At 74.4% G+C, this 57,041-nt stretch carries 56 protein-coding genes and 2 pseudogenes (2 of these 58 only partly in view); 42 read left to right on the forward strand and 16 right to left on the reverse strand.

Annotation, left to right across the window (positions count from 1 at the left end; translation table 11 throughout):
* On the forward strand, positions 1–316 hold the final stretch of the coding sequence (gene mshC / locus BJ989_RS10855) for a cysteine--1-D-myo-inosityl 2-amino-2-deoxy-alpha-D-glucopyranoside ligase (RefSeq protein ID WP_179518226.1). 923 nt of this gene lie to the left of the window's left edge; the window shows 316 of its 1,239 coding nt (coding positions 924–1,239); its start codon lies beyond the left edge, outside the window; the stop codon is at positions 314–316.
* A gap of 45 nt (positions 317–361) precedes the next feature.
* Here the strand turns inward: mshC and BJ989_RS10860 are convergent, their stop codons facing one another.
* A complete protein-coding gene (locus tag BJ989_RS10860) occupies positions 362–1,222 on the reverse strand; it encodes a PAC2 family protein (RefSeq protein WP_179518227.1) in 861 nt (286 codons plus the stop codon).
* 143 nt (positions 1,223–1,365) lie between these two features.
* Here BJ989_RS10860 and metH point away from each other — a divergent pair, with 143 nt between their 5' ends.
* The 5 genes from metH to BJ989_RS18775 all read left to right on the forward strand — a co-directional run bounded on the left by metH (position 1,366) and on the right by BJ989_RS18775 (position 8,110).
* Positions 1,366–5,112 carry a methionine synthase gene (gene metH, locus BJ989_RS10865; protein ID WP_343049272.1) on the forward strand — a complete coding sequence of 1,249 codons (3,747 nt, stop codon included), beginning with the start codon at positions 1,366–1,368 and terminating at the stop codon, positions 5,110–5,112.
* 1 nt (position 5,113) lies between these two features.
* Positions 5,114–5,803 (forward strand): HAD family hydrolase, encoded by a 690-nt coding sequence (locus BJ989_RS10870; RefSeq protein WP_343049274.1) that lies wholly within the window; start codon positions 5,114–5,116, stop codon positions 5,801–5,803.
* 151 nt (positions 5,804–5,954) lie between these two features.
* Positions 5,955–6,224, forward strand: coding sequence for a hypothetical protein (locus BJ989_RS10875; protein ID WP_179518228.1), 270 nt, complete (start codon positions 5,955–5,957; stop codon positions 6,222–6,224).
* A 111-nt stretch (positions 6,225–6,335) separates the two neighbouring features.
* Entirely contained in the window at positions 6,336–7,493 is a 1,158-nt protein-coding gene (locus tag BJ989_RS18770) for an ATP-binding protein (RefSeq protein WP_179518229.1), read from the forward strand.
* The gene (locus BJ989_RS18775; RefSeq protein WP_179518230.1) at positions 7,490–8,110 is read left to right on the forward strand and encodes a response regulator; all 621 of its coding nucleotides are present in this window, start codon (positions 7,490–7,492) and stop codon (positions 8,108–8,110) included. The genes BJ989_RS18770 and BJ989_RS18775 overlap by 4 nt, the downstream gene beginning before the upstream one ends.
* A gap of 45 nt (positions 8,111–8,155) precedes the next feature.
* Here the strand turns inward: BJ989_RS18775 and BJ989_RS10890 are convergent.
* Positions 8,156–8,974 (reverse strand): annotated as a pseudogene (locus BJ989_RS10890) (RecB family exonuclease); the annotation flags it as partial.
* A 67-nt stretch (positions 8,975–9,041) separates the two neighbouring features.
* Between BJ989_RS10890 and BJ989_RS10895 the strand changes: the two are divergent.
* The 16 genes from BJ989_RS10895 (at position 9,042) to BJ989_RS10970 (ending at position 26,596) form a co-directional block, all read left to right on the forward strand.
* Positions 9,042–10,187 carry a M50 family metallopeptidase gene (locus tag BJ989_RS10895; RefSeq protein WP_179518231.1) on the forward strand — a complete coding sequence of 382 codons (1,146 nt, stop codon included), beginning with the start codon at positions 9,042–9,044 and terminating at the stop codon, positions 10,185–10,187.
* 10 nt (positions 10,188–10,197) lie between these two features.
* Positions 10,198–11,196: a tRNA (adenine-N1)-methyltransferase gene (locus BJ989_RS10900; protein ID WP_179518232.1), complete on the forward strand. Its 999-nt coding sequence runs from the start codon at positions 10,198–10,200 to the stop codon at positions 11,194–11,196.
* Positions 11,197–11,260: 64 nt separating this feature from the next.
* Positions 11,261–13,027, forward strand: coding sequence for a proteasome ATPase (arc, locus tag BJ989_RS10905; RefSeq protein ID WP_179518233.1), 1,767 nt, complete (start codon positions 11,261–11,263; stop codon positions 13,025–13,027).
* Positions 13,028–13,155: 128 nt separating this feature from the next.
* Positions 13,156–14,664 (forward strand): depupylase/deamidase Dop, encoded by a 1,509-nt coding sequence (gene dop, locus BJ989_RS10910; RefSeq protein WP_179518234.1) that lies wholly within the window; start codon positions 13,156–13,158, stop codon positions 14,662–14,664.
* A gap of 69 nt (positions 14,665–14,733) precedes the next feature.
* Positions 14,734–14,931, forward strand: coding sequence for a ubiquitin-like protein Pup (locus BJ989_RS10915; RefSeq protein WP_179518235.1), 198 nt, complete (start codon positions 14,734–14,736; stop codon positions 14,929–14,931).
* Positions 14,932–14,936: 5 nt separating this feature from the next.
* A complete protein-coding gene (gene prcB, locus BJ989_RS10920) occupies positions 14,937–15,779 on the forward strand; it encodes a proteasome subunit beta (protein WP_179519552.1) in 843 nt (280 codons plus the stop codon).
* A 78-nt stretch (positions 15,780–15,857) separates the two neighbouring features.
* Positions 15,858–16,685, forward strand: coding sequence for a proteasome subunit alpha (gene prcA / locus BJ989_RS10925; RefSeq protein WP_179518236.1), 828 nt, complete (start codon positions 15,858–15,860; stop codon positions 16,683–16,685).
* A 40-nt stretch (positions 16,686–16,725) separates the two neighbouring features.
* The gene (pafA, locus tag BJ989_RS10930) at positions 16,726–18,087 is read left to right on the forward strand and encodes a Pup--protein ligase (protein ID WP_179518237.1); all 1,362 of its coding nucleotides are present in this window, start codon (positions 16,726–16,728) and stop codon (positions 18,085–18,087) included.
* 107 nt (positions 18,088–18,194) lie between these two features.
* A complete protein-coding gene (locus BJ989_RS10935) occupies positions 18,195–19,166 on the forward strand; it encodes an FKBP-type peptidyl-prolyl cis-trans isomerase (protein WP_179518238.1) in 972 nt (323 codons plus the stop codon).
* 25 nt (positions 19,167–19,191) lie between these two features.
* Positions 19,192–20,175 carry a helix-turn-helix transcriptional regulator gene (locus BJ989_RS10940; RefSeq protein WP_343049275.1) on the forward strand — a complete coding sequence of 328 codons (984 nt, stop codon included), beginning with the start codon at positions 19,192–19,194 and terminating at the stop codon, positions 20,173–20,175.
* The gene (locus BJ989_RS18780) at positions 20,172–21,152 is read left to right on the forward strand and encodes a WYL domain-containing protein (RefSeq protein WP_179518239.1); all 981 of its coding nucleotides are present in this window, start codon (positions 20,172–20,174) and stop codon (positions 21,150–21,152) included. Before BJ989_RS10940 ends, BJ989_RS18780 begins: the two co-directional genes overlap by 4 nt.
* 45 nt (positions 21,153–21,197) lie before the next feature.
* Complete coding sequence (gene tatA, locus BJ989_RS10950; RefSeq protein WP_179518240.1) at positions 21,198–21,518, forward strand: Sec-independent protein translocase subunit TatA; 321 nt, start codon at positions 21,198–21,200, stop codon at positions 21,516–21,518.
* A gap of 38 nt (positions 21,519–21,556) precedes the next feature.
* A complete protein-coding gene (gene tatC / locus BJ989_RS10955; RefSeq protein ID WP_343049276.1) occupies positions 21,557–22,399 on the forward strand; it encodes a twin-arginine translocase subunit TatC in 843 nt (280 codons plus the stop codon).
* Positions 22,396–22,836 carry a hypothetical protein gene (locus BJ989_RS10960; RefSeq protein ID WP_179518241.1) on the forward strand — a complete coding sequence of 147 codons (441 nt, stop codon included), beginning with the start codon at positions 22,396–22,398 and terminating at the stop codon, positions 22,834–22,836. The genes tatC and BJ989_RS10960 overlap by 4 nt, the downstream gene beginning before the upstream one ends.
* A gap of 17 nt (positions 22,837–22,853) precedes the next feature.
* On the forward strand, positions 22,854–23,735 hold the full coding sequence (locus BJ989_RS10965; RefSeq protein WP_179518242.1) for a diacylglycerol kinase: 882 nt from the start codon (positions 22,854–22,856) through the stop codon (positions 23,733–23,735).
* 38 nt (positions 23,736–23,773) lie between these two features.
* Positions 23,774–26,596: a DEAD/DEAH box helicase gene (locus tag BJ989_RS10970; protein ID WP_179519555.1), complete on the forward strand. Its 2,823-nt coding sequence runs from the start codon at positions 23,774–23,776 to the stop codon at positions 26,594–26,596.
* Positions 26,597–26,993: 397 nt separating this feature from the next.
* Here the strand turns inward: BJ989_RS10970 and BJ989_RS10975 are convergent, their stop codons facing one another.
* A complete protein-coding gene (locus tag BJ989_RS10975) occupies positions 26,994–27,686 on the reverse strand; it encodes an SDR family oxidoreductase (RefSeq protein ID WP_179518243.1) in 693 nt (230 codons plus the stop codon).
* An 83-nt stretch (positions 27,687–27,769) separates the two neighbouring features.
* Here BJ989_RS10975 and BJ989_RS18295 point away from each other — a divergent pair, with 83 nt between their 5' ends.
* From BJ989_RS18295 to BJ989_RS11010, 7 genes are all read left to right on the forward strand, one after another.
* The gene (locus BJ989_RS18295) at positions 27,770–27,901 is read left to right on the forward strand and encodes a hypothetical protein (protein ID WP_281363171.1); all 132 of its coding nucleotides are present in this window, start codon (positions 27,770–27,772) and stop codon (positions 27,899–27,901) included.
* Positions 27,898–29,526, forward strand: a complete 1,629-nt coding sequence (gene kamD / locus BJ989_RS10985) for a lysine 5,6-aminomutase subunit alpha (protein WP_179518244.1) — start codon at positions 27,898–27,900, stop codon at positions 29,524–29,526. The genes BJ989_RS18295 and kamD overlap by 4 nt, the downstream gene beginning before the upstream one ends.
* Positions 29,523–30,311 carry a lysine 5,6-aminomutase subunit beta gene (gene kamE, locus BJ989_RS18785; RefSeq protein ID WP_179518245.1) on the forward strand — a complete coding sequence of 263 codons (789 nt, stop codon included), beginning with the start codon at positions 29,523–29,525 and terminating at the stop codon, positions 30,309–30,311. The genes kamD and kamE overlap by 4 nt, the downstream gene beginning before the upstream one ends.
* Positions 30,308–30,700: a 3-aminobutyryl-CoA ammonia lyase gene (gene kal / locus BJ989_RS10995; protein ID WP_179518246.1), complete on the forward strand. Its 393-nt coding sequence runs from the start codon at positions 30,308–30,310 to the stop codon at positions 30,698–30,700. The genes kamE and kal overlap by 4 nt, the downstream gene beginning before the upstream one ends.
* 563 nt (positions 30,701–31,263) lie before the next feature.
* Entirely contained in the window at positions 31,264–32,913 is a 1,650-nt protein-coding gene (lnt, locus tag BJ989_RS11000) for an apolipoprotein N-acyltransferase (protein WP_179518247.1), read from the forward strand.
* A gap of 9 nt (positions 32,914–32,922) precedes the next feature.
* Positions 32,923–33,669 (forward strand): polyprenol monophosphomannose synthase, encoded by a 747-nt coding sequence (locus BJ989_RS11005; protein WP_343049277.1) that lies wholly within the window; start codon positions 32,923–32,925, stop codon positions 33,667–33,669.
* A 31-nt stretch (positions 33,670–33,700) separates the two neighbouring features.
* On the forward strand, positions 33,701–34,252 hold the full coding sequence (locus tag BJ989_RS11010; RefSeq protein ID WP_179518248.1) for an FxsA family protein: 552 nt from the start codon (positions 33,701–33,703) through the stop codon (positions 34,250–34,252).
* Positions 34,253–34,255: 3 nt separating this feature from the next.
* Here the strand turns inward: BJ989_RS11010 and BJ989_RS11015 are convergent, their stop codons facing one another.
* From BJ989_RS11015 to BJ989_RS11030, 4 genes are all read right to left on the reverse strand, one after another.
* Positions 34,256–34,642 (reverse strand): RNA polymerase-binding protein RbpA, encoded by a 387-nt coding sequence (locus BJ989_RS11015; RefSeq protein WP_179518249.1) that lies wholly within the window; start codon positions 34,640–34,642, stop codon positions 34,256–34,258.
* 122 nt (positions 34,643–34,764) lie between these two features.
* Positions 34,765–36,129, reverse strand: a complete 1,365-nt coding sequence (locus tag BJ989_RS11020) for an MFS transporter (RefSeq protein WP_343049278.1) — start codon at positions 36,127–36,129, stop codon at positions 34,765–34,767.
* A 43-nt stretch (positions 36,130–36,172) separates the two neighbouring features.
* Positions 36,173–37,060, reverse strand: a complete 888-nt coding sequence (locus BJ989_RS11025) for a glycerophosphodiester phosphodiesterase family protein (protein ID WP_343049279.1) — start codon at positions 37,058–37,060, stop codon at positions 36,173–36,175.
* A 25-nt stretch (positions 37,061–37,085) separates the two neighbouring features.
* Positions 37,086–38,612, reverse strand: coding sequence for a helix-turn-helix domain-containing protein (locus BJ989_RS11030; RefSeq protein WP_179518250.1), 1,527 nt, complete (start codon positions 38,610–38,612; stop codon positions 37,086–37,088).
* A gap of 89 nt (positions 38,613–38,701) precedes the next feature.
* Between BJ989_RS11030 and BJ989_RS11035 the strand changes: the two genes are divergently transcribed.
* Both BJ989_RS11035 and BJ989_RS11040 read left to right on the forward strand, forming a co-directional pair.
* Positions 38,702–39,718 (forward strand): zinc-dependent alcohol dehydrogenase family protein, encoded by a 1,017-nt coding sequence (locus BJ989_RS11035; RefSeq protein ID WP_179518251.1) that lies wholly within the window; start codon positions 38,702–38,704, stop codon positions 39,716–39,718.
* A gap of 65 nt (positions 39,719–39,783) precedes the next feature.
* Positions 39,784–41,634: a DUF7800 domain-containing protein gene (locus tag BJ989_RS11040; RefSeq protein ID WP_179518252.1), complete on the forward strand. Its 1,851-nt coding sequence runs from the start codon at positions 39,784–39,786 to the stop codon at positions 41,632–41,634.
* Positions 41,635–41,687: 53 nt separating this feature from the next.
* Here the strand turns inward: BJ989_RS11040 and BJ989_RS11045 are convergent, their stop codons facing one another.
* Positions 41,688–41,861, reverse strand: a complete 174-nt coding sequence (locus tag BJ989_RS11045) for a hypothetical protein (RefSeq protein ID WP_179518253.1) — start codon at positions 41,859–41,861, stop codon at positions 41,688–41,690.
* Positions 41,862–42,096: 235 nt separating this feature from the next.
* Here BJ989_RS11045 and BJ989_RS11050 point away from each other — a divergent pair, with 235 nt between their 5' ends.
* Positions 42,097–42,855 carry a methyltransferase domain-containing protein gene (locus tag BJ989_RS11050; protein WP_179518254.1) on the forward strand — a complete coding sequence of 253 codons (759 nt, stop codon included), beginning with the start codon at positions 42,097–42,099 and terminating at the stop codon, positions 42,853–42,855.
* Between the two features lie 29 nt (positions 42,856–42,884).
* The gene (locus tag BJ989_RS11055; protein ID WP_179518255.1) at positions 42,885–43,166 is read left to right on the forward strand and encodes a DUF3072 domain-containing protein; all 282 of its coding nucleotides are present in this window, start codon (positions 42,885–42,887) and stop codon (positions 43,164–43,166) included.
* Here BJ989_RS11055 and BJ989_RS11060 read toward each other — a convergent pair.
* The 3 genes from BJ989_RS11060 to BJ989_RS11070 form a co-directional block, all read right to left on the reverse strand.
* Entirely contained in the window at positions 43,154–43,612 is a 459-nt protein-coding gene (locus tag BJ989_RS11060) for an MOSC domain-containing protein (RefSeq protein ID WP_218848797.1), read from the reverse strand. The two genes, BJ989_RS11055 and BJ989_RS11060, sit on opposite strands and share 13 nt — an antisense overlap.
* Positions 43,613–43,696: 84 nt before the next feature.
* Positions 43,697–44,140, reverse strand: a complete 444-nt coding sequence (locus BJ989_RS11065; protein ID WP_179518257.1) for a DUF1232 domain-containing protein — start codon at positions 44,138–44,140, stop codon at positions 43,697–43,699.
* Complete coding sequence (locus BJ989_RS11070) at positions 44,137–45,114, reverse strand: endonuclease/exonuclease/phosphatase family protein (protein ID WP_179518258.1); 978 nt, start codon at positions 45,112–45,114, stop codon at positions 44,137–44,139. Before BJ989_RS11070 ends, BJ989_RS11065 begins: the two co-directional genes overlap by 4 nt.
* A gap of 166 nt (positions 45,115–45,280) precedes the next feature.
* On the opposite strand from BJ989_RS11070, the gene BJ989_RS11075 reads away from it, so the two are divergent.
* The 5 genes from BJ989_RS11075 (at position 45,281) to BJ989_RS11095 (ending at position 50,034) form a co-directional block, all read left to right on the forward strand.
* Entirely contained in the window at positions 45,281–45,532 is a 252-nt protein-coding gene (locus BJ989_RS11075) for a maleylpyruvate isomerase N-terminal domain-containing protein (protein WP_179518259.1), read from the forward strand.
* A gap of 180 nt (positions 45,533–45,712) precedes the next feature.
* Positions 45,713–45,931 carry a hypothetical protein gene (locus BJ989_RS11080; RefSeq protein WP_179518260.1) on the forward strand — a complete coding sequence of 73 codons (219 nt, stop codon included), beginning with the start codon at positions 45,713–45,715 and terminating at the stop codon, positions 45,929–45,931.
* A gap of 73 nt (positions 45,932–46,004) precedes the next feature.
* Positions 46,005–48,365 (forward strand): ATP-binding cassette domain-containing protein, encoded by a 2,361-nt coding sequence (locus BJ989_RS11085; RefSeq protein ID WP_179518261.1) that lies wholly within the window; start codon positions 46,005–46,007, stop codon positions 48,363–48,365.
* Positions 48,366–48,470: 105 nt separating this feature from the next.
* Positions 48,471–49,262 carry an alpha/beta fold hydrolase gene (locus BJ989_RS11090; RefSeq protein WP_179518262.1) on the forward strand — a complete coding sequence of 264 codons (792 nt, stop codon included), beginning with the start codon at positions 48,471–48,473 and terminating at the stop codon, positions 49,260–49,262.
* A gap of 91 nt (positions 49,263–49,353) precedes the next feature.
* Positions 49,354–50,034 (forward strand): GNAT family N-acetyltransferase, encoded by a 681-nt coding sequence (locus BJ989_RS11095; protein WP_179518263.1) that lies wholly within the window; start codon positions 49,354–49,356, stop codon positions 50,032–50,034.
* A 58-nt stretch (positions 50,035–50,092) separates the two neighbouring features.
* Here BJ989_RS11095 and BJ989_RS11100 read toward each other — a convergent pair whose 3' ends face one another.
* Positions 50,093–50,698, reverse strand: a complete 606-nt coding sequence (locus BJ989_RS11100; protein ID WP_179518264.1) for a helix-turn-helix domain-containing protein — start codon at positions 50,696–50,698, stop codon at positions 50,093–50,095.
* Positions 50,699–50,894: 196 nt separating this feature from the next.
* Between BJ989_RS11100 and BJ989_RS11105 the strand changes: the two are divergent.
* The 4 genes and pseudogenes from BJ989_RS11105 to BJ989_RS11115 form a co-directional block, all read left to right on the forward strand.
* A pseudogene (locus BJ989_RS11105) lies at positions 50,895–51,647 on the forward strand (benzoate/H(+) symporter BenE family transporter); the annotation flags it as partial.
* 62 nt (positions 51,648–51,709) lie between these two features.
* On the forward strand, positions 51,710–52,000 hold the full coding sequence (locus BJ989_RS18315; protein WP_343049280.1) for a benzoate/H(+) symporter BenE family transporter: 291 nt from the start codon (positions 51,710–51,712) through the stop codon (positions 51,998–52,000).
* Between the two features lie 29 nt (positions 52,001–52,029).
* Positions 52,030–52,824, forward strand: coding sequence for a heliorhodopsin HeR (gene heR / locus BJ989_RS11110; RefSeq protein WP_179518265.1), 795 nt, complete (start codon positions 52,030–52,032; stop codon positions 52,822–52,824).
* Between the two features lie 444 nt (positions 52,825–53,268).
* A complete protein-coding gene (locus BJ989_RS11115) occupies positions 53,269–54,591 on the forward strand; it encodes an HNH endonuclease signature motif containing protein (protein ID WP_179518266.1) in 1,323 nt (440 codons plus the stop codon).
* Positions 54,592–55,212: 621 nt separating this feature from the next.
* Here BJ989_RS11115 and BJ989_RS11120 read toward each other — a convergent pair.
* The 4 genes from BJ989_RS11120 to BJ989_RS11135 form a co-directional block, all read right to left on the reverse strand.
* A complete protein-coding gene (locus BJ989_RS11120; RefSeq protein WP_343049281.1) occupies positions 55,213–56,007 on the reverse strand; it encodes a 2-phosphosulfolactate phosphatase in 795 nt (264 codons plus the stop codon).
* The gene (locus BJ989_RS11125; RefSeq protein ID WP_179518267.1) at positions 56,004–56,483 is read right to left on the reverse strand and encodes a DUF2695 domain-containing protein; all 480 of its coding nucleotides are present in this window, start codon (positions 56,481–56,483) and stop codon (positions 56,004–56,006) included. Before BJ989_RS11125 ends, BJ989_RS11120 begins: the two co-directional genes overlap by 4 nt.
* 62 nt (positions 56,484–56,545) lie before the next feature.
* Positions 56,546–56,758, reverse strand: coding sequence for a hypothetical protein (locus tag BJ989_RS11130; RefSeq protein ID WP_179518268.1), 213 nt, complete (start codon positions 56,756–56,758; stop codon positions 56,546–56,548).
* Positions 56,759–56,861: 103 nt separating this feature from the next.
* Positions 56,862–57,041 carry the 3' portion of an alpha-amylase family protein gene (locus tag BJ989_RS11135; RefSeq protein ID WP_343049282.1) on the reverse strand. 1,713 nt of this gene lie beyond the right edge of the window, so the window shows 180 of its 1,893 coding nt (coding positions 1,714–1,893); its start codon lies beyond the right edge, outside the window; its stop codon occupies positions 56,862–56,864.

Raw genomic sequence — 57,041 nt, forward strand, 5'->3', positions numbered from 1 at the left:
GATCCGCCTGACGCTGCTGCGCCACCACTACCGCAGCGACTGGGAGTGGACCGACGACCAGCTCTGGGACGCCGTCGACACCCTCGCCACCTGGCGCAAGGCGCTCGCGCTCGGCGCCGGCGCCCCGTCGGGCCCGGTGGTCGAGCAGGTGCTCGCCGCGCTGGCCGACGACCTCGACGCGCCCACCGCGCTCGCGGTCGTGCAGGCGTGGGTCGACGCCACCGTCGGCACCGACGGGCTGGCCGACACCTCCGACCGCGAGGCGGGCGCCGTCATGCACGCGCTGCTCGACGCGTCGCTGGGGCTGTCGCTGTGAGCGGCCCCGTCAGCGACCTCGTCAGCGACCTCGTCAGCGACCTCGTCAGGCGGGGCCGGGCGTGTCGTCGCCACGGCGCTTGAGGTAGCGCTCGAACTCCCGCGCGATCGCCTCGCCCGACGCCTCGGGCAGGTCGGCGGTGTCACGGCTCTCCTCGAGCGCCCGGACGTAGTCGGCGATGTCCTCGTCCTCCTCGGCGAGCTCGTCGACCCCGCGCTCCCACGCGCGGGCGTCCTCGGGGAGCTCGCCGAGGGGGATGCTGACCTCGAGCAGGTCCTCGAGCTGGCCGAGCAGCGCCAAGGTGGCCTTCGGGCAGGGCGGTTGCGCGACGTAGTGCGGCACCGCCGCCCAGTAGGACACCGCCGGCACGTCGAGGCGCACGCAGGCGTCCTGGAAGACACCGACGATGCCGGTCGGCCCCTCGTAGGTCGACTGCTCCAGCTTGAGCCGGTCGACCAGGTCGGGCTCGGTCGCGGTGCCCGTGACGGGGATCGGCCGGGTGTGCGGCGTGTCGGCGAGCAGGGCACCGAGCGTGACCACCAGCCGCCCGCCCAGCTCGTCGCAGGCGGCGAGGAGCTCGGCGCAGAACTGCCGCCACCGCATGTTGGGCTCGATGCCGCGCACCAGGATGACGTCGCGGTCGAGGCCAGGCGGCGAGGCGACCGACACCTGCGTGCTCGGCCAGGTGATGCGGCGCTGGCCGTCGGCGTGGGAGCCGACCACCGGGCGGTTGACCTGGAAGTCGTAGAAGTCCTCGGGGTCGACCGCCCCGACGACGCGGGCCTCCCACACCTCGACGAGGTGGTCGAGCACCGAGGACGCCGCGTCCGCGGCGTCGTTCCAGCCCTCGAAGGCCGCGATCACCACGGGGTCCCTCAGCTCGGGCAGGTCCTCGATCTCGATCACGTCACCAGCCTAGGTGCACGCGGGGATTTCGCCCGCCGACCGGGCCGGTGCCACGATCTGGGAAACGAGTCCACCCCTCGGACAGGGCGCGCAGACTGGATGCAGCCGCCCGGCCGGGAGGCTGCTCCGGCGAGAGGAACCGCGTGCCTGACACCCCTGGTGGGACCGACCACCGCCCCGACTGCACCGCCGAGCTCACGGCCGTCATGCGCGAGCGGATCCTGGTGGTGGACGGCGCGATGGGCACGGCGATCCAGCGGGACCGCCCCGACGAGGCGGGCTACCGCGGCGAGCGGTTCGCCGACTGGCCGCAGGACCTCGTCGGCAACAACGACCTGCTGACGCTGACCCAGCCCGACATCGTGGCGGGCATCCACCGGGAGTACCTCGAGGCCGGCGCCGACCTCGTCGAGACCAACACCTTCAACGCCAACGCGGTCTCGCTCGCCGACTACGGCATGGCCGACCTGTCCTACGAGCTCAACCTCGAGGCCGCCCGGCTCGCGCGCCGGGAGGCCGACGCGGTCACCGCGGCCGACCCGAGCCGCCCGCGCTACGTCGCGGGCGCCCTCGGCCCGACCACCCGCACCGCCTCCATCTCGCCCGACGTCAACGACCCCGGCGCGCGCAACGTGTCCTTCGACGAGCTCGTGGCGGCGTACACCGAGGCGGCCCGCGGCCTGGTCGACGGCGGATCGGACCTCCTGGTCATCGAGACCATCTTCGACACCCTCAACGCCAAGGCCGCGATCTTCGCGCTCGAGGGGCTCTTCGAGGAGGCGGGGCGCCGCTGGCCCGTCGTCGTCTCCGGCACCATCACCGACGCGTCGGGTCGCACCCTGTCGGGGCAGACGACCGAGGCGTTCTGGCACTCCGTGCGCCACGCGCGCCCGCTGCTGATCGGCCTCAACTGCGCGCTCGGGGCGAAGGAGATGCGGCCCTACGTCGCCGAGCTCAGCCGCATCGCCGACACCTTCGTGCACGCCTACCCCAACGCGGGTCTGCCCAACGCCTTCGGCGAGTACGACGAGGCGGCCGAGGAGACCGCGGCCATCGTGGCGGAGTTCGCCGAGGCCGGCCTGGTCAACATGGTCGGCGGCTGCTGCGGCACGACACCGGCCCACATCGCCCGGATCGCCGAGGCCGTGCAGGGCAAGGCCCCCCGCACCCCGGCCGAGGTGGAGCCGGCGCTGCGGCTCTCCGGCCTGGAGCCGCTCACCGTCGCCGCCGACAGCCTCTTCCTCAACGTCGGCGAGCGCACCAACATCACCGGCTCCGCCCGCTTCCGCAAGCTGATCAAGGACGCCGACTACGACGCCGCCCTCGCCGTGGCCGCCCAGCAGGTCGAGGCCGGCGCCCAGGTCATCGACGTCAACATGGACGAGGGGATGATCGACGGCGTCGCCGCGATGGACCGCTTCTTGAAGCTGGTCGCGAGCGAGCCCGACATCAGCCGGGTGCCGGTGATGGTCGACTCCTCGAAGTGGGAGGTCATCGAGGCCGGCCTCAAGTGCGTGCAGGGCAAGGCCATCGTCAACTCCATCTCGATGAAGGAGGGCGAGGAGGCCTTCGTCCGGCAGGCCCGGCTCGTGCGCCGCCACGGCGCCGCGGCGGTCGTGATGGCCTTCGACGAGGAGGGCCAGGCCGACAGCCTGGAGCGCCGCCAGGAGATCTGCGCCCGCGCCTACCGCATCCTCACCGAGGAGGTCGGCTTCCCGGCCCACGACATCATCTTCGACCCCAACGTCTTCGCCGTCGCGACCGGCATCGAGGAGCACGCCTCCTACGGCAGGGACTTCATCGAGGCCACGCGGTGGATCAAGGAGAACCTGCCCGGCGCGCTGGTCTCCGGCGGCATCTCCAACGTCTCCTTCTCCTTCCGCGGCAACAACCCGGTGCGCGAGGCGATCCACGCGGTCTTCCTCTTCCACGCCATCGAGGCGGGCCTCGACATGGGCATCGTCAACGCGGGTGCGCTCGTCGTCTACGACCAGGTCGACCCCGAGCTGCGCGAGCGCATCGAGGACGTCGTGCTCGACCGCCGTCCCGACGCGGCCGAGCGGTTGCTCGAGGTGGCCGAGTCCTACAACCGCGTCGGCGAGCAGGTCGAGGCCGACGCCGAGGAGTGGCGCTCCCTGCCCGTCGCCGAGCGCATCACCCACGCGCTGGTGAAGGGCATCGACACCCACGTCACCGCCGACACCGAGGAGCTGCGCGCCGAGATCGCCGCGCGCGGCGGTCGCCCCATCGAGGTCATCGAGGGCCCCCTGATGGCCGGCATGGACGTCGTGGGCGACCTCTTCGGCGCCGGCAAGATGTTCCTGCCCCAGGTCGTGAAGTCGGCGCGCGTCATGAAGAAGGCCGTCGCCTACCTCATCCCGTTCATCGAGCAGGAGAAGCTCGACAACCCCGAGCTGGCCACCGCCAAGGACACCAACGGCACGATCGTCATGGCCACGGTCAAGGGCGACGTGCACGACATCGGCAAGAACATCGTGGGCGTCGTGCTGCAGTGCAACAACTACGAGGTCGTGGACCTCGGCGTGATGGTGCCGCCGCAGAAGATCCTCGACGCCGCGCGCGAGCACGGGGCCGACGCGATCGGCCTCTCCGGCCTCATCACGCCCTCGCTCGACGAGATGGTCACCGTGGCCACCGAGATGCAGCGCCAGGGCTTCGACATCCCGCTGCTCATCGGCGGCGCGACGACCTCCCGCGCCCACACGGCGGTCAAGGTCGACCAGCGCTACGACCAGCCCGTCGTGTGGGTCAAGGACGCCTCCCGCTCCGTGCCGACCGTCGCCGCGCTGCTGCACCCGACCGGGCGCGAGAAGCTGCTCACCGACCTCAAGGCCGACTACGACGCGCTGCGCGCCCGCCACGCCGGCAAGGGGGAGCGCAAGCTGCTGCCGCTGGAGCAGGTGCGCGCCTCCGCCACACCGGTCGACTGGTCGTCCTACCAGCCGCCGGCTCCGGCACGACCCGGCGTGCACGTCGTCGAGTCCCAGGACCTCGCCGAGCTGCGCCGCTACATCGACTGGCAGCCGTTCTTCAACGCGTGGGAGATGAAGGGCCGGTTCCCCGACATCCTCAACAACCCCGCTTCGGGCGAGGCGGCGCGCAAGCTCTACGACGACGCCCAGGCGATGCTCGACCGCATCGTCGCCGAGGGCTGGCTGAGCGCCAAGGGCGTCTACGGCTTCTTCCCGGCCAACGCCGTCGGCGACGACGTCGAGGTGTACGCCGACGCCGCGCGCACCGACGTACGCGTGCGGCTGCACCACCTGCGCCAGCAGGGCGAGCACCGCCCGGGCATCCCGCACCGCTCGCTGGCCGACTACGTCGCGCCGAAGGAGACCGGGCTCGCCGACCACGTCGGCGGCTTCGCGGTCACCGCGGGCCACGGGGTGGCCGAGCGGGTCGCGGCCTACCGTGCCGAGCACGACGACTACTCCGCGATCCTGCTCGAGTCGCTGGCCGACCGGCTGGCGGAGGCCTTCGCCGAGCAGCTGCACGAGCGGGTGCGCCGCGAGCACTGGGGCTACGCGCCCGACGAGGCGCTCGACAACGAGGCCCTCATCGCCGAGCGCTACCGCGGCATCCGCCCGGCCCCGGGCTACCCCGCCTGCCCCGAGCACACCGAGAAGCTCACGCTGTGGGAGCTGCTCGACGTCGAGGCGTCCACGGGCCTGCAGCTCACCGAGAGCATGGCGATGTGGCCGGGCGCGGCGGTGTCGGGGTGGTACTTCTCCCACCCGGACTCGCAGTACTTCGTCGTCGGCCGCCTCGGGCGCGACCAGGTCGAGGACTACGCCGCCCGCAAGGGCTGGACGCTGCAGGAGGCCGAGCGGTGGCTCTCGGCCAACCTCGGCTACGACCCCGAGGACTGACGTGACCGGGGCACCCGCGCCCACGCTGCCCGCCGCGGTGCTGTGGGACATGGACGGCACGCTCGTCGACACCGAGCCCTACTGGATCGCCACCGAGTTCGCCCTGGTCGAGCGCTGGGGTGGCACGTGGTCGCACGAGCACGCACTGGCGCTGGTGGGCAACGACCTGCTCGTGTCGGGCGCCTACATCCGCGAGCACGCCGGCATCGACCGCACGCCGCACCAGATCGTCGACGAGCTGCTCGACGGGGTGGTGGCACGGGTGCGCGAGGCCGTGCCGTGGCGCCCCGGCGCGCGCGAGCTGTTGGCCGCCACCGCGGCGGCCGGGGTGCCGCGCGCGCTGGTGACGATGTCGTGGCGCCGCTTCGTCGACCCGGTCCTGGCGGCGCTGCCGGAGGGCAGCTTCGACGCGGTCGTCACCGGCGACCAGGTCGACGACGGCAAGCCGCACCCGGAGCCTTATCTCCTGGCGGCCCGGGCACTGGGCGTCGACCCGGCCGACTGCGTCGCGATCGAGGACTCCGGCACGGGTGCGACCTCGGCGGCGGCCGCGGGGTGCACGGTGCTCGTGGTGCCCCACCACGTGCCGGTCGACGCGGGGGAGCGACGGGTCTTCCGCGACAGCCTGGTGGGTCTCGGCCTCGACGACCTGGCCGCCGTGCACCGTTCCGTGCGGGGCGAGCGGGCCTGACCCGGGACCTCCGGCCCACGCGGGTCCCGGCGTTCGCTGGCGCAGGTCGTAGTACCACCGGACAAGGGACGCTCCGACCCACCCACACCCAGACTGGAGGCACCTCGGGGGGACCTGCTCCCGACTGCCGCCCAGGAGGAAGCAGGTACGCATGCCGACCCGGCTTGGTCTCGTCGTCTCGCTCGGCCTCGTGCTGAGCACAGCGGCCTCCGTCTCCGCCCACGCGGCGGCGGAGGACGACGTGACCAAGCGGGCCGGCACGTGCAACCGCGACGTCAGCAGCTGGCGGCTGCGGGTCGTCGACGACGGGGGCGTCCTCGAGGTGGCGGCACGCATCGACGGCGGCCGGCCCGACGAGCGCTTCGACTGGGAGCTGCGCCACGACGGCGAGCGCAGCTTCTCCGGCGCGCGAGACGCGTGACGCCACGGGCGCCTTCACGGTCGTGCGGCGCATGGTCGACCACATCGGGGTCGACGACGTCGTGCTGCGAGCGGAGAACACCGACTCCGGAGAGGTCTGCGGCGCGAGACCGTGCTCCTCGCCGAGACGCTGGTCGAGCCCAACATCCCGCGGCGGCTGCACCTCGGCGCCAGCGGCGACGCGCTGCTCGACAACTTCTCCGGTGTCCGGCTCCGCGACGTCGAGCGGGTCTCGATCTGGTCCCCGTCGGGTCGCCTGGACTTCTCGTGGTTCCCCAACGCCGAGGGCGGCCTCGAGGTCGACGTGCCGCTGACGCCGCGCGAGCGCGAGGTGCTGCAGCGCGGCGGCGTGGTCTCGGAGCCCGCCGACCCGGACCGTCCCGACAACCGGCTGCTGGCCGACCTCACCGACCGCGACGTCACCGGCCAGCTGCGCACCTACACGCGCGTCGTCGACCGGCGCGGCAACCCGATGCTGCTCGAGGTCTACTACGACCCCGGCGACATCGAGGAGAGCGGGGAGCAGATCGGCTCGTCCTTCCGCTGGATCACCCTCGGCGGGCTCGGGGCGCTGATGCTGCTGACGCTGCCGCTGCTGCAGGTGCTCACCCGGCGACTGACCCGGGCGGGCCGCGAGCGCGCCCGGGCGCTGCAGTCGGCGATCGTCTCCTCGGACCGCGAGCGGCGCCGCATCGCCCGCGACCTGCACGACGGGGTCGTCCAGGACCTCGCCGGCACCGCGTTCGCGCTCACCGCCGTGGCCCGCGACCCGCGGGTGCCCGCGGACGCGCAGGACGTGCTCGAGGGTGCCGGCTCGGCGGTGCGCGACAGCCTGCGCGGGCTGCGCAGCCTGCTCGCCGAGATCCACCCGCCCGACCTCAAGGCCGCGGGCCTCGAGGCGGCGCTCGCCGACCTGACGACGCCCGCGGCGGCGGCCGGGGTCGCCGCGAGCGTCGAGGTCGAGCGGGTCGACCACGCCTCCGACCGCACGGCGGCCGTCGTCTGGCGGGTCGCCCAGGAGGCGGTGCGCAACGTGCTGCGCCACGCCGAGGCCGAGACGCTGCTGGTGAGCGTGCGCGGCGTCGACGAGCGGGTCCGCCTCGACGTCGTCGACGACGGCCGCGGCTTCGACCCCGCGGCCGGGCGCGACGGAGCACACTACGGGCTGCGCGGCCTCGACGGCCTGGTCGCCGACCACGGCGGTCGGCTCGAGGTGGTCTCCGCACCCGGCGGCGGCACGCGCGTGACGGTGGAGGTGGACGCCCGGTGAGCACCAGCATCCGCGTCGTGCTCGTCGACGACCACGCGGTCGTGCGGGCCGGTCTCGCGCAGTTCCTCACCGCGAGCGGCGACATCGAGGTCGTCGGCACCGCCAGCGACGGCGCGCAGGCGGTGGCGGTGGTCAGCGAGACCCGCCCCGACGTCGTGCTGATGGACCTGCAGATGCCCGGCACCGACGGGGTGGAGGCGACGCGCGCCATCTGCCGCGACGTGCCGGGCACCGACGTCCTCGTGCTCACCAGCTTCTCCGACAGCGAGCGCATCCACGGCGCGCTCGACGCCGGCGCCGTGGGCTACCTGCTGAAGGACGCCGACCCCGACGACGTGCTCGCCGGCATCCGCGCGGTCAGCCGCGGGGAGTCACCGCTGCACCCCAAGGCCGCCCGCGCCCTGCTCGGCCGGCGCGCCGAGGTGCGCCCCACCCTCACGGTGCGCGAGACCGAGGTGCTCGGGCTGCTGCAGGCCGGGCTCAGCAACAAGCAGATCGCCACCCGCCTCGGGATCAGCGACCGCACCGTCAAGGCCCACCTCGGCAGCGTCTTCGCCCGCATCGGCGTGCAGGACCGCACCCAGGCCGCCCTCTGGGCCGAGCGGCACGGTCTCTGACCCGGACAGCGGCGGCGGGGTGCCGCCCCACTCCGGGCACAGCGCCTGGTGCGCGCACCAGCCGCAGAGGCGGCTGCGGCGCGGGCGCCAGTCGCCGGACTCCTCGGCCGCACGGATGGCGCGCCAGACCGCCTCGACCTTGCGCTCGGTGGCGAGCAGGTCGGCCTCGTCGGGCTCGTAGCGCAGGACCTCGCCGCTGCCGAGGTAGACCAGCTGCAGGACCGCGGGGACGACCCCGCGGGTGCGCCACAGCACGAGGCCGTAGAACTTGAGCTGGAACAGCGCCTTGCCCTCGAAGCCCGGCCCCGGCGCGCGACCGGTCTTGTAGTCGACGACCCGCAGCATGCCGTTGGGCGCCACGTCGAGCCGGTCGACGAAGCCGCGCAGCAGCAGGCGGGAGTCGAGGACGGTCTCGACGTAGAGCTCGCGCTCGGCCGGCTCGAGGCGGCGCGGGTCCTCGAGGGTGAACCAGCGGTCGAGGACGGTCGCGCACGACGCGAGCCACCGGCCCACCTCGGGGCCGCCGTCGGCGTCGAACATGCCGGCCAGCGTCGGGTCGGCCTCCAGCACCTGCTCCCATGCGGGCTCCAGCATCGCGCGCGCCCGGTCGGGGGTGCGCTCGGCCGCGGGCACGTCGAAGAGCTCCTCGAGCACGCGGTGCACGACGGTGCCGCGCACCGCGTCGGGCGACGGCGGCTCAGGCAGCCGGTCGACCGAGCGGAAGCGGTAGAGCAACGGGCACGTCATGAAGTCGCCGGCGCGGCTCGGGGAGAGCGCGCCCAGCACGTGCACGCCGTCGACCCGGGTCGAGCGCGCCTCGGCGGGCGAGACCGGCGGCGGCGGGGGAGCGGTGCTGACGTCCACGAGGAGGACCCTAGGCGGGACCGGCGACGACCGCGGCGCGGCCCGGGGCGTCGGCTAGCCTCGTGAGGTGTCCGAGACCGACCGCCGTCCTGCCGCGCGACGCCCCCCGGGCACCTTCCGGATCGGCAGCGTCGCGGGCAGCGACGTCCTGGTCTCCTCCTCGTGGTTCCTCGTCGCTGCGCTGATCGCGGTCGTCGTCGCGCCGCGGGTGGAGCAGGTGCAGCCCGGGCTCGGCGCCTGGAAGTACGTCGCGGGCGTGGTCTTCGCGGTCGTCCTCTACGGCTCGGTGCTGCTGCACGAGGCCTCGCACGCCGTGGTGGCCAAGCGGCTCGGCTTCCCGGTCACCTCGATCACCCTGCACTTCCTCGGCGGGATGACGGCCGTCGAGGGCGAGGCGCGGCGCCCGCGCGAGGAGTTCTGGATCGCGGTGGTGGGGCCCCTGGCCTCGATCGCCGTCGGCGCCGCAGCCGTCGGGCTCTGGTTCGTCACGCCCGACGGGCTGCTCAAGCTGGCGGTCGAGGGCCTCGCCGGCGCCAACCTGCTCGTCGGCGTGCTCAACCTCGTGCCCGGCCTGCCGCTCGACGGCGGCCGGGTCCTCAAGGCGGGCGTGTGGAGCCTCACCGGCAGCCCGCACCGCGGCACGCTCGCCGCCGGGTGGGGTGGCCGAGCCGCCGCGGTCCTCGTGCTGCTGTGGCCCCTCGCGCAGGAGCGGTTCCTCGGCGTGCCTCCCGAGCTGCTCGACTTCGTCCTCGCCTTCGTGGTGGGACTCTTCCTCTGGACCGCCGCCGGCGCGGCGATGGCCTCGGCGCGGGTGCGCAGCCGCCTGCCCGCGCTCGTGGCCCGCGAGCTGGCCCGCCGCACCGTCAGCGTCCCCGCCGACCTGCCGCTGGCCGAGGCGGTGCGGCGGGCCCAGGAGCAGCGGGCCGGCAGCATCGTCACCCTCGACCCCGACGGGCGGCCGGTGGGCCTCGTCAACGAGGCCGCGGTGCTCGCCACGCCCGAGGAGCGGCGGCCGTGGCTGCCGGTCTCCGCGGTGGCCCGCACGCTCGACGACGACCTCCGGCTGCCGGTGGGTCTCGCCGGCGAGCAGCTCGTGCTGGCGCTCGGTCGACGCCCCGCGCCGGAGTACCTCCTCGTGCACGACGACGGCTCCCTCTACGGCGTGCTGACCACGGCCGACGTCGATGGCGCCTTCCGGGCGGCCCGCCACTAGGGTCTCGGCCATGCCGGACCCCTCCGACGACCTCGACCCCAGCGCCACCAGCACCCCCTCGTCCGCCCTCGGCGAGGTGCCCCCCGAGGCCTGGGGCGGCGTGCAGCGCGGACCGCTCCGCGAGGGCGAGTGGGTGCGGCTGACCGACAGCAAGGGACGGCGGCACAACCTCGAGCTCGTCGCCGGCAAGCGGTTCTTCTCCAACCGCGGCCACCTCGAGCACGACGACCTGATCGGGCGCGAGGAGGGCTTCACCGTCACCTCGTCCGCCGGGGGCACCTACCTCGTCTTCCGACCGCTGCTGGCGGAGTTCGTCGTCTCGATGCCGCGGGGCGCGGCGGTGGTCTACCCCAAGGACGCCGCGCAGATCGTCGCGATGGCCGACGTCTTCCCCGGCGCGACCGTGGTCGAGGCCGGTGTCGGGTCGGGCGCGCTGACCTGCTCGCTGCTGCGCGCCGTCGGCCCGCACGGCCGGGTGCTGTCGTGGGAGAGGCGCGAGGAGTTCGCCGACGTCGCCCGGCGCAACGTGCGGCAGTTCTTCGGCGGGGACCACCCCGCCTGGACCCTCCACCTGGGCGACCTCGCCGAAGGCCTCGTCTCGTCCGGCGAGCGCGCCGACCGCATCGTGCTCGACATGCTCGCCCCGTGGGAGTGCGTGCCCGCGGTCGCCGACGCCCTCGTGCCCGGCGGCATCGTCTGCGCGTACGTCGCCACCACCACCCAGCTGAGCCGGGTCGTCGAGACGCTGCGCGCCCACGGCGGCTTCACCGAGCCGCAGCCGTGGGAGTCGCTCGTGCGCGACTGGCACGTCGAGGGACTCGCGGTGCGCCCGGGCCACAAGATGATCGGCCACACGGCCTTCCTGGTCACCGCCCGCCGGATGGCGCCCGGGGAGCGCGCGCCCCGCAAGTCGCGGCGTCCCGCACCCGGTGCGTACGGCGTGGACTACTCCGGTCCGCGCCCCGACTGGCTGCCCCCGCAGTCGGCCGAGGAGCAGCTCGACGGGTAGGCGCGCGTCGCTCCCGCACCACCCGGCGTGTGGGTAGGGTCGTGACCACACAGGAGGTGACGCGATGTCGACGTACGACGGTGCGGGGCACGGCCCGCAGGAGCTGCAGGACCAGGTGCGCTACCTCGAGGCAGAGGTCGCCGACCTCCGCCGCCGGCTGGGGGAGTCCTCGCGCCCCGTGCCGGGCGCTCACGGCCTCGAGCTGCGGCTCGCCGACACGCAGCGCTCGCTCGCCGCGGTCACCAGCCAGAACGAGCGCCTCGCCCAGACGCTGCGCGAGGCCCGCGACCAGATCACGCGGCTGAAGGACGAGGTCGACCGGCTAGCGCAGCCCCCGGCCGGCTTCGGCACCTTCCTCGCCCGCAACGAGGACGACTCGGTGGACGTCTTCACCGGCGGGCGCAAGCTGCGGGTCAACGTCAGCCCCACCGTCGACCTCGACACCCTGCGCCGCGGCCAGGAGGTCATGCTCAACGAGGCCCTCAACGTCGTCGCCGCGCTCGACTTCGAGCAGGTCGGCGAGGTCGTGATGCTCAAGGAGGTCCTCGCCGACGGCGACCGCGTCCTGGTCATCGCCAACGCCGACGAGGAGCGCGTGGTGCGCATCGCCGAGCCGCTGCGCGACGACGTGCTGCGCGCCGGCGACTCGCTGCTGCTCGACTCCCGCGCCGGCTACGTCTACGAGAAGGTCCCGAAGTCGGAGGTCGAGGAGCTGGTCCTCGAGGAGGTCCCCGACATCGCCTACGAGTCGATCGGCGGCCTCGCCGGTCAGATCGACCTGATCCGCGACGCCGTCGAGCTGCCCTACCTCCACCCCGAGATGTTCCAGGAGCACCAGCTCAAGCCCCCGAAGGGCGTGCTCCTCTACGGCCCGCCGGGCTGCGGCAAGACGCTCATCGCGAAGGCGGTCGCCAACTCGCTCGCCAAGAAGGTCGCGGCCCGCACCGGCAGCACCGGGCAGCCGCACGAGGCCCGCGCGTACTTCTTGAACATCAAGGGCCCCGAGCTGCTCAACAAGTACGTCGGCGAGACCGAGCGGCACATCCGCCTGGTCTTCCAGCGGGCGCGCGAGAAGGCCAGCATGGGCACCCCGGTGATCGTCTTCTTCGACGAGATGGACTCGCTCTTCCGCACCCGCGGGTCGGGGGTCTCCTCCGACGTCGAGAACACCATCGTCCCGCAGCTGCTCAGCGAGATCGACGGCGTCGAGACCCTCGAGAACGTGCTCGTCATCGGCGCGTCGAACCGCGAGGACATGATCGACCCCGCGATCCTGCGACCGGGCCGCCTCGACGTGAAGATCAAGATCGAGCGCCCCGACGCCGAGTCCGCGCGCGACATCTTCTCGAAGTACCTCGTGCCGAGCCTGCCGCTGCACGCCGACGACCTCGCCGAGTTCGGCGGCGACCGGGAGGCGACCGTCGCCGGGATGATCCGCGCCACGGTCGAGCGGATGTACTCCGAGACCGAGGACAACCGCTTCCTCGAGGTCACCTACGCCAACGGCGACAAGGAGGTCCTCTACTTCAAGGACTTCAACTCCGGCGCGATGATCCAGAACATCGTCGACCGCGCGAAGAAGATGGCGATCAAGGACCTCCTCGACCACGACCAGAAGGGTCTGCGCGTGCAGCACCTGCTGCAGGCGTGCGTCGACGAGTTCAAGGAGAACGAGGACCTCCCCAACACCACCAACCCCGACGACTGGGCCCGCATCTCCGGCAAGAAGGGCGAGCGGATCGTCTTCATCCGCACGCTGATCACCGGCAAGCAGGGCACCGAGCCGGGCCGCTCCATCGACACCGTCGCCAACACCGGTCAGTACCTCTGACCGGCCGATCCCCTCAGGAGTCCCCGTGGTCCGCATCCTCGTCATCGTCGTGCTGGTGCTCGTCGCGATCTACGTCGCCCGGATGGTGCTCGCCAAGCGGTGACCGGCCCCGTGGGTAGGCTCGCCGCATGAGCGTGCGCCGGGTGATGGGCGTCGAGGTGGAGTACGGCATCTCGGTGCAGGGGCAGCCCCAGGCCAACCCGATGGTGGCCTCGTCCCAGGTCGTCAACGCCTACGCCTCCGCGACGCTGCGCGCGCGCCGGGCGCGGTGGGACTTCGAGGAGGAGTCCCCGCTGCGCGACGCGCGGGGCTACGACGTCTCGCGCCAGGTCGCCGACCCCTCGCAGCTCACCGACGAGGACCTCGGCCTAGCCAACGTCATCCTCACCAACGGCGCGCGGCTCTACGTCGACCACGCCCACCCGGAGTACTCCACGCCCGAGGTCGTCACCCCGCGCGACGTGGTGCTGTGGGACAAGGCCGGCGAGCAGGTGATGCACGACGCCGCGGTGCGGGCCGCCCAGCTGCCCGGTGGCCAGCAGATCGCGCTCTACAAGAACAACACCGACGGCAAGGGCGCCTCCTACGGCGCGCACGAGAACTACCTGATGCGCCGCTCCACCCCGTTCGCCGACATCGTGCGCCACCTGACGCCGTTCTTCGTCAGTCGCCAGGTGGTCACCGGCTCGGGCCGCGTGGGCATCGGCCAGGACGGTCGCGGCGTCGGCTTCCAGGTCAGCCAGCGCAGCGACTTCTTCGAGGTCGAGGTGGGCCTCGAGACCACGCTGAAGCGACCGATCATCAACACCCGCGACGAGCCCCACGCCGACCCCGAGAAGTACCGCCGCCTCCACGTCATCGTCGGCGACGCGAACCTCGCCGAGGTCTCGACCTACCTCAAGGTCGGCACGACCGCCCTGGTGCTCGCGATGGTCGAGGACGGCGCGGTCAGCCGCGACCTCGCCGTGGAGTCGCCCGTCGCGGCGCTGCGCGAGGTCTCCCACGACCCCACGCTGCGCACGCTGCTGACCTTGCGCGACGGTCGCCGGCTCACCGCGGTGCAGCTGCAGATGGAGTACCTCGAGCTGGCCCGCAAGCACGTCGAGGACCGCCTCGGCGCCGACGCCGACGCCCAGACCCTCGACGTGCTCGCGCGCTGGGAGTCGGTCCTCGACCGCCTCGAGCGCGACCCCCTGAGCCTCGCCGGCGAGCTCGACTGGGTGGCGAAGCTCAAGCTGCTCGAGCAGTACCGATCGCGCGACGGCCTGGAGTGGGACGACGCCAAGCTGGCGCTCATCGACCTGCAGTACTCCGACGTCCGCCCGGAGAAGAGCCTGCACCAGCGGCTCGTGCGCGCCGGGCGCATGGAGCGCCTCGTCACCGACGCCGAGGTCGAGGCCGCGATGCACGAGCCGCCGCCCGACACCCGCGCCTACTTCCGCGGCCGCTGCCTGGAGAAGTACGCCGAGCACGTCGCGGCCGCCTCGTGGGACTCCGTCATCTTCGACCTGCCCGGTCGCGAGTCGCTCCAGCGCATCCCGACCGTGGACCCGCTGCGCGGCACCCGGCGCCACGTCGGGGAGCTGCTCGACCGCTGCGAGACGGCGGAGGCGCTCTTCACCGCGCTCACCCAGTGATCGGTAGGGTCGCCTCCACGGCGGGGTGACCCGCAGCGAGACCCGGCGAGACCCGAGGAGGCACGGGCGATGGCGCAGGAGCAGAAGCAGCCCCGCAAGTCGACGGAGAGCGAGGAGGCGACCGAGGTCGCCCCGGAGAGCGACGTCGCGGAGCGCAAGGAGGCCCTCGACGACGACGTCGACTCGCTGCTCGACGAGATCGACGACGTGCTCGAGACCAACGCCGAGGACTTCGTGAAGTCCTTCATCCAGAAGGGCGGCGAGTGAGCGGCGTGTCGTTCCCCGACCAGTCCCCACGACTGCCCGCGGCCTACCTCACGCCCGGCACCTCCTCCTTCTCCGACTTCCTGGCCACCCAGGCCCCCGACCTGCTGCCGACCCGCCGCTCGCTGCCACCGGGCCAGGCCGGCGAGCTCGCCCCGCACGGCACCACGATCGTCGCGGCGACCTACCCCGGCGGCGTGGTGATGGCCGGTGACCGGCGCGCCACCATGGGCAACGTCATCGCGCAGCGCGACATCGAGAAGGTCTTCCCGGCCGACGAGTTCTCGGCCGTCGGCATCGCCGGCAGCGCCGGCCTCGCCGTGGAGATGGTGCGGCTCTTCCAGACCGAGCTCGAGCACTACGAGAAGATCGAGGGCACCACGCTGTCGATGGACGGCAAGGCCAACCGGCTCGCCGCCCTCATCCGCGGCAACCTCGGGATGGCGATGCAGGGCCTCGCGGTCGTGCCGCTCTTCGCGGGCTTCGACGTCGCAGCCTCGCAGGGCCGCATCTTCAGCTACGACGTGACCGGTGGGCGCTACGAGGAGACGGCCTTCCACTCGGTCGGCTCCGGCTCGCTCTTCGCGCGCGGGGCGCTGAAGAAGCTCTACCGCGAGGATCTCTCCGAGGCCGAGGCCGTGACCGCGGTCGTCCAGGCGCTCTACGACGCGGCCGACGACGACTCCGCGACCGGTGGGCCCGACCTGGCGCGCCGGATCTTCCCGGTGGTGCACACCATCACCGCCGCGGGCGGGCGCCGGCTGCCCGACGAGGAGGTGGCCGACGTGGCCGACCGCGTCGTCGCCAGCCGGATGCGCCGCCCCGACGGACCCGCCGCGTCGCTCACCTGAGCCCACCCGACCGCCGCCCGACCGCCGCCCGACCGACGACGACGCCGACCCGTCGTACCCCCGCCTGAGGAGCACCCCGTGAGCACGCCGTTCTACGTCTCGCCCGAGCAGCTGATGAAGGACCGCGCCGACTTCGCGCGCAAGGGCATCAGCCGCGGCCGCTCCGTCGTCGCCGTGCAGTACGCCGACGGCGTGCTCTTCGTCTCCGAGAACCCCTCGCAGGCGCTGCACAAGGTCTCCGAGATCTACGACCGCATCGCCTTCGCCGCGGTCGGCCGCTACAACGAGTTCGAGAACCTCCGCATCGCCGGGGTGCGGCTCGCCGACATGCGGGGCTACGCCTACGACCGCCGCGACGTCACCGGCCGCGGGCTGGCCAACGCCTATGCGCAGACCCTCGGCACGATCTTCTCCAGCGGTGGCGAGAAGCCCTACGAGGTGGAGATCTTCGTCGCGGAGATCGGCGACACCCCGGCCGACGACCAGGTCTACCGCCTGACCTACGACGGTCAGGTCGCCGACGAGCACGGCTGGGCCTGCATGGGCGGACAGGCCGACGTCGTCGCGGGCTACCTGCGCGAGCACTACCGCGAGGGCTGCCCGCTCGAGGAGGCGCTGCGCCTCGCCGTGGCGGCGCTCGGGCACGGCGGCGAGGGGGAGGACCGCGTCATCGCCGAGTCCGACCTCGAGGTGGCGGTGCTCGACCGCACCCGCACGCAGCCGCGCAAGTTCGCCCGGGTCGTGGGCGCCCGCCTCACCGAGCTGCTCGGCGAGCGCGGCCCGGCCGACGCCCCGGCCGGCTCGGGCCAGCGCGACGCGGGTGCCGCACCCGAGACGCCCTCGCCGGCCGCGAGCGACCCCGGTGACGCCGCGGGCGAGCCGCCGGTCGCCCCGCCGGTGAGCTGAGAGGCGCCCGCCGGCTGGTCCCGCGGCCTAGGCTGACGCCATGGACCGTCGCATCTTCGGGATCGAGAACGAGTACGGCGTCACGTGCACGTTCCGCGGCCAGCGGCGGCTGAGCCCCGACGAGGTCGCGCGCTACCTCTTCCGCAAGGTCGTCTCGTGGGGGCGCAGCAGCAACGTCTTCCTCCGCAACGGCGCGCGGCTCTACCTCGACGTGGGCTCGCACCCCGAGTACGCCACCCCCGAGTGCGACGACGTCGTCGAGCTCGTCACCCACGACAAGGCGGGGGAGCGGGTGCTCGAGGGCCTGCTGCTCGATGCCGAGCAGCGCCTCCACGAGGAGGGCATCGCGGGCGACATCTACCTGTTCAAGAACAACACCGACTCGGCCGGCAACTCCTACGGCTGCCACGAGAACTACCTGGTCACGCGGCAGGGGGAGTTCAGCCGGCTCGCCGACGTCCTCATCCCGTTCCTCGTCACCCGGCAGGTGATCGTCGGGGCCGGCAAGGTCACGCAGACGCCGCGGGGCGCGACGTACTCCGTCTCGCAGCGCGCCGAGCACATCTGGGAAGGCGTCTCGAGCGCCACCACCCGCAGCCGGCCCATCATCAACACCCGCGACGAGCCGCACGCCGACGCCGAGAAGTACCGCCGGCTGCACGTCATCGTCGGCGACTCCAACATGAGCGAGACGACGACGCTGCTCAAGGTCGCCAGCTGCGACCTGGTGCTGCGGATGATCGAGGAGGGCGTGGTGATGCGCGACCTCACGATGGAGAACCCCATTCGCGCCATCCGCGAGATCTCCCACGACATGACCGGCCGGCGCAAGGTGCGCCTCGCCAACGGCCGCGAGGCCAGCGCGCTCGACATCCAGCTCGAGTACCTCACCCGCGCCCGCGACTTCGTCGACCGCCGCGAGATCTCCACGCCCACCATCGCCCGCGCACTCGACCTGTGGGAGCGCACGCTCAAGGCGGTGGAGTCCGACGACCTGTCGCTGGTCGACCGCGAGATCGACTGGGTCATCAAGTGGAAGCTCATCGAGCAGTACCGCTCGCGCCAGGGGCTGCCGCTGGGCCACCCCCGCATCGCCCAGCTCGACCTGGCCTACCACGACATCCACCGCGGCCGGGGGCTCTACTACCTGCTCGAGAAGCGCGGCAAGGTGGAGCGGGTGACCCAGGACCTGAAGGTGTTCGAGGCCAAGTCGGTGCCGCCGCAGACCACCCGGGCCCGGCTGCGCGGCGAGTTCATCCGCAAGGCCCAGGAGCGGCGTCGCGACTTCACCGTCGACTGGGTGCACCTCAAGCTCAACGACCAGGCGCAGCGCACCGTGCTGTGCAAGGACCCGTTCCGCGCCCACGACGAGCGCGTGCAGCGGCTCGTGGACGGCATGTAGGAACCGCTCAGGCTCCCCACAGCCGCGGCGGCTACGCTCGGGCACGACCCGTCGCCGGCCTCCCGTGCCGCTGCGACCTGCCGTCCACCTGAAGGTTGATCCTCACCGTGCTCCGTCTGCCTGCGCGCCGTGCTGCGCGCCCCGCCGCCCTTCTGCTCTCCCTCGGCCTGCTCGTGCCGACGCTGGCCGCCTGCGGCTCCGACGACGGCGACGCCGCGGCCGGCGGCGGCGCCGGCCTGGACTCGATCGAGGTCACCGGCGAGGTCGGTGAGGGCATCGAGGTCGCCTACGACGGCACGGTCGCGGTCGACGAGACCGTCAGCGAGGTCCTCGTCGAGGGCGAGGGCGACCCGCTCGAGGCCGGCGAGAACGCCCTGGCCCACATCTACGTCGGCAACGGCGAGACCGAGGAGCAGGCGCTCACGACCTACGAGGGCGACCAGCCGCAGCTCGTGCCCGTGGCCGCGGAGGGCTTCATCACCTCCATCTCCGACTCGCTCGAGGACGTGCCCGTCGGCTCCCGCGTGCTGATCGCCGCCCCGCCGGCGGAGGCCTTCGGCCCGCAGGGCAACCCGCAGATCGACATCGGCACCGCCGACACCGTCGTCTTCGTCGTCGACGTCGTCGACTCCGTGCTCACCGCCCCCGAGGGCGAGCAGGTCGAGCCGCGGGGCCAGGTGCCGACCCTCGTGACCGGCGAGGGCACCGACGTCACCGCGCTGGAGTTCCCGCGGGGCCTCGAGGCGACCGGCGACCTCGAGACGACCACGCTGATCGAGGGCGAGGGCCCCGAGGTGACCGCGGAGTCGACGGTGGTCGTGGACTACCTCGGCCAGGTCCTCGGCAAGGACGCGCCGTTCGACGAGTCCTACTCGCGCACCCCCACCGCCCTGCCCGTCGCGCAGTTCGTGCAGGGCTGGCAGCAGGCGCTGCCGGGCGTGACCGTCGGCAGCCGCGTCGTGCTCGAGGTGCCGCCGGCCCTGGGCTACGGTGCGCAGGGCAACCCGCAGGCCGGCATCGGCGGCAAGGACACCATGTTCTTCGTCGTCGACGTCCTGGGGGCCACGAACACGAAGTGACGGTCCGGCACGGCGGGGGAGACGCGTGAGCAAGAGCGAGCGGCTGCTCAACCTGCTCATCATGCTGCTGGTGCAGCGGCGCTACCTCACCAAGAGCCGGATCCGCGCGATCCTCTACCCCGAGGCCAGCGAGGTCGCCTTCGAGCGGATGTTCGACCGCGACAAGGAGGAGCTGCGCAGCCTCGGGGTGCCGATCGAGGTCGGGCAGCTCGACCCGCTCTTCGACGACGAGCCCGGCTACCGCATCCGCGCCGACGAGCTCGGCCTGCCCCCGGTCGAGCTCGAGCCCGACGAGGCCGCGGTGGTCGGGGTCGCGACGAAGGTGTGGGAGCACGCCCGCATGGCGCGGGCGACCTCCGACGCGGTCGCCAAGCTGCGGGCGGCGGGGGTGCCGGTCGACACCGGCGCGCTCGACCTCGTCGAGCCGAGGCTCAGCGCCGATGAGCCGGCCTTCGACGTCTTCTGGGAGGCGGCGCAGGAGCGGCGCGAGGTCGTCTTCGACTACGCCCGCCCCGGACACCCCCCGAGCACGCGCCACCTGCAGCCGTGGGGAGTCGCGCGGTTCTCCGGCCGGTGGTACGCCGTGGGCCTCGACACCGACCGCGGCGAGGAGCGGGTCTTCCGCCTCTCGCGGGTCGTCGGCGAGGCGCGCGCCGTGGGCGACCCCGCGGCGTACGACGTGCCGCCGGGCACCGACGTGGCCGCGATCGCGCGGCGCCTCGGCGCCCCCTCCGGCTCGGGCGAGGCCGTGCTCCTGGTCCGCGCGGGCGCGGGCCACGCGCTGCGGCGCACCGCCACGGTCGTCGAGGCCGGCGTGACCGGTCCCGACGGGTCCGCCGGGTGGGACCGGCTGCGGCTGCCGCGCACCGACGTCGCCGACGAGGTGCTGGCGCACGGACCCGACGTCGTCGTCGAGGAGCCCGCCACCCTGCGCGACGACGTCGTGGCGCGGCTCCGGGCGCTGCTGGGCGAGCCGGGCGGGCACGACCGGCAGGGGACGACGGCGTGAGCGCGGGCGCCCGCGACCAGGTCGCCCGGCTGCTGACGCTGGTGCCGTGGCTGCACCGCACCGGCGAGGTGCACCTCGACGACGCCGCCGCCGCGCTCGGCACGACACCCGAGCAGCTGCTGAAGGACCTCAAGGTGCTGCTCATGTGCGGCCTGCCGGGCGGCTACCCCGACGACCTCATCGACGTGGACCTCGACGCGCTGGAGGACGGCGGTGACGGCGTCGTGCGCATCGGCAACGCCGACTACCTCGCCCGCCCGCTGAGGCTCTCGGCGACCGAGGCGTCCGCCCTCGTGGTCGCCCTGCGTGCCGTGCGTGCCGGCGCCGACGAGCGGACCCTCGAGGTCGTCGACCGCACGCTGGCCAAGCTGGAGGCCGCGGCGGCCGAGGGCAGCGCCCCCGCGGTGCTGCTCGACGGGGAGGGCGACGACCACGCCCCGCTCGACCCGGCGCTCGGGGCGCGGGTCGCCGAGGCGGCGGCGAACGGACGCCAGGTGCGCCTGACCTACTGGACGCCCTCGCGCGACGAGGTCTCCGAGCGCACCGTCGACCCGCGCGGCGTGGTGCGCCACGGCGGGCACGCCTACCTCGACGCCTGGTGCCACGCGGCGGAGGCCCCCCGGCTCTTCCGGCTCGACCGGGTGCGCGACGCCGCCGTGCTCGACGCGCCGGTGGTGAGCGAGCCGGTCCCGCCGCGCGACCTCGAGGCCGAGGGGCTCTTCGCGACGTCTCCCGAGGCGCCGACGGTGACGCTGCGGCTCGCGCCGCGCGCCCAGTGGGTGCCGGAGTACTACCCCGTCGAGGCCGTCCGCCCGCAGGCCGACGGCACGCTCGAGGTCGACCTCGTCGTGGCCGACCCGCGCTGGCTCGACCGGCTCGTGCTGCGGCTCGCGCCGCACGCGCGGGTGGTCGGTCCGCAGGAGTTCACCCGCTCGTCGACCGCCGCTGCCGCCGAGACGCTCCGGCTCTACGGGTGAGGCGGCGTACAGTGGGGGAGTCGTCCCCCCGAGGTGAGGAATCCCATGGCTGACCTGCTCGTGACCCCGCTCGTCGCCCTGCCCGGCGGCTGGGAGCTCGTGCTCATCGTGCTCGTCATCGTGCTGCTCTTCGGGGCCAAGAAGCTGCCCGAGCTCGCCCGCAACACCGGTCGCTCGCTGCGCATCTTCAAGGCCGAGACCAAGGGCCTGATGGACGACGACGACGACGAGGACGAGGCGCCCAAGGCCACCTCGCCGCGCGCGCTCGACGCCCCGGGCGCGCCCGCATCGCCGCACGGCGACCCGCTGCGGCCGAGCGCCGCGGAGGAGCAGGTCGGTGAGCGCCGCGACGGCGCCGCCGGCTGAGCGCGCGCACCCACCCGCCGCACGCCCACGCACCCGCTGTGTCCTGGACCTCCGGCCTGGTCAAGCTCTTCGCCGGCACCCCGCAGCACCCCGTCGGTCCCGACGGCAAGATGGCGCTCTCGGACCACCTGCGCGAGCTGCGCGCGCGCATCCTCAAGATCGCCCTCGTGCTCCTGGCGAGCCTGGTCGTCTCGCTGTTCTTCTACGACCGGATCTACGACTTCCTCTCCCAGCCCTACGAGCAGGCCGTCGCGGCTCTGCCCGAGGGCACGCAGTCGGAGGGCACGGTCGGCGGCGTCGGGGGCCCGCTGCTGCTCTACCTCAAGCTGTGCGGCGTCGTGGCGGTGGTGGCGTCGAGCCCGCTGTGGCTCTACCAGATCTGGGCCTTCGTGCTGCCCGGCCTGCACCCGCACGAGCGGAAGTGGACGCGGGTCTTCGCCGCGATCGCGGGACCGCTGTTCATCTCCGGCGTCGTCGTCGGCTACCTCACCTTGCCCAAGGGCATCGAGGTGCTCATCGGCTTCACCCCGGAGAACCTCACCAACCTCGTCGACTTCGGCTACTACCTGTCGTTCATGACCCGCACGCTGCTGGTCTTCGGCGTCGCCTTCGAGATCCCCGTCTTCATCATCCTGCTCAACCTCGCCGGGGTGGTGCGGGCCAGCAGCCTCGCGGCCTACCGGCCGTGGTGGGTCATCGGCATCTTCCTCTTCGCGGCGATCGCGACGCCCTCGACCGACCCCTTCACCATGATCTTCCTGGCCGTGCCGATGATCGTGCTCTTCTTCATCTCCGAGGGCGTCGCCCGCGTCGTCGACCGCCGGCGCGACGCCCAGGCGGCCGAGGAGGCCTGGGACGACGACGAGGTCTCGCCCCTGTGAGTGCCGGCTGCACCGCGCCCCACCACCCCGTCGACGTCGACCCCTTCGACCTCCCGGAGTGGCTGGGGGAGGGCGCGGTGACCTGGACCGCCGAGGCGGGCGTGCGCGAGGGGCACCGGGTGCCGGGGCGGCTGACGGGGGAGGGCGGGGCCGACCTCCCCTGCGACCTGCTCGCCGTCGACGCCGCCTACCCCGCCCCCGTGGCCGACGAGGCCACCCGCACGGCGGCGCACCGGGCCTGGCACCACGGCCAGGTGCACCTCGCCGAGGTCGGCGAGCGCCTCACGCTGCTCGTGCCGGGCCGGGGATTCGCCGCCGACGACGTGCTCGAGGCGGTCGCCCGGCTGGCGCGCGCGGTCGGCTCCGACCCCGACCGCTACGCCGTGCTGCTGCGCATCGGCGCGCCCGGTCGGCGTCGCGGGGGCGACGGCCGCTGAGTCGCTAGGCTGCGCCGGTGACCGGTCGCTGGCGCGAGGCCGCGCTCCTGATCAACCCCACGGCCGGCAAGGGCCGCGGTGCCGTGGCGGGCAGGCTGGCGGCCGCCCGTCTGCGCGACGCCGGGCTGGTCGTCACCGAGCTCGTCGGCCGCGACGGCGACGAGGCGCTCGACCTCGCCCGCGCCGCGGTCGAGCGCGGCGTCGACTCGCTCGTCGCCTGCGGTGGCGACGGGCTCGTGCACCTCGCGGTGCAGGCCGTCGCCCGCAGCGCGACGCCGCTCGGCGTGGTGCCGGCCGGCACCGGCAACGACGTGGCGCGCTACCTCGACCTGCCGCGTCGCGACCCGGTCGCCGCCGCCGACCGCGTGGTGGCGCGACGCACGCGCACCCTCGACCTCGCCCGCTGCGGGCACCGCTGGTTCACGACCGTGCTCGCGGCCGGCTTCGACGCCGTGGTCAACGAGCGCGCCAACGCGATGGTCTGGCCGCGTGGGCAGATGCGCTACAACCTGGCCACGCTCGCCGAGCTGCGGACGCTGGCGCCGCGGCCCTACGTGCTCGACCTCGACGGCGAGGTCCGCCACGTCGAGGCCACCCTCGTCGCGGTCGGCAACGGGTCGTCCTTCGGCGGCGGCCTGCGCATCACCGAGGGTGCACTGCTCGACGACGGGCTGCTCGACGTGGTGGTCGTGCGCCCCCTGACGCGACGACGCCTCGTCGCGGCGTACCCGCGGCTCTTCCGGGGCACCGTGGCGGGGCTCGCGGAGCACGAGCACCACCGGGTCCGTACGGTGACAGTGGCGGCGCCCGGCATCGTCGCCTACGCCGACGGTGAGCGCTTCGGTGCGCTGCCCCTCACGGTGGCGGCGGACCCGGGCGCGCTGACGGTCTACGCGTGAGCCGCCCCGCACCGGGCGCGGCCGGTCAGGAGGACGACATGGTGGGCGGACAGGCCGACGAGCAGCTCTCACCGGCCGAGCGCTACGCGGCGTACCGGGCCTCGCGCCAGCACCCGGTGCTGGCCGACTTCCGCAGCCACCACGACTTCGCCCTCGACGACTTCCAGGTGCGCGCCTGCGAGGAGGTCGAGGACGGCCGCGGCGTGCTCGTGGCGGCACCGACCGGCTCCGGCAAGACGATCGTCGGCGAGTTCGCGATCCACCTCGCGCTCGCGACCGGGCGCAAGGCCTTCTACACGACGCCGATCAAGGCCCTGTCGAACCAGAAGTACGCCGACCTGGTCAAGCGCTACGGCGCCGAGCAGGTCGGGCTGCTCACCGGCGACAACGTCGTCAACTCCGAGGCACCGGTCGTCGTCATGACCACCGAGGTGCTGCGCAACATGCTGTACGCCGGCTCCCGGACGCTGCTGGGCCTCGGCTTCGTGGTGATGGACGAGGTGCACTACCTGGCCGACCGCATGCGCGGCGCGGTGTGGGAGGAGGTCATCATCCACCTGCCCGAGTCGGTGGCGCTGGTGTCGCTCTCGGCGACGGTCTCGAATGCCGAGGAGTTCGGCGAGTGGCTCGAGACGGTGCGCGGCGAGACCACCACGATCGTCGAGGAGCGCCGACCCGTGCCGCTCTTCCAGCACGTGATGGTGGGCCGTCGCCTGCACGACCTCTTCGCCGACTCCGACGTCGACGCGGCGGCGGGGTTCGTGAAGGAGGGGGCGCCCGTCAACGGCGAGCTGCTGCGCATCGCGCGCGACGACTGGTCCAGCAGCAGGCTGATGCGCGACCGGCGCTCGCCGCGCAAGGGCAAGCCGGGCTCGTCGAAGAACCCCCGCCAGGTCGGCAACGGCCGCCGGGTGTGGATCCCGAGCCGCGTGGACGTCATCGAGCGCCTCGAGCGCGACGGCCTGCTGCCCGCGATCGTCTTCGTCTTCAGCCGCGTCGGTTGCGACGCCGCGGTGCAGCAGTGCCTCGACGCCAACCTGCGGCTCACCTCTCCCGAGGAGCGCGAGACCGTCCGCGCCTTCGTCGAGGAGCGGTGCCGCCACCTGCCCGACGAGGACCTGCAGGTGCTCGGCTACCACGAGTTCCTCGACGCGCTGACCCGCGGCGTGGCGGCCCACCACGCCGGCATGCTCCCGACCTTCAAGGAAGTCGTCGAGGAGCTCTACCAGCGCGGTCTCATCCGCTGCGTCTTCGCCACCGAGACCCTGGCGCTCGGCATCAACATGCCGGCGCGCACCGTGGTGATCGAGAAGATGACGAAGTGGAACGGTGAGACGCACGCCGACATCACGCCGGGGGAGTACACCCAGCTCACCGGCCGCGCCGGTCGCCGCGGGCTCGACGTGGAGGGCCACGCGGTCGTGCTGTGGCAGCCGGGCACCGACCCCCGCCAGCTCGCGGGCCTCGCCTCGACCCGCACCTACCCGCTCCGCTCGTCCTTCCGGCCGTCCTACAACATGGCGGTCAACCTCGTGCACCAGTTCGGCCGCGAGCGCTCCCGCGAGCTGCTCGAGCAGTCGTTCGCGCAGTTCCAGGCCGACCGGGCGGTGGTGGGGCTCGCGCGGCAGCTGCGCAAGAGCGAGGACGCGCTCGAGGGCTACCGCGAGGCCGCGACGTGCCACCTCGGCGACTTCATGGAGTACGCCGCGCTCCGTCGTCGCATCACCGACGTCGAGAAGGGCGCGGCCCGGGCACGGAGGGCCGACCGTCGCGAGGAGGCGCTGCGCTCGCTGACCCGGCTCAAGGTCGGCGACGTCGTGGCGGTGCCCGCGGGCAAGTTCGCCGGCCTCGCCGTCGTCGTCGACCCGGGGCTGAGCGGTGACGAGCCCCGTCCCTACGTCGTCACCGCCGACCGGCAGGCCCGCCGGCTCAACGCCCTCGACTTCCCCTCGCCGGTCGAGGCGCTCGCCCGGGTCAAGGTGCCGCGGTCCTTCAACGGCCGCAACCCGCAGATGCGCCGCGACCTCGCGGCCGCACTGCGCGAGGCCACCCACGGCCTCGGGCCGGTCAGGCGTCCCGACAGGGCCGGGCGCGGTGACGCCACGGCGCCGACCGCCGAGGACCGGGAGGTGGCGGAGCTGCGGGCCCGCCTGAAGGCCCACCCGTGCCACGACTGCCCCGACCGCGAGGACCACGCCCGCTGGGCCGAGCGGTGGCACAAGCTCGAGCGCGACGCCGGCACGCTGAAGCGGCGGGTCGAGTCGCGCACCAACACGGTCGCGCGGCAGTTCGACCGGGTCTGCGAGGTCCTCGAGCGGCTCGACTACCTCGACGGCGACGAGGTGACGGCGCGCGGGCGACACCTCAGCCGCATCTACACCGACATGGACCTCGTCGCCGCCGAGGCACTGCGCTCCGGCACCTGGGCGGACCTCACCCCGGCCGAGCTGGCCGCGGCGCTCTCGGTGCTGGTGTTCGAGGCCCGCCGGCCCGACGACGCCTCGCTCCCGCGGGTGCCCGGCGGGGCGGTGCAGGCCGCGATCGCCGAGACGGTGCGGATCTGGGCCGACCTCGACGCGCTCGAGAAGGAGCACCGGCTCGACTACCTGCGCGAGCCCGACCTCGGCTTCGCCTGGGCGGCCTGGCGGTGGGCGGAGGGCGACGAGCTCGACGACGTGCTGCGCGTCACCGACCTCGCGGCGGGCGACTTCGTGCGGTGGGTCAAGCAGCTGCTCGACCTCGCCGACCAGGTCGCCGACGCCGCCGGCTCGCTCGGCGACGCCGCGCTGCGGGAGACCGCCCGCACCGCCTCGCGTGCCCTGCGCCGCGGTGTCGTGGCCTACTCGTCCCTCGCCGACTGACGAGGGGTCGCGCGCTGCGCTGTCGTCGAGGGGTCGCGCGTTGGGCTGTCGTCGAGGGGTCGCGCGTTGGGCTGTCGTCGAGGGGTCGCGCGTTGGGCTGTCGTCGAGGGGTCGCGCGTTGGGCTGTCGTCGAGGGGTCGCGCGTTGGGCTGTCGTCGAGGGGTCGCGCGCTGCGCTGTCGTCGAGGGGTCACGCGCTGGGCGAGTTCCGCAGCGGATGACCCCTCGGCGCGGGCCCGGGCGCTCTGCTCGCCCCGTGCGTGACCCCTCGGCGTGTGCCCAGCCGACGACCCCTCGGCGGGTGCCCAGCCGATGACCCCTCGGCGGGTGCCCAGCCGGTGACCCCTCGACGGGTGCGCAGCGGATGACCCCTCGGCGGGGGTGGGGCGGGCGACGGGTCAGCCGAGGGCGGCGGTGACCGCGGCGGGGACGCTGCGGTCGCCCGCGACGAGGTCCCACTGCCGCCCGACCGTGCGGGTGTCGCCGAGCACCGCGGCGACGACCGCGGCCACGTCGGCCCGCGGCACCTCGCCCCGGTCGAGGCGCTCGCCGAGCGCCACCCGGTCGGTCGCGGGGTCGTCGGTGAGCCGGCCGGGACGGATGATCGTCCACGCGAGGTCGGAGGCGCGCAGCGCCGCGTCGGCGTCGCGCTTGGCCTCGACGTAGGCGCGCCAGACGTCCTCGGTGTCGTCCGGCAGCGGGTCGTCGACGCCCATGGCCGAGATCTGCACGAAGCGGTGAGCGCCGACCCGGGTCGCGGCTTCCACGGACTTCAGCGAGCCCTCGAGGTCGACCGTGCGCTTGCGCTCGATGCTGCCGTCGGGGCCGCCGCCGGCGGCGAACACCACGGCGGTGCAGCCCTCGAAAGCGGCGGCGTAGTCGTCGACGCCCTGCTGCTCGAGTTCGAGCAGCCGCACCTCGGCGCCGCGGTGCTCGAGCTCGTCGCGGTAGGACTCGCGCCGCACGAGCGCGACGGCCTGGTGGTCCGAGCGGCGCAGGTCGTGCAGCAGGTGCCGCGCCACCTGGCCGTGGCCGCCGACGACGGCCACTCGGTGGTGGGTGTGGGCGTGGGAGGTGATGGGGGTGTCCATGCCCTCGACGGTAGGGGCCGGCCGGTGGCGACCCGCCCGCCCGCGCACCGCGCCGCGCGCCCCGGCGTACGACGGGCGCCGACGTGACGATGCTGGTCGGCAACGGCTACGTGCCCGGCCACGCCGACCTCGCGCTCGACCTGCTGCGCTCCGAGGAGGGGGTGCGGCGGCTCTTCGAGGCCCGCCTCGCCGCGCACGCCGAGGTGGTCGCGTGAGCCACCAGTCCAAGCTCCACCTCGACCCGGCCGCGGTCGCCCGGGCGCGCGCCCTGGCGGCCCGGGTCGGCGCCCCCGTCGTCGACCTCGCCCGGGCGCACACCACGGTCGCGGTCGAGCGCGCGACGGTGCGGCTCGCCGGCCTGCCCGGGGCCGACGCCGACGGCCACCCGTGGGTCAACCACCTCGTCGACGGCGTGCGGGCGGACCTCGCCGACGACGGCGACGAGACGCTCGCCACCGGCCTGGCGCACGGGGTCGCGCTGCCGGTGTGGGACGCGCTCCTGCGCGGCGAGGCACCCGACCTCGCCACGCTCGCCGAGAAGGCCGCCGCGGGCGCGGCACGGTTCCGGCTGCCGGAAGGCGACGACGCCGTGCGGGCGGCCGACGCCTCCCGCGCTGCCGTCGGCGCCGGGCTCGCCCGGGTCGACGCCCGGCGGCGCGAGCGCGAGCGGATGGTGGCGGAGGTCGGGGACGCGCCGCGCCAGCCGTGGGTCTACCTCATCGTCGCCACCGGCGACATCCACGAGGACGTCCCGCAGGCGCAGGCCGCGGCCCGCGCCGGCGCCGACGTCATCGCGGTGATCCGCTCGACCGGGCAGAGCCTCCTCGACTTCGTGCCGGAGGGCGCCACGCGCGAGGGGTTCGCCGGCACCTACGCCACGCAGGAGAACTTCCGCATCATGCGGGCCGCGCTCGACGAGACCAGCCGCGAGCTCGGCCGCTACGTCCGCCTCACCAACTACGCCAGCGGCCTGTGCATGCCCGAGATCGCCGTGCTGGCCGGGCTGGAGCGGCTCGACATGATGCTCAACGACTCCATGTACGGCATCCTCTTCCGCGACATCAACCCCGTGCGCACCTTCGTCGACCAGCGCTTCAGCCGGCAGGTGCACGCCCGCGCCGGGATCGTCATCAACACCGGCGAGGACAACTACCTCACCACCGCCGACGCGGTGGAGGCCGCCCACACGGTCACCACCAGCCAGCTGCTCAACGAGTACTTCGCCCACGAGGCCGGGCTGGAGGACTGGCAGCTGGGCCTCGGGCACGCCTTCGAGATCGACCCGGACCTGCCCGACAGCTTCCGCCTGGAGCTCGCGCACGCCCTGCTGGCCCGCGAGCTCTTCCCCGACGCCCCGCTGAAGTGGATGCCGCCCACGCGGCACATGACCGGCGACGTCTTCCGCGGGCACCTGCTCGACGGCTTCTTCAACCTGGCCGGGGCGCTCACCGGCCAGGGCATCCTGCTGGTCGGCATGATGACCGAGGCCGTCGTGACGCCGTGGCTCTCCGACCGCGACCTGGCCCTGCAGAACGTCCGCTACGTCCTGGACGCCGCGGGCCGCCTCCACGAGGACTTCCACCCGGCGCCCGACGGCGTCATCGCGACGCGCGCGCGCCACGTCCTGGCGGAGTCCACCGACCTGATGCTGCGCATCCTGGAGCACGAGCACGGGCTGCTCGACGCGATCGCCGACGGCACCTTCGGCCTCATGCGCCGCCCGGCCGACGGCGGCCGCGGGCTCGACGGGGTCGCGCGCCGCTCCCCGGCGTACCTCAACCCGGCGACCGAGGCGCTCGGCGCCACCGCGGGCGCCCCGACCCTCGAGGAGGCGCGGTGACGACGACGGCGGGCACCACGGCGGGCACCGGACTCGTCCGGCCCTACGGCGACACCACCGGCGACGGGATGGTGCAGGTCAGCTTCACGCTGCCGCTGCCGCACGACAAGGTGGCCGAGGGCGCGGCGGCGCAGCTGGCGCAGAAGATGGGCATGGACCCGGCGCTGGTGGTGCACGCCAAGGCGGTGGGGGAGGGCTTCACCTTCTTCGTCGTCTACGGGCGGGTCCACCACCTCGTCGACCCCTCGACCGTCGAGGTCGTCGAGCGCGACTACCCGCTCCTGACCCCGAAGGAGGCCAACGCGGCGGTCAAGGAAGGCCTGCGGCGGCGCCTCGTAGTGGTCGGCGCGTGCATCGGCACCGACGCCCACACCGTCGGCATCGACGCGATCTGCAACATCAAGGGCTTCGCCGGCGAGAAGGGCCTGGAGTACTACCGCGAGCTCAAGGTGGTGAACCTCGGCGCGCAGGTCTCGGTGCCGGAGCTCGTGGCCCGGGCCCAGGAGGAGGCCGCCGACGCCGTGCTCGTCTCGCAGGTCGTCACGCAGCGCGACGCGCACCTGCACAACGTGCGCGAGACGGTCGCCGCCTTCCGCGAGGCGTGGCCCGACGAGACCCGGCCGCTGCTCGTCGCCGGTGGTCCGCGCTTCGACGAGACCATGGCGGGCGAGCTCGGCGTCGACCGCGTCTTCAGCCGGGGCACGACGCCCGGCGAGGTCGCCAGCTTCCTCGTGCACCGCCTCGTCACCGCACGTCGCGGCGCGACCGTCGGGCAGGCGTCGTGAACGCCGAGGTCGGCGCGCGCGTGGTGCACCGCCGCTACGTCCCCTACAGCCACGCCCACTACGCCGGCGACCTCGTCGACGGCGCCTACTCGCTGGGCCTCTTCGGCGACGTCGCCACCGAGATGTGCATCCGCACCGACGGCGACGAGGGGCTCTTCGCCTCCTACTCCGACGTGCAGTTCCTCGCGCCCGTGCGTGCGGGCGACGTGCTCGAGGTGAGCTGCGAGCTGGTGCGCGTCGGCAGGCGCTCGCGCGTCATGGACTTCGCGGTCACCGTCGTCGCCCGCGGTGCCGCGACGCCCGAGCGCCCGGGCGCCGCCGCCGTGCTGGACCCGCCGGTGCTCGCCACTACCGCCACCGGCACCGTGGTCGTGCCCCCTGCCGGGTAGGCCGCAGGCGCCTGCCCGCGGACGACGACCACCAGGACGGCGGCAATCCCTCGACGCTGCTGTCCACCCACGGCCGTCGCCGTGCTCGGGCGCCGCACCGTCGGAGGACGACCCGGGTCCGGACGCCTGGCCGACGGAGTGACCCAGGCCCGGTCCAGACCGCACGGCGTGTCGCGGCCCGACACGCCGCGGTCCAAGCATCTTCCTCCCACTGGGTGGGTGCCCACGGCGGCTCCGCTGACCTGCGGTGATGCGCGTCGCCGCAGGTCAGCGCGTGGTTGACAGCGCCGCCTCGGGTGGACAAGGTGCACGGGTCCGCCTGTGCAGCCCGTGGCCAGGGGACCCCGCGCAGGCGGTGGAGCCGGGGGGTCGGGTACCACGAACCCGTGCCGGTGCCGCCGCCGTCGGAGGTCCCAGCCCACGCGGGGCGGGTGCGGGAGGGGAGCGCGCTCCGTAGACAACAGCACGGTGCCGACAGCCGGTCGGCCCCGGGTTGGTCCGAAGGGCCCGCTGCCCCTCCCGCCCCCTGCGGCCCCCTGCGGCACCGCGGGTAGCGTGGGCGCGTGCCGCCCCGCCTCCCGTCCCGGCTGCCGACCGGGTTGCCCAGCAGGTGCGTGGGCGCCGCGGCGGCCGGGCTCGCGTGCGCGCTCGCCTTCGAGCCGCTCGCCTGGGCCTGGCTCGCGCCGATCGGCGTGGCGGGGATGGTGCTCGCGGTGCGCGACCTGTCCGTGCGGCGCGCGGTCCTGGTGGCCGCGGTCTTCGCCGCCGCGTTCTTCTACCCGCTCATCTGGTGGATGCGGGTCGTCGGGATCGACGCCTGGATCCTGCTGGCCGGCATCCAGACCGCGTGGCTCGCCCTCGTGGGGCCGCTGGTGGCCCGCGTGCAGCGCTGGCCCGGGGGGCCGCTGTGGGTGGCGGCCGCGTGGCTGGCCTCCGAGGTCGCCCGCAGCTCGCAGCCCTTCGGCGGCTTCCCCTGGGGGCGGCTCGGCTTCGCCACCGCCGACACCCCGCTCGCCGAGGCGCTGCCCTACGTCGGCGTCCACGGCGCCGGCTTCCTCGCCGCACTCCTCGGCGCGACGCTGGCCGCCGCGGTCGTGCGGCTGCGCGCGCCCACCGACGGCACCTCACGCGTACGCCGCGGCGCACGCGCGCTCGCACCCGCCGGCGTCGTGGCGCTCCTGGTCGCGCTCCCGGTGCTGCTGCCGTGGCGCGACGTCGTGGGGCTCGACGACCCGGGTGCCGACCACGCGGCCGGCACCCTGCGCGTGGCGGCGGTGCAGGGCAACGTGCCGGGCCGCGGCGACGACGTGCTCGTCGACGTCGAGCAGCTGACCCGCAACCACGTGGACCTCACCGTCGACCTGGCCGAGCGCGTGGAGACCGGCGAGGTGGCGCCCCCCGACCTGGTGGTGTGGCCCGAGAACTCGACCGCGGTCGACCCCTTCCGCGACGCCACGGTCGGCGCCGGCATCGAGCGGGCCGTGGCGGCGATCGACCGCCCGGTGCTCGTCGGCGCGATCGTCGACGCCCAGGACCCCGGCCAGGTGCTCAACCAGGGCATCGTGTGGGAACCCGGGACCGGGCCGTCCGACCGCTACACCAAGTGGCACCCGGTGCCGTTCGGCGAGTACATCCCGCTGCGCAGCGGGCCCCTGACCGCGTGGGTCGGGCGCCTCGACCTGGTCGCGCGCGACATGGTCGCCGGCACCCGCGAGACGCCGCTCGAGGTCGCCGGCACGCTCGTCGCCGACGCCATCTGCTTCGACGTCGGCTACGACGATGGGCTCTACGCCCAGGTGCGCCGTGGCGCCGAGCTCGCCGTCGTGCAGACGTCCAACGCGATGTTCGTCTTCACCGACCAGATCGACCAGCAGTTCGCGATGTCGCGGCTGCGCGCGCTCGAGACCGGGAAGCACGTCGTGGTCACCGCGATCAACGGCGTCTCGGGCGTCATCGCCCCCGACGGCACGGTCACCGCCAGCGCGGCCCCGCGCACCGCGGAGGTGCTGCTCGCCGACGTCGCGCTGAACGACGCGACGACGCCGGCCGTCCACCTCGCCCCGTGGCTGGGGCGCGCCGCGGTGTGGCTGTCCGCTGCCGCTGCGCTGCTGCTGGTGGTGGGCCGCGTGCGGCGCCGGCGCTCCCGCCTCGTCGACCACGGCGCGCCGCCGGCCGCGCCGACGCGGGCGCACGAGCCCGCCCTGCAGGGCTGAGGCAGGCAGGTGGCCGGCACGGTGGTCGTGGTCCCGACCTACGACGAGGTCGACAACCTCGCCTGGGTCGTCGGTCGACTGCGCGCGGCCCAGCCCGACGTCGACGTCCTCGTCGTCGACGACGGCTCGCCCGACGGCACGGGGGAGGTCGCCGACCGCCTGGCCGCGGCCGACCCGGCGGTCACGGTCGTCCACCGCTCGCGCAAGGAGGGCCTGGGCGCGGCCTACCTGCACGGCTTCGCGGTCGCGCTCGAGCGCGGCTACGACGTCGTGGGGGAGATGGACGCCGACGGCTCGCACCAGCCGGAGCAGCTGCAGCGGCTGCGCGACGCCGTCGCGGCCGGGGCCGACCTCGCGATCGGCTCCCGCTGGGTGCCCGGCGGCTCGGTGCGCAACTGGCCGCTCCACCGCGAGCTGCTCTCCCGCGGCGGCAACCTCTACGTCCGGCTGCTGCTCGGCATGGACGTCCGCGACGCGACCGCGGGCTACCGGCTCTTCCGCCGCGCCACCTTGGAGGCGATCGACCTGGGCACCGTCCGCTCGACCGGCTACGTCTTCCAGACCGACCTGGCCTGGCGCACCGTGCAGGCGGGGCTGCGCGTCGTCGAGGTGCCCATCGAGTTCGTCGAGCGCGAGCGCGGCGAGTCGAAGATGAGCGGCCAGGTGGCGGTCGAGTCGCTCCGGCTCATCACCCGCTGGGGCCTGGCCGAGCGGCGCGCCCGTGCCGGCCGGCGACGCCACCCGGCGACCCGCTGAGCACCCGCGTGCCGCGACCTAGGCTGGGGTCGTGAGCCACCCTGCCGCGCCCCGCCGCCGCCGACCGGTCACCGCGGTCCTGGTCGCCGCCTTCCTCGTCGTGCCGCTGCTCGAGGTCTACCTGCTCGTGCAGGTCGGGCAGGTCATCGGCGCGTGGTGGACCCTCGCCCTGCTCGTGCTCTCGGGCGTCGTCGGCGGCTGGCTGGTGAAGCGCGAGGGCGCACGGGCGTGGCGGGGTCTGACGACCGCGCTGTCCTCGGGGCGCGCACCCGCCCGCGAGCTGGCCGACGGCGCGCTCGTGCTGGTCGGCGGCACGCTCATGCTCACGCCGGGCTTCGCCTCCGACGCGGTCGGCATCGTCCTGCTGCTCCCGGTCACCCGCCCGGTCGCACGCCGCGCGCTCACGGCCGTGGTGGCCCGCCGCCTCCTCGGACCCGGTCCGTTCGGCGGCGGCCCGCTCGGTGGAGGCGCGGGCGCGGGCGGCCCGTTCGCCGGCGGCCCGTTCGGCGCGGGCCCGGACGCACGACGCCCCGGAGACCGCTCGGGGGAGCAGGTCGTCCGGGGCGAGGTGGTGGAGGAGTAGTCCTCAGGCGCTGGCGGAGCGCTTCTTCGCGTTGGCGCGGTGCAGGTGGGCGGGGCCGATCTCGCCGCCGCGGAGGAGCTCGAGCCGCTCCTTGAGGATGTCCTCGAGCTCCTTCTCGGAGCGGCGCTCCAGGAGCATGTCCCAGTGGGTGCGGGCCGGCTTCTCGGCCTTCTCCTCGGGCTTGATGCCGGCGGTGCTCAGCGCCTCGGCGCCGCAGCGCGGGCACTCCCAGACCGCCGGGACGTCCGCCTCGACGGACATGGTGATCTCGAACTCGTGGTCCTGCGGGCAGCGGTAGCCGACCTGCTGGCGCGCGGCGAACTCGATGCCGCGCTCGTCCTCGAAGCTCTGGCCTCCGAGACGTGCGCCCCTCAGCGTGCGCTCTGCCATGAGCCACCTCCGTCCGTGCTGTGCGGGTCCCCGGGGCTGCGGGGGTCGCCCCGTCCCGGGTGCGCCGGGTGGCGCGGTTCCTCAAGCGTTCAACGGTACTGACCGCCCGAGGATTCCCGAAATCACCCTCGGGCCGCGGCGGGGTGCCCGCGCTGGGCGTCGGCGATCCCGCGGGCGGTGTCGACGCGGGTGAGCAGCAGCCCGCCCACGACGAAGAAGACGATCAGCGCGAAGACGGCGGGACGGTAGGAGTCGGTGAGCTGGTAGACGATGCCGAAGACCAGCGTGCCGAGCCACGAGGTGCCGCGCTCCATCGCGTGGTAGAAGCTGAAGTACTCCGCCTCCTTGCCCCGCGGCACCAGCAGCGAGAACCACGAGCGCGCCAGGGCCTGGGTGCCGCCGAGCACGACGCCGATGGCGGCCCCGAGGAGCAGGAACGGCACGAGCGCCCCGGCCGGCAGGAAGAGCGCAGCGGTCACGATGCCGCTCCACACGACGAGCCCGGCGAGGACCACCGGCTTCGCGCCGTACCGCTCCGCCGCGCGACCGAAGGCGAGCGCACCCCCGACCGCCACCACCTGCACGAGCAGGTAGGTCGCGAGCACCGTGCCGGTCTCGAAGCCGAGCTCCTCCTCGCCGTAGACCGCGGCCTGCCCGATGACGGTCTGGATGCCGTCGTTGAAGAACAGGTACGCCGCGAGGAAGGTGAGCGTGACGGGGTAGTGCCGGATGTCCTTGAGCGTGCCCGCGAGCTGACCGAAGCTGCGGCGCACGACGCCGCCCTCGACCGGCTCCAGGTCGACGACCGGGTGGTGCCGCAGCCGCAGGAACGGGATCAGCGTGAACCCCGCCCACCACAGCGTGGCCGAGAGCATCGAGAGCCGCACCGCGAGGGCCTGGTCGAGGCCGAAGGCGTCGTGGAAGGACACGACCACGAAGTTCAGCGCGAGCAGGAGGCCGCCACCGGCGTAGCCGAACGCCCACCCACGGGAGGAGACGCGGTCGCGCTCGTCCTCGTCGGCGATCAGGCACAGCAGGGCGTCGTTGAAGACCGCGGCCGCGCCGAAGCACAGGTTGGCCACGATGAACGACACCGCACCGAGCTGCCAGTCGTCCCCGGTGGTGAAGAAGAGGCCGAGCGAGGCCAGGGCGCCCGCCCAGGCGAAGCCGGCCAGCAGGTCCTTCTTGCGCTCGGTGCGGTCGGCGACCGCGCCCAGCAGCGGCAGCAGCACGGCCGAGAGGAGCGTCGAGACCGTGATGGTGAAGGCGGGCAGGGAGCCCGGGGCGACCGCGAGGCCCAGCACGTCGACCCGGGCCGGGGTGCCGGTCGCGGCCTCCTCGGCCACCGCGATCAGGTAGGGCCCGAAGAGCACGCCCGCGACCGTCGTCGCGAAGGCGGAGTTGGCCCAGTCGTAGAAGTACCACGCCCGCTGCTCGCGTCGTCGCTCCTCCGCGCTCGGACGGGTCGGGTCGGTCACGCTGGTCACGGACGGTCTCCTGCTCGGTCGGGCGGGGTCACCGCGGGTCGGGTCACTGCGGACCGGGGGAGCGGGCGGCCGGCACCCAGGCGCCGCGGCCCTGCAGGACCTGCCGCAGGAGGTCGGTGCGGTCGGTCATCAGGCCGTCGACGCCGAGGTCGAGGAGCCGCTCGACGTCGGCCGGGTCGTCCACGACCCAGACGTGCACGTGGGCCCCGGCGGCGTGCGCGCGGCGCACGAGCCGCGGTGAGACGACCCGCCGGCCGCGCACCGGACGCGGGCCGCGCGGCACCCGCTCCGGCACCTGGAGCGCGGCGACCCGCCCGCGGGTCAGCACCCGCAGCAGCCGCCCGCTGGGCACCAGGGCGAAGGCCAGGACCTCGAGCGGGTGGGCCGAGGTCGCGACCCGGCCCTGCGTGAGCCTGCGGAAGCGCCGCAACCGGGCGGGGGAGAACGACCCGACCAGCAGCCGGTCCTCGGCGCCGCGGGCGCGCACCAGGTCGACGAGCGCGTCGACCGCACCGTCGCTCTTGAGGTCGACGTTGAAGCGGGCCTCGGGGAAGGCGTCGAGGAGCTCGGCGAGCAGCGGCACCGGCTCGCGCGACCCGACGGAGGCGCGCCGCACCTCGGCCAGGGACAGCTCGCCCACCGCGCCGGTCCCGTCGGTCACCCGGTCGAGCACGTCGTCGTGGAAGGCGAGCAGGTGGCCGTCGCGGGTCACGTGCACGTCGGTCTCGAGGTGGCTGTAGCCCAGCTCCACGGCGTGGCGGAAGGCCGCCAGGGTGTTCTCCAGGCCCTCGATCTCAGGGTGGAAGGCGCCGCCGCGGTGGGCGAAGGCCAGCACCCCGCCGGGGTGGTCCCGCACCACGTCGAGGAAGGCCCACCCGGTGCGCGGTGCCTCCCCGGCCCGGGGCGCGCCGGACCCCCGTGTCTCCCTCACGCGAGCACGGTAGACCCGGTGGGGCTCAGATGTCGCGGAAGGGCTCGATGCTCGCGCCGAGCTGGTTGAGGCGCTCGGCGAGGTCCTCGTAGCCCCGGCTGATGACGTAGGTCGAGCGCAGCACCGAGGTGCCCTTCGAGGCCAGCATCGCCAGCAGGATCACGACCGCCGGGCGCAGCGCCGGCGGGCACACGATCTCCGTGCCCGAGAAGTGCGTCGGCCCCTCGATCATCACGCGGTGGGGGTCGAGCAGCTTGACGTTGCCGCCGAGCTTGTTGAGCTCGACGAGGTAGATGGCGCGGTTCTCGTAGACCCAGTCGTGGAGCAGCGTCTGGCCCTGCGCCACCGCCGCGATCACGGCGAAGAACGGCAGGTTGTCGATGTTGAGGCCCGGGAAGGGCATCGGGTGCACCTTGTCCAGCGGCGCGTGCAGCGTGGACGGCTGCGTGGTGAGGTCCACCAGCCGCGTCCGGCCGTTCTGCGCGACGTACTCCTCGGAGCGGGTGTAGGTGAAGCCCATCTCCTCGAGCAGGGCGAGCTCGATCTCGAGGAACTCGATCGGCACCCGGCGGATGGTGATGGAGGAGCGCGTGACGATCGCGGCGGCGAGCAGCGACATCGCCTCGATGGGGTCCTCCGACGGCGCGTAGTCGACGTCGACGTCGATCGAGCGGCAGCCCGTGACGGTGAGCGTGGTGGTGCCGACGCCCTCGACCTGCACCCCGAGGCGCTGCAGGAAGAAGCAGAGGTCCTGGACCATGTAATTGGACGACGCGTTGCGGATGACGGTGGTGCCGGGGTGCAGCGCGGCGGCCATCAGGGCGTTCTCGGTCACGGTGTCGCCGCGCTCGGTGAGGACGATCGGGCGCTCGGGCTCGATCGCCCGGTTGACCGTGGCGTGGTAGGAGCCCTCGGTCGCCTTGACCTCCAGCCCGAAGGGGCGCAGCGCGGCCATGTGAGGCTCGACGGTGCGCGTGCCGAGGTTGCAGCCGCCGGCGTAGGGCAGGTCGAAGGTGTCGGCGCGGTGCAGCAGCGGGCCGAGGAACATGATGACCGAGCGGGTGCGCCGGGCGGCGGCCTCGTCGATGCGCGTCAGGTCGAGGTCGCGCGGCGGCACGATCTCGAGGTCGTTGTCCTCGTTGAGCCACCGCGTCTGCACCCCGAGGCTGTCGAGCACCTCGAGCAGGCGGTTGACCTCCTCGATCCGCGCGACCTTGCGCAGGGTGGTGCGGCCGCGGTTGAGCAGCGAGGCGCACAGCAGCGCGACGCCGGCGTTCTTCGAGGTCTTGACGTCGATGCTGCCCGAGAGCGTCGTCGGGCCGGTCACGCGCAGGTGCACGGGGCCGCCGCCGAGCGCGACGATCTCGGAGTCGAGCGCGCTGCCGATGCGGGCGAGCATCTCGAGCGAGAGGTTCTGGTGGCCCTTCTCGATCCGGTTGATCGCGCTCTGGCTGGTCGCGAGCCGGTCGGCGAGCTGCTGCTGGGTGAGGCCGCGGTGCTTGCGGGCGTCGCGGATCAGGTTGCCGATGCGGCCCTTGTAGTCCTCGGTCATGGTCACCACGCTAACTCACATGTGAGATAGCGCCGCATCGGCACGCCCGGGCGAGGCGGGGCCGAGGCCGGCTCTGCCACGATGCCCCCATGCGCGCCACCACCATCCACGCCCCCCGCGACATCCGCGTCTCCGAGGTCGACGACCCCCGCGTCGAGCTGCCCACCGACGCCGTGGTCAAGGTCGTCGCCGGCTGCATCTGCGGCTCCGACCTGTGGCCCTACCGCGGCGAGAACGACGTCGTGCCCGGGTCGACCATCGGCCACGAGTGCGTCGGCGTCGTGGAGGAGGTCGGCGACGAGGTGCGCTCCTTCCGGCCCGGAGACTTCGTCGTCGTGCCCTTCGACCACTGCGACGGCACCTGCCCCCACTGCCTGGCGGGCGCGCACTCGGCGTGCGTCAACCTCGGCATGACGACGAGCGGCCAGGCGGAGTACGCCCGCGTCACGCAGGCCGACGGCAGCCTGGTCGCGACCGACGGCATGCCCGACGAGTCGATGATCCCCTCGCTGCTGGCGCTCGCGGACGTCATGCCGACCGGCTGGCACGCCGCCGTCGCCGCTGGCGTGCGCGAGGGCGGCACGGTCGTGGTCGTGGGCGACGGGGCGGTCGGCCTGTGCGGCGTGCTCGCCGCGGCCACCATGGGTGCCGAGAAGGTCGTCGCGATGTCGCGCCACGAGCCGCGCCAGGCCATCGCCCGCGCCTTCGGTGCCACCCACGTCGTCGCCGAGCGCGGCAAGGAGGGGGCCGCGGCGGTCAAGGAGATCACCCAGGGGGTCGGCGCCGACGCGGTGCTCGAGTGCGTCGGCACCGACCAGGCGATGGGCACCGCCTTCGCGGTGGCCCGGCCGGGCTCGACCGTCGGCTTCGTCGGGGTGCCGCACGGCGTCGAGCTGCCGGTGCGCCGGATGTTCCAGAAGAACGTCGGACTCGCCGGCGGGATGGCCCCCGTGCGCCGCTACCTGCCCGAGCTCCTCGAGCTCGTCACCTCCGGTCGCATCGACCCGGGCCGGGTCTTCGACTCGACCGTCGCGCTCGACGACGTCGCGGAGGGCTACCGCCAGATGGACCAGCGCGAGGCGATCAAGGTCCTGGTCCGGCCCTGACTCCCGCTCGCGGTGGCCGCGTAGGGTCGCCGCAGGTCCTCGGGAGCGGGCCGGAGGGAGCAGTCGTGGAGCAGCCGCAGCTGGTGGTCGGCCCCTTGGTCCGCCACGTCGACCAGGAGAGCGCGAGCGTCTGGGTGGAGGTCGACCGCGCGGCGCGCGTGACGGTGCGGGCCGGCGACCACGTGGGCGAGCGGGGCACCTTCGCGGTGCACGACCACCACTACGCCCTCGTCGACGTCACCGGGCTGCCGCGCGGCACCCGCACCGCCTACGTCGTGGAGGTCGACGGCACGCAGGTGTGGCCGCCTACCGACCCCGAGGTGCTCGGCGGGCTGCCGGACCTGCCCGCCCCGACGCTGCCCACGCTCGACCACGACCGGCCGCTGCGCCTCGCCTTCGGCTCGTGCCGCACGAGCGTCTCGCACGACGCCGAGGGCAACCGCACCCACGGCGTCGACGCGCTGCGCGCCTACGCCCTGCGGATGGCGGGGGTCACCCACGCCGGCGACGACGACCCCGACGCCGGACGAGCCGTCGACGACGTGTGGCCGAACCTGCTGCTCTTCCTCGGCGACCAGGTCTACGCCGACGAGACGACCGCGGAGATGCGTGCCTTCCTCGAGTCGCGCCGCGACCTCTCCGAGCCGCCGTGGACCGAGCTCGCCGACTACCAGGAGTACGCCGAGCTCTACCGCATCGCGTGGACCGACCCGGCCAACCGGTGGTTGCTGTCGACCGTCCCGACGCTCATGGTCTTCGACGACCACGACGTGCGCGACGACTGGAACACCTCGCAGTCGTGGAAGGAGCAGATGGAGGCCACCTCGTGGTGGCACGACCGGATCGTCGCCGGGCTCGGCTCCTACTGGGTGCACCAGCACCTGGGCAACCTCTCGCCCGCCGAGCGGGCCGAGGACGCGCTGTGGCGCCGGGTGCTCGACCACGAGGAGGCGCTGCGCGACGGGAGCGCGGCGGGTGAGCTCGACCTGACCGACGCCGTCGACGCCCTGGCCGAGCGCGCCGACGCCGACCCCACGTCGTACCGGTGGAGCTTCGCGCGCGACCTGGGCTCGCAGGCGCGGCTGGTCGTGGTCGACTCCCGCGCCGCACGCGTGCTCGACCCCGAGCACCGCTCCATGCTCGACGACGCCGAGATGTCCTGGCTCGACGCGCAGCTGCGCGGCGACGTCGAGCACCTGCTGGTCGGGACCAGCCTGCCCTTCCTGCTGGCGCCGGGCCTGCACCACGTCGAGGCCTTCGGCGAGGCGCTCGCCCAGGGGGCGTGGGGGGAGCGCGCGGGCAGGGTCGGCGAGACGTTGCGCCAGGCCGTCGACCTGGAGCACTGGGCCGCCTTCCAGGACGGCTTCCGCGCGGTCGCCGACATGGTGCTCGAGGTGGCCACCGGCCGTCGTGGGCGCGCCCCGCGGACGGTCACCTTCTTGTCGGGCGACGTCCACCACAGCTACGTCTCCGAGGCCGTCGCGCGCGACCACGAGACCGCGGAGCGCCAGCACAGCCGGATCGTGCAGGCGGTGTGCTCGCCGATCCGCAACCCGCTGCCGCGCCGCATGCGCTTCGCGACGGCCGCGCTGTCCTACGGCCTCGCGGGCCCGATCGGCCACGTCGTCGCGCGCTCGGCCAAGGTGCCCGTCGCCGGGTTGCGGTGGGGGATGGTGCGCGGGCCGTGGTTCGACAACAACCTCGCCTCGCTCGAGGTCACCGACGACGGCCTGCGGCTGTGGTGGGCGCGCGGCGCGGTCGTCGACGACGACCACGACCGGCCGCGGCTGACGTGCGTGGCCGAGGTGCCCCTGGTCGACGAGGACGGCACCGGGGACAGCCTGCGCGGGCTGCGCCGTCGCTTCGCGGCCGGCGGGTCGCTGCTGCGCCGCGGTCGGCGCGAGCGCGAGGGCTGAGGCGCCCCGCGCACCCGCCGACGGGCCCGCCGACGGGTCCAGGGCGGCGCCGGTCAGGCCGTGAGGCGGCGGGCGTCGAGCACGCCGGGCAGCGGCGGCGGGACGCACGCGCAGGAGTCGGAGCAGGCGAGGAAGCGGTGCGGCGCGTGCCCGCACGCGGCGCACGGCAGGTCGTGGGAGAGGTGGCCGCCCGCGCGCCCGCCGGAGGTCTCGATCGTGTCCCACATGGTGCCCGTCCTCGTGTCGCGGGGGCCGTCCGGCCCGCCCCTGGCCTGCGTCGTCCCTCCGAGGGTCGGCCACCACCGGCCGCACCTTGAGCCGAACCCGCCGAAGATGGCCCGACCGGGTCATGCGGCCTGACGGACGGGGGAGGTGGTGGGTGTCGGCGGCAGGTGCGAGACGCGCACGGCGCGGTCCGGCGCGGCGCGGCGGGCAACGCGGCCGGTGGGCTTGGATGGCGCTGTGGGCACCCCCTTCGACGAGCACGCAGCGCGCTGGCAGGCGTACACCTCCTCCCCCTGGGGGCGGCTGCGCTACACCCTCGTCGGCCGGACGCTGGCCGGGCTCGGCAGCGAGCTCGGACCGGCGCCGTGGCGGGTGCTCGACGTCGGCGGCGGCGACGGCCTCGACGCCGTACCGCTGGTGGCGGCCGGGCACGACGTCGTGGTGGTCGACCCGTCACCCGGGCTGCTGACCGGTGCGGCGGCCACGGGCGCCACGACCGTGGCCGGCGGTTTGGAAGACCTGGCGCGGTCGCCCGGCCACGGGTCGCACGACCTGGTGCTGTGCCACTTCGTGCTGCACTACCGCCCCGACCTCGAGGCAGACCTCGACCGGTTGGTGGCCGCGGCACGCCCGGGCGGCCTCGTCTCGGTGGTCGCGCCCAACCCGCACGGGATGGTGCTCGCGGCACTCGTGCGCTCGGGCCCGCAGGCCGCGCTCGCGCAGCTGTCGGCCGCGACGGCGCGCACGGTGACCTTCGACACCGACGTGCGCAAGCTGGAGGTCGACACCGTGGCAGCCGCACTCGGCGCCCGCGGGTGCGCCGTCGTCTCCCACACGGGCGGCCGGGTGGCCAACGACCTCGTGGCCGACGACGCGCTGAAGGAGGACCCGGAGTGGTACGCCGCGCTCGTCGAGCTGGAGGTCGCGCTGCACGACCGCGAGCCCTTCCGCCGCACGGGCGCCTACTGGCACCTGGTGGTGCGCACGCCCGTGTGAGTCCCGGCCGGGAACGGTACGGGTGCGGCATGACCTCGAACACGCATTCGAACGAGCCGACCCGTCCCGCCGACGACGACACCGCCGCGGGGACCGACCAGGAGGTCCTCGGCGGACCGCAGGGCAGCACCACCGAGAAGGACCCCGACGACTGGGTCACCGGCGACGAGCCCATGACCGGCGCACAGCGCAGCTACCTCGACACGCTGGCGCGCGAGGCGGGGGAGGAGATCCCGGCCGACCTCACCAAGGCCGAGGCCTCCGAGCACATCGACCGCCTGCAGGGCGCCACCGGGCGTCAGCCGGGCTGAGCGGCGCCGCCCGCCCGGCCGGCCGGGAGCTCCACGACCGGGTCGCCGACGCGCACGGTGCCGCCGGTCAGCGCGCGGAGCACCGAGCCCGCGCGGCGCCGCAACGCCGGACGAGCACCGGGACCGAGCTCCTCGTCCATGACCCGGCAGGGTGCCGCCACGCGGACGACCTCGAGCAGCACGTCGCCGACCTGGATCCGGGCCCCCGGGGTGCTCGGCACCTCGGGCCCGCTCACCGTCACGTTGCGGCGCGTCCGCGCCGCAGGCACGTCGCGTCCCAGGACCTCCGCGGCCGCGGCGAGGGCGTCGGCGGACTGCAAGGAGACGTGGCGGTGCCGCGAGCCGTGGTGGCGGTCGCCGACGATGCCCGCCCCGGCCTCGACCACGACCTGTGCCACGGCCACCGTCGGGGCACCGCGCTCGGGCGCGACGTGCAGCGCGACCACCCGTCGCTGCGCCGAATCGGGCGGACCAGCCGGGCTCACCACCGGCCGACCTGCAGAGGGGGCGCCTGCGTCACCCGCCGGAGCCTACGGCGCGGTGCCGGTCGCGCGACCGAGACCGGCCAGCGCGCGCACGAGCGAGAGCCCGTCGGACGTGCCCGGCCAGTGCCGCTCGAGCGCCGCCGGGCCCGCCCGTCGGACGACGGCGCGCAGGGTGAGGGCGACGACGACGAGGTCGTCGGCCCACCCGAGCACGGGCACCACGTCGGGGACGAGGTCGACCGGCGAGGCGAGGTAGGCGAGGAGCAGCCACAGCCTCGCCCGCACCCCGCGGGGGAGCGCGGTGCCGGTCGCCATCCGCCGCACGAGCCGGACCACGTCGGGCAGGAGCCGCAGCCCCTCGCGCAGGCTCGCCGTGTCCGGGCGCCGCAGCCACAGCGTGCCCACCAGGACACCCCACACCAGCGCGAGGCCGGCTCCCGCCGCGGCGAGCGGAGGCCACACCTCCGCCCACACCTCGGCCCACGTCACCGGCGCACGCGCACCAGGCGGGAGACACGGGCGGTGGCGACCACGAAGCGGTGGTCGCTGGCGCGGCGCACCCACGAGCCGCGGCTGCGGGCGTAGCGCAGCCACTCCACGCGACCCGCGGCGTAGAGCTGGTCGATGACCGGGCGCGCGGGCGGGCGGCAACCGCGGCGGGTCGAGGTGCCGCCGTCGGCTGCGCGCAGCTCGGTCCACCGCACGGCCCGGCAGAAGAACTCGGTGCGCTCGTTGACGTCGCCGACGAGGAAGACCGCCCGGGGCGAAGCCCGTCGCAGTCGGTTGACCAGCTTGAGCTGCGCCCGGGTCGCCACGTCGCGGTCGCGTTCCTGCCGGCGTGGGGAGTTGTGGACCACGACGACGGTCAGCTGGGCCCCGGTGCGGCGGTCGCGCAGGGTCACCACCGGGATCGGGCGCTCGGTGCGGTCGAAGGGGGTGGTGATCGACCCCGTCTCGAGGAGCTGGAACCGCGAGCGCTTCCAGGCCAGCTGGAGGCGTCGTGCACCGGCGCCGAGGGTGTCGCGGGGCCAGAGCGCGTAGCCGTCGAGGTGGCGGCGCAGGGTGCGCAGCTGGTCGGCCTGCACCTCCTGGAAGCCGACGATCCCGACCCCGCGGGTCCGCACGATGCGCGCCGTGAGCCGTGCCCGTCGCCAGCCCGGCAGCCACCGTGGGTCACCCCGGGTGTGCTGGGAGCCGAGCACGTTGAAGGTCGCCACCTGCAGCCGCGCCGACACCGTGCGCCAACGGCGAGGACGCACCGCGGCCGGCGCGGCGGCGGCTCCGGCGGTGGCGGCTCGGGCGGTGGCGGCCGTGAGGGCCGGTGGCGCCCGGTGCGCCGCGGCGGGCGCAGCCGCGTCGGCCGTCGCCGGGGCGGACGCCGACGCCGGGACGGGGGGAGTGGTGAGCGTCAGCGCCGCGCAGAGCAGCAGCGCCAGGAGGCGGCCGTGGGGGAGCGGTGCCATCGCGGACCAGCAGACCACGTCACCGGTCGGTGCGCACGTCCGCCACGCGGACCACACCGTGCGAGGTGGGAGGCACCACGACCGCCGGCGACCTAGCGTCGTCTCCGTGGGGACGACGACGGGGCCGGTTCCGGGGTCGCCGGCGCGGCCGACGGTGGGTCTGACGGTGGCACTCGACGAGGGCCGTGAGGCGTGCGCCGCCGCGGTGCGCGGCTTCACCGGAGCGGTCGACGACCTCGACGAGCTGGCGCTGCTCGGCGCGTCGCGCTGCCACGGCTGGAGCCGGCTCGACGTCGTCGTGCACCTCCTCGACGGGTGGAGCGAGCTGCTGGGCGCCCTGGTGTCCCCGGTCGACGCGGCCCCGACGGTCGACGCCGCCTCCTACTGGACGGCCTTCGCGGACGGCCCGGGGGGGTGACGACCCCGTCGACCGGGTGCTGGCCCTGCGGCGCCGCACCGCGTCGTACGCCCGTCCCGACGGCGCGCGACGACACCTGCACGACGTCGCACAGGCCGTGCAGCGCGGGGTCGCCGGGCTGGCAGGGAGCGCGGTCGCGTTCCAGGGCCACGTGCTCGACCCCGGCGACCTGCTCGCGACGTGGGCCGTCGAGGGTGCCGTGCACCAGCTCGACCTGCTACAGAGCGACCGGCCCCGGCGACGGCCCTGCGCCTGGGCCGGCGCGCGGTCGCGGCACTCCTGGGCCAGCCGCTGCCGGTCGAGGCGCACGACCTCGAGGCCGTGCTGGTCGGCACCGGGCGCGCCCCCGCGACCGGGCCGCTCGCCGCGCTCGCCGACCGGCTGCCCGCGCTGTCCTGAGCAGTGCCGCCGCCCGCGGCGCCGCCGTAGGATCCCCGCGCCGGGGTCGCCCCGGGAGACGCGAGGGGGAGCAGTGGGAGACGAGCGCGCGGCCGACCGCCACGACGTGATCCGGGTGCAGGGCGCGCGGGAGCACAACCTGCGCGGTGTCAGCGTGGAGCTGCCGAAGCGGCGGCTCACCGTCTTCACCGGCGTCTCCGGCTCGGGCAAGAGCTCGCTCGTCTTCGCGACGATCGCCGCGGAGTCGCAGCGCCTGATCAACGAGACCTACAGCGCCTTCGTGCAAGGCTTCATGCCCAGCCTGGCCCGCCCCGACGTGGAGCACCTCGAGGGGCTCACGACCGCGATCATCGTCGACCAGGAGCGGATGGGCGCCAACCCCCGCTCGACCGTCGGCACGGCGACCGACGCGCACGCGATGCTCCGCGTCCTCTACAGCCGCCTGGGCGAGCCGCACGTCGGCCCGCCCACGGCGTACTCCTTCAACGTGCCGACCCGCCGGGCGAGCGGCGTCATGACCACAGAGAAGGGCGGTCGCACCGAGCGCAAGGTCGCGCGTCAGCAGGTCTACCTCGGCGGGATGTGCCCGCGCTGCGAGGGCATGGGCAGGGTCGACGACGTCGACCTCACGGCGCTCTACGACGCGGAGAAGACGCTCGCGGACGGCGCGTTGACGGTGCCCGGCTACTCGATGGACGGCTGGTACGGCCGGCTCTTCGCCGGGATGGGGCTGCCGACGGACGTGCCCGTCGGGCAGTTCACCGAGCAGCAGCTGCAGACAATGCTGTGGGCGGAGCCGACCAAGATCAAGGTCGAGGGCGTCAACCTGACCTTCGAGGGAGTCGTCCCGAAGATCCAGAAGTCGATGCTGTCGAAGGACGTCGAGGCGTTGCAGCCGCACGTGCGCCGCTTCGTCGAGCGCGCGGTGACCTTCCGGACCTGCCCGGAGTGCGACGGCACGCGGCTGACGGCGGAGGCGAGGGGCTCGACGATCGCCGGGAAGTCCATCGCGGACCTCGCCGCGATGCAGATCAGCGACCTGGCCGCGTGGGTCCGGGAGCTCGACGAGCCGTCCGTCGCGCCGCTGCTGCGCGGTCTGCAGCACCTCCTCGACTCCTTCTGCGAGATCGGCCTCGGCTACCTCTCGCTCGACCGCCCGGCCGGCACGCTGTCGGGCGGCGAGGCACAGCGCACGAAGATGATCCGCCACCTCGGCTCGCCCCTGACCGACGTGACCTACGTCTTCGACGAGCCCACGATCGGCCTGCACCCCCACGACGTCGAGCGGATGAACCAGCTGCTGCTGCAGCTGCGCGACAAGGGCAACACCGTGCTCGTCGTCGAGCACAAGCCCGAGACGATCGCCGTCGCCGACCACGTCGTCGACCTCGGCCCCGGCGCGGGCTCCGCCGGCGGCACGATCTGCTACGAGGGCGACGTCGCGGGCCTGCGGGCCAGCGACACCGTCACCGGCCGCCACCTCGACGACCGCACGCGCCTGAAGGAGACGGTGCGCGAGCGCACCGGCGTCGTCGAGGTCCGCGGCGCCTCGACGCACAACCTGCGCGACGTCGACGTCGACGTCCCGCTCGGCGTCCTGACGGTGGTCACCGGCGTGGCCGGCTCGGGCAAGAGCTCGCTGGTGCACGGCTCCCTCGCCGGTCGCGAGGGTGTGGTCGTGGTCGACCAGGGCGCCATCAAGGGCTCGCGTCGCAGCAACCCCGCGACCTACACCGGCATGCTCGAGCCCATCCGCAAGGCCTTCGCCAAGGCCACCGGCGCCAAGGCCGCGCTCTTCAGCGCCAACTCCGAGGGGGCCTGCCCGACCTGCGGCGGGGCCGGCGTGATCCTGACCGAGCTCGGACCGATGGCCACCGTCGAGTCGCCCTGCGAGGAGTGCGAGGGGCGCCGCTTCCGCGCCGACGTGCTCGAGCACACCCTCGGAGGCAAGGACATCGCCGAGGTGCACGAGATGTCGGTGGCCGAGGCCCGCGAGCACTTCTCCCGACCCGACGCGAAGGTGCCGGCGGCGGTCACCGTGCTCGACCGGCTCGTCGACGTCGGGCTCGGCTACGTCACCCTGGGCCAGCCGCTCTCGACGCTGTCGGGCGGCGAGCGGCAGCGGCTCAAGCTGGCCGTGCAGATGGGGGAGGAGGGGGAGGTCTACGTCCTCGACGAGCCGACCACCGGCCTGCACCTCGCCGACGTCGAGCAGCTGCTCGCGCTGCTCGACCGGCTCGTCGACTCCGGCAGGTCCGTCGTCGTGATCGAGCACCACCAGGCGGTGGTGGCCCACGCCGACTGGGTCGTCGACCTGGGCCCCGGCGCCGGTCACGACGGCGGCCGCGTCGTCTTCGAGGGCACCCCCGCCCAGCTCGTCGCCGACCGCTCGACGCTCACCGGGCAGCACCTCGCGGCGTACGTCGGGTCGTAGCGGAGGTCCGACCGTGCCCCGGGCGCCGGTGCGCACGCTGGCGTCGTACGTCGTGGAGGACGGCCGCCCCGGAGCCCTCCCGGCCTGAGGTCCTAGGGTGGCCGGGTGAGCGCCGACGCCCCCGCCCTGCACGCCACCGAGGTCGGCACCGCCGGTCCGCGGGTGGTCTTCCTGCACGGGCTCTTCGGGCAGGGACGCAACTTCACCCAGGTCGCGAAGGCGCTCGAGCCCGACCTGCGCTCGGTGCTGGTCGACCTGCCCAACCACGGCAGGTCGTCGTGGACGGGGTCGGTCGACTACCACGAGGTCGCCGACGCGGTGGCCGGCTGGATGAGGTCCTCGGGCGACGGGCGGACGCACCTCGTCGGGCACTCGATGGGCGGCAAGGTCGCGATGCTCGTCGCGCTGCGCCACCCCGACCTCGTCGACCGGCTGGTCGTGGTCGACATCGCGCCCGCGCCGAGCGACGGCGCGGGGGAGTTCGAGCACCTGCTCGACTCGCTGGTCGCGCTCGACCTGGCCGGCCTGACCCGCCGCTCCGAGGCCGACGACGCGCTGGCCGAGCGGATCCCCGACGCGCGGGTGCGCGGCTTCCTGCTGCAGAACCTGCGCTCCGCCGACGGCGGCTTCCGCTGGCAGGCCGACCTCGACCTCCTGCGCCGCGAGCTGGCGGTGATCGCCGGCTTCCCGGAGGTGACCGCGACCTTCGACCGGCCCGTGCTCTGGGTGGCCGGGGAGCGCTCGCCCTACGTCCAGCCCGAGCACGAGCCGCTCATGCGGCGGCTCTTCCCCCGCACGACCTCGGTGACGATCAAGGGCGCCGGTCACTGGGTGCACTCGGAGCAGCCCGAGGCGTTCGTCTCCGCGCTGCGGGTCTTCCTGCTCGCCGACCGGTGACCGGGCGAGGTCGCGGGGAGCATGCGGACCGGGCGGACCGGGCGGGGGAATCCGGTTGCGCCGCACCGCCCCGGCCGCGGGAGGATCGCGCATGCTGACCCTCGAGGAGATCTTCCCGCCCTTCGGCCTGCGCATCGCGTGCGGCGACGTCGAGCTCACCGTGCTGCGCGACGACGACCTGCCGGAGCTCGTGGAGCTGGTCCGCGGCGGCATCGCGGACCAGGGGAGTCCGATGCCGTTCCTGCGCGCCTGGCACGAGGAGCCCTACGAGCCGGGGTCGGCCGGCGCGTTCCCGGCGACCTCGCTGGCGTGGTGGTGGTCGCAGCGCGCCACCTTCGCGCCGCACGGGTGGCAGCTGGCGCTGGTGGTGCGTCGCGCCGGCGAGGTCGTCGGCCTCCAGGACCTCCACGCCGAGCACTTCGCGCAGGCCCGCCACGTCGAGACCGGCTCCTGGCTCGGCCGCGCCCACCAGGGCCGCGGCACCGGCACGCTCATGCGTCGGCTCGCCGTCGGGCTCGCCTTCGACGGGCTCGGCGCGGCGACCTGCGGGTCGGCGTACATCGCCGGCAACGCCGCCTCCGCGGCCGTCAGCCGGAAGGTCGGCTACGTCGACAACGGGCGTCAGCGCATCGTGCAGCACACGCGCGACGGCGTCGTCGGGTCCGTCGAGCACCGCGTCGTCGTCACACCGGAGACGTTCGTGCGTCCTGACGCCGACGTCGTCCTCGAGGGCGTGGGTGCGCTGCGGCGGTTCTGGGGTCTGGACGCGTGAGCGGCGCCAGGTGGGCGGCTCCGACCGGTTCCGAAAGTCGCCGATAATGTACATTATGTCATTCTGACTCGGCGGGTGAGTCGAGCGTGGTGCCCCAGCTCCCCTCGAGACGCTGAGGACGCTCGACGTCGCCGGGCGGCCGCACCGGCGTGCGGATGACGTCGACGGCGACGAGCTCGACGCGCGACGTGCAACGGTAGGTGTGCGCGACGTCGGCCGCGAACCCGTGCTGCGTGCCGGGCGCGAGCTCGACGACGTGCCCGGCCACCTCGAGCTCACCGGTGCCGCTGAGCACGACGAGACGCTCGTGGGCGCCGACGGCGTGCGCCGGCGACGTGCGTGCCCCGCCGGGGCGCACACGCACCAGGTAGACCTCCGTCGTCACGTCGTCGTCGTGCTGCACGTGGAGCCGCCGGGACGTCAGGTCGCCGTCGCCGACCTCGACAGCGCCGCGCTCGTCGTCCACCAGGGCCGCGAGCGGCACGCCCAGCGGCCCCGCCACGGCGTACAAGGTGTCGAGGGTCGGGTTGCGCCGACCGGCCTCGAGGTCCGACAGCGTCGCCTTGCCGATGCCGGCCGCGGCCGCCAGCGCGCTGAGCGAGAGCCCCCGCTCGGTGCGCGCGGCCCTCACGCGTGCGCCGGTCGACGCTCCTCGGGTGCTCACGCGGCCTCCTGGGCTATCGTTCGGCGCACCGAACGTTCGGTCGACCGAACACTAGCCGATCGGAGCCTCCGTGTCCCACCGTGCGAGCGTCCGCGGTCCTGCCGCGGCGACCGATCCCGGACGGCGCGCCGTGCTCGTGCCCGTGGCGGCGGGGGTCGTCGCGGCCGTCGTCGGCTCGAGCAGCTCGCTGGTGGTCGTGCTCGCGGGGCTGCGTGCGGCTGGGGCGACGCCGGACCAGGCGGCGTCGGGCCTGGTCGCGCTCTGCCTGGCGCTCGCCGCGGGGACGACCTGGCTGTGCCTGCGACACCGCACTCCCCTGTCGCTGGCGTGGTCGACACCGGGCGCGGCGCTGCTCGCCTCGACGGGCGCACTGCCCGGGGGCTGGCCGACGGCGATCGGCGCCTTCGCGGTCACGGGGGCGCTCGTCGTGCTCACGGGGCTGCTCCCCCGCCTCGGCGACCTGGTCGCCGCCATCCCCGTCGCCCTCGCCCGGGCGATGCTCGCGGGGGTCCTGCTCACGCTGTGCGTGGAGCCGGTGGTCTCGCTCGCCGCGTCGCCCGCGGTGGTCGCCCCGGTCGTCGTCACCTGGGTGGCCCTCTCCCGCCTCGCCCCCCGCTGGGCCTCCCCCGCCGCGCTGGCGGTCGCGCTCGTCGTCGTCGGGCTCGTGGCGGGCGACCAGGTCGGCGGCGCCGACCTCGTGCCGGTGCTCGCACCGACCGTCCCGGTGCTCGACCCTGCGGCCGTCGTCGGACTCGCGCTCCCGCTGTACGTCGTGACGATGGCCTCGCAGAACGTGCCCGGGGTGGCCGTGATGGCCGGGCTCGGCTACCGCGTGCCGTGGCGCGAGTCGATGACGGTGACGGGTCTCGCGACGGTCGCGGCGGCACCCTTCGGCGGCCACGCGGTCAACCTGGCCGCGATCACCGCTGCGCTTCGCGCCGGTCCCGATGCCGGGCCCGACCCGCGACGACGGTGGCCGGCCCCGCTGGCGGCAGCCGCGACGTACCTGCCGTGGCCGCCGCGTCCGGCGTGCTCGCGGCCGCGGTCGTCGCCGCCCCTGCCGGTGTCGTCGAGTCCGCCGCAGGCCTCGCGCTGCTCGGCACGCTCGCAGCCTCGCTGCGCGAGGCGCTCGAGGAGGAGGCCGAGCGGGTGCCGGCGGTCGTGTGCCTGCTGGTCGCCGCGTCGGGCGGGGCCGTGCTCGGCATCGGCACCGCCTTCTGGGCCCTGGTCGCGGGCCTGCTCGTGCGCGGCGTCCTGCGCGCAGGGCGTCCGACCGACGGTCGGGCCGGCCGGAGGGGGTGAGGCCTCCACCGCCCTGCCACGCTGGAGGGGTGCCCGAACACCGAGCCCACACCGCTGCGGACCAGCCCACCCACGACCTCGGCGACCGGCGCCTGCGCCGGCTGCGCACCTGGAACGTCGCCCTGACCGTCCTCCACGCGGCACAGGCCGCCGCCGTGCTGCTGCTGGCCGCCGACTTCTCGATCGACGTCACGACCGCCTACCCGGTCGGCCCGCCGGGCACGCGCGTGCCGCAGGCCGAGGCGGCCTTCGCCGTGCCGATCGGTCTCAGCATCGCGCTCTTCCTGGGCCTCGCGGCCCTCGACCACCTCGTCACCGGTGTCCTGGCGCGCCAGCGATACGAGCGGTGCCTCGCCCGCGGCGTCAATCCCTTCCGGTGGGTCGAGTACAGCGTGAGCGCCACCGTCATGATCGGCCTGATCGCCCTCTACGCAGGCGTCGTGCAGGTCACCGCCCTCATCGCGATCGTGGGGGCCAACGTCGCGATGATCCTCTTCGGCTGGGTCCAGGAGCGCAGCAACCCGCCCGGTCGTGGCAGCGCCGACATGGTCCCCTTCTGGTTCGGCTGCATCGCCGGTGCGGCGCCCTGGGTGGTCATCACCGTCAACCTCGTCGGCGCCGGGGAGGTCCCCACCTTCGTGCTCGGGATCTTCTTCTCCCTCTTCGCCTTCTTCACGAGCTTCGCGGTCAACCAGTGGCTGCAGTACCGCCAGGTCGGCCCGTGGCGCGACTACGGTTTCGGCGAGCTCGTCTACCTCGTGCTGAGCCTCGGCGCGAAGTCGGCCCTCGCCTGGCAGATCTTCGCCGGCTCGCTCGCCGCCTGACCCCGCCTCAGGGCCAGCGAGGGGTCGTGCGCTGCGCTCGCGCCGAGGGGTCACGCGCTGCGCACGCGTCGAGGGGTCACGCGCTGCGCACGCGTCGAGGGGTCACGCGCTGCGCACGCGTCGAGGGGTCACGCGCTGCGCATGCGTCGAGGGGTCGAGCGTTGCTCTGCGGCCGAGGGGTCGCGCGCTGGCTGAGCTCGGTGGTCGAGCAGCGAGCGCCAGCGAGCGTGTCGAGACCCGGAGCGCCGCCCTGCCGACTCCAGCCGGAGGTGGTCCGGGGGCCCGACAGGGCTGTCTCGCAGCCGTGACCCCGACCCTCGCCAGGGGCAGGTCTGCGCCACTTGTCGTGCACAGGCGGTCGTCGTGGATCCGTTGTCCAGAGGGCGATCCGAGCGGTCACGAGGTCGGGCGGGACTGTCGGTGGTCGGTGGTTGAGTAGGCGGTATGGCAGACCACCGCGACCACGCACCGCAGCACCCGCTGCTGGCTGCGTTGGCCTGCCTCGACACCGACCTGCACCACGCGTCGGGTACGCCGATCTGGTCACTGACCCCGAGTGAGGCGGAGGCGGCGCTGATCGGGCTGGCGAAGTGTCGTGCCCGCCTCGCCGCGCTCGAGCTCACCACCGTCGCCGCCGCGGACCGGGCTGGTGTCGGTGACGCCACGGGTGCGACGTCGACCGGGGCGCACTGGGCAAGGCTGACCCACCAGACCCGCGCCAAGTCCGTCGCCACCGTCCGCCACGCCGCGGCGCTCGAGGCACGCCACGGCACCGTCCTCGCGGCGATGAGCACAGGTGCGGTGCTGCCCGAGCAGGCCGAGGTCATCTGCAAGGCCGTCGACGCGCTGCCGGTGACCCGGGTCGGGGTCGCAGTGTTCGACGCCGCCCGCGCCCACCTGCTGGAGCTGGCGGCCATGTTCGACGCGGTCGAGCTGAAGCGGCTCGGTGACCGGATCCTCGACGTCGTGGCCCCCGACATCGCCGACGACGTCGAACGCGAGCGCCTCGAACGCGAAGAAGCAGCAGCAGCCGCGGCAGCCTCGTTCACGATGACCCGCGACGGACACGGCAAGGCCCACGGCCGGTTCACCATCCCCGCCGCCGAAGCCGACATGCTCGCCACTGCCCTCGACGCCCTGACCGCACCCCGACACCACCACGCCACCCATGGCACCGACCCGATCCCGGTCGACCAGCACGGCAACCGGGCCCCTCGACCGCTACGACGGGGGCAGGCGTTCTGCGAGTACGTCCGCACCCGCCACCGCCCCGCCGACGGGGCCGCTGACGCCACCACGACGCCTCAGGCCGGTGGTGTGGACGCGACCGTCACCGTCACCCTGGACCTGGCACAGCTCACCGGCACCGGCCCCGGCGCCGACGCACCGGCCACCTTGTCGACCGGCACCCGCATCACCGCCGCGAAAGCCCGCCTGTGGGCGTGCGGCGCCGGGATCGTGCCCGTCGTGCTCGGCGGCGCCTCCCAACCCCTCGACGTCGGACGCACCCGGCGGTACTTCACCAAGACCCAACGCCTCGCCCTCGCCCGCCTCCAAGGCGGCTGCACCGCCGAGGGCTGCGACTGGCCGCCCTCGATGTGCCACGCCCACCACCGCACCCCCTGGCACGCCGGCGGCAGCACCGACCTCCACCAGGGCTACCTGCTCTGCCCCAGACACCACGCCAGGGCACACGACCCCGCCTACGAGACCACCTACCACCGCCACCGGATCACCTTCGCCCGCACCCGGCCCATGCGGACCTGACACCGCGCGACGCAGCCAGACACGCCAGCCCGGCGTACACACGTGCCAGAGGCCGACGCGGTCTCGGGACGGGCCTCACGGGCCCCCGAGCACCGGTTCGTTGCGAGCCAGCGCGTGACCCTCGACGCGCAGCTCCGCCCGTCGACCCGTGCCCGACTCGCGACCCGTCGAGGCGCGCTCAACGCGCGCGCCCCTCGACGTCAGCCCAACACGCGACCCCTCGACTTCAGCCCAACACGCGACCCCTCGACGCCAGCCCAACGCGCGACCCCTCGACGCCAGCCCAACGCGCGACCCCTCGGCGCATGCCCAGCGCGCGACCCCTCGACGCCAGCCCAGCGCGCGACCCCTCGACGCCAGCCCAGCGCGCGACCCCTCGACGCCAGCCCAACGCGCGACCCCTCGACGCATGCCCAGCGCGCGACCTCTCGACGCGTGCGCAGCGCGCGACCCCTCGACGCGTGCGCAGCGCGCGACCCCTCGACGCATGCCCAGCGCGTGACCCCTCGGCGCATGCCCAGCGCGTGACCCCTCGACGCCAGCCCAACGCGCGACCCCTCGGCGCATGCCCAACGCGCGACCCCTCGACGCACTGGGCCGGCACGGGGCCGACCGGACGGGTCACACCGCGCGGAATGCTCCCTCGACGAGCTGCGGCACCACGGGGGACGCGTCGAGGGCGGCGGCCACGTCGACGTCGGCGGCGAACCCCTTCGCGGCCAGCTCGCGCCCACCGGCGCAATCACGCAGCAGGTCGGCGACGTCGGGTGCGGCAGCCCGCCAACCCGCGGCCGCCACACGGGCCTCCGGGCTCAGCCGGTGCGCGTGGCCGCGAGCCGCCAGGCCGGCCAGCACGGCTCCGGCGCCGAGGTCGTCCTCGAGCGCCGGCCGGAGGGAGTCGTCGACGGGCCAACGCTCCCCCGCCGCGACCACGACCACCGATCGCCCCGCCTGGAGGTGAGGGACCAACCAGGACACGACCGCCGAGACGTTGCGCAGGCAAGCCGAGACGACCTGGGCGCCGGCCGCGGCGAGTGCGACGGTGGTGGTGGCACCGTTGGGCGAGGGCAGCACCAGGCGAGGCGGCAGCGGACCCGTCAGCAGGGCCGCGGGCGACAGCGACGGCGCCGGCGGCCCGCTGCCGCGGCTCGCGTCCAGACGACCCACCGCGAGCACGGCGCCGACCTCGCGGGCGTGTGCCGCGGCACGCTCGTCGCGCCACCGGAACGGGTGCACCTCGGTCCCCCGGGCCACCGCGACGGTGACGGCGGTCGAGAAGCTCAGGACGTCGACCACGACCGCGACGTCCGCCGCCGCGGCCACGCCACCGGTCGGACCCCACGCCGACCTCACGGCGTGCGACTGCTGCGCGAGCGCGGCGGCCACGTCACCGCTGGGGTCGACCGGCCTCGTCACGCCGCCCGCCTCGGGGGCCACCGACACCCGTTGCCGTGCCGACCCACCACCACGCCGCGCGCACCGGGGCGACTCAGCTCCCACAGACCGCAGGGCCGCGAGGACCCCGGCCTGACACCGAGGCACCACGGCATCGGGTCGGGCACGGACAGCTCGTCGGTGTGGACGTCACGCACGCACGCCTCGCGGGTGAGCCGCCACCCGTCGAGGACGACCCGGCCGTCGCACGGCTCCCCGCGGCGCGCCAGCCGCGCCTCCACCCCCGTGGCGGCGGGCGCTGCCAGCTCGCGGAAACGGCCGATCCACCGCAGCGTGCCGTCGCAGCCGTGCTCCCCCACGACCCGCGCGGTGAAGCACAGCACGCACTCCCCCACCAGCGGGTCAGGCTGCAGCTCGACCGACGGCCCGGCGACGCCCGACGCGCCACCTCCACCCCGCGCGGGGACAGCCGGGCCCCCTGTCACCTCCGTGCCCACCCGACGCACCCTGCCACGGCCCACCGACAGGTGCGGTCGACCCGCACGGGTCCGGCGCAGGCTCAGGTGCCGTAGGTGATCGTGACCGCGTTGCGCGCCGAGCTCTCGACGGCTGCCTCGTTGCTGCGGCTGTCGATCCCCCGGCGGTCGGACCCCGGGCGCGGACCGCCGGACGCGAGCCGCCGGCGCTGGCGGCGCGAGGAGCCGAGGTCGAGCAGCAGCACGACGGCGACCACCGCACTGATGGCGGTGAGGGTGATCAAGGCTCCGGTCACGGTGACCTCCTCGCGTGGGTGAGGTGAGGCTACCGCCCGGAGCCGCCGCAGGACAGGGCTGCGGGACGAGCGCTGCAGGACGAGCGCTGCAGGACGGGGTCCGTCAGCCGTCCTGCCGCGTCAGCCACAGCACGCCGTACGGCGCCACGACCACGCCGCGCTCGTCGCACCGCACCCGCTGCCCGGTGACGTGGTCGAGCGCCTCGCCGTCGAGGCCACAGGCGTGCACCGTCGACCACGGCACGACCCGCTCCTCGGGGGTGACGCCGTAGAGCCCGAGCAT

This window comes from Nocardioides perillae (assembly GCF_013409425.1).
Lineage (GTDB): Bacteria > Actinomycetota > Actinomycetes > Propionibacteriales > Nocardioidaceae > Nocardioides > Nocardioides perillae.

What these genes read in the sequence shown, in the direction of transcription:
- BJ989_RS10875 (WP_179518228.1), top strand. Translation starts at nt 5,955, where the DNA reads ATGCCGACCCGGCTTGGTCTCGTCGTCTCGCTCGGCCTCGTGCTGAGC.
- BJ989_RS10900 (WP_179518232.1), top strand. Translation starts at nt 10,198, where the DNA reads ATGCCGGACCCCTCCGACGACCTCGACCCCAGCGCCACCAGCACCCCC.
- arc (WP_179518233.1), top strand. Translation starts at nt 11,261, where the DNA reads ATGTCGACGTACGACGGTGCGGGGCACGGCCCGCAGGAGCTGCAGGAC.
- dop (WP_179518234.1), top strand. Translation starts at nt 13,156, where the DNA reads ATGAGCGTGCGCCGGGTGATGGGCGTCGAGGTGGAGTACGGCATCTCG.
- BJ989_RS10915 (WP_179518235.1), top strand. Translation starts at nt 14,734, where the DNA reads ATGGCGCAGGAGCAGAAGCAGCCCCGCAAGTCGACGGAGAGCGAGGAG.
- pafA (WP_179518237.1), top strand. Translation starts at nt 16,726, where the DNA reads ATGGACCGTCGCATCTTCGGGATCGAGAACGAGTACGGCGTCACGTGC.
- tatA (WP_179518240.1), top strand. Translation starts at nt 21,198, where the DNA reads ATGGCTGACCTGCTCGTGACCCCGCTCGTCGCCCTGCCCGGCGGCTGG.
- BJ989_RS10970 (WP_179519555.1), top strand. Translation starts at nt 23,774, where the DNA reads ATGGTGGGCGGACAGGCCGACGAGCAGCTCTCACCGGCCGAGCGCTAC.
- BJ989_RS10975 (WP_179518243.1), bottom strand. Translation starts at nt 27,686, where the DNA reads ATGGACACCCCCATCACCTCCCACGCCCACACCCACCACCGAGTGGCC.
- BJ989_RS11015 (WP_179518249.1), bottom strand. Translation starts at nt 34,642, where the DNA reads ATGGCAGAGCGCACGCTGAGGGGCGCACGTCTCGGAGGCCAGAGCTTC.
- BJ989_RS11030 (WP_179518250.1), bottom strand. Translation starts at nt 38,612, where the DNA reads ATGACCGAGGACTACAAGGGCCGCATCGGCAACCTGATCCGCGACGCC.
- BJ989_RS11035 (WP_179518251.1), top strand. Translation starts at nt 38,702, where the DNA reads ATGCGCGCCACCACCATCCACGCCCCCCGCGACATCCGCGTCTCCGAG.
- BJ989_RS11045 (WP_179518253.1), bottom strand. Translation starts at nt 41,861, where the DNA reads ATGTGGGACACGATCGAGACCTCCGGCGGGCGCGCGGGCGGCCACCTC.
- BJ989_RS11055 (WP_179518255.1), top strand. Translation starts at nt 42,885, where the DNA reads ATGACCTCGAACACGCATTCGAACGAGCCGACCCGTCCCGCCGACGAC.
- BJ989_RS11070 (WP_179518258.1), bottom strand. Translation starts at nt 45,114, where the DNA reads ATGGCACCGCTCCCCCACGGCCGCCTCCTGGCGCTGCTGCTCTGCGCG.
- BJ989_RS11095 (WP_179518263.1), top strand. Translation starts at nt 49,354, where the DNA reads ATGCTGACCCTCGAGGAGATCTTCCCGCCCTTCGGCCTGCGCATCGCG.
- BJ989_RS11115 (WP_179518266.1), top strand. Translation starts at nt 53,269, where the DNA reads ATGGCAGACCACCGCGACCACGCACCGCAGCACCCGCTGCTGGCTGCG.